This window comes from Streptomyces sp. MUM 2J (assembly GCF_022414535.1).
GTDB lineage: Bacteria > Actinomycetota > Actinomycetes > Streptomycetales > Streptomycetaceae > Streptomyces.
Map to the genome: position 1 here is coordinate 1 of NZ_JADWYM010000035.1, position 57,671 is coordinate 57,671.

The 57,671-nt window shown below is 70.6% G+C and carries 44 protein-coding genes and 4 pseudogenes (1 of these 48 running past the window's edge); 21 read left to right on the forward strand and 27 right to left on the reverse strand.

Features of this window, described 5'->3' with window-relative positions:
- Positions 1–84: 84 nt before the first annotated feature.
- Positions 85–510 (reverse strand): hypothetical protein, encoded by a 426-nt coding sequence (locus I3F54_RS24060; RefSeq protein ID WP_240120948.1) that lies wholly within the window; start codon positions 508–510, stop codon positions 85–87.
- 251 nt (positions 511–761) lie between these two features.
- Here I3F54_RS24060 and purU point away from each other — a divergent pair, with 251 nt between their 5' ends.
- Together purU and I3F54_RS24070 are read left to right on the forward strand one after the other, a co-directional pair.
- Complete coding sequence (gene purU / locus I3F54_RS24065; protein ID WP_240120950.1) at positions 762–1,634, forward strand: formyltetrahydrofolate deformylase; 873 nt, start codon at positions 762–764, stop codon at positions 1,632–1,634.
- Between the two features lie 97 nt (positions 1,635–1,731).
- Entirely contained in the window at positions 1,732–2,529 is a 798-nt protein-coding gene (locus I3F54_RS24070; RefSeq protein WP_240120951.1) for an IclR family transcriptional regulator, read from the forward strand.
- Here the strand turns inward: I3F54_RS24070 and folP are convergent.
- Both folP and I3F54_RS24080 read right to left on the reverse strand, forming a co-directional pair.
- Positions 2,517–3,367: pseudogene (folP, locus tag I3F54_RS24075) on the reverse strand (dihydropteroate synthase). The gene I3F54_RS24070 and the pseudogene folP sit on opposite strands and share 13 nt — an antisense overlap.
- Before the next feature lie 355 nt (positions 3,368–3,722).
- Positions 3,723–4,580, reverse strand: a complete 858-nt coding sequence (locus I3F54_RS24080) for a bifunctional methylenetetrahydrofolate dehydrogenase/methenyltetrahydrofolate cyclohydrolase (RefSeq protein WP_240120952.1) — start codon at positions 4,578–4,580, stop codon at positions 3,723–3,725.
- 580 nt (positions 4,581–5,160) lie between these two features.
- Between I3F54_RS24080 and I3F54_RS24085 the strand changes: the two genes are divergently transcribed.
- The 4 genes and pseudogenes from I3F54_RS24085 to I3F54_RS24100 form a co-directional block, all read left to right on the forward strand.
- On the forward strand, positions 5,161–7,632 hold the full coding sequence (locus I3F54_RS24085) for an FAD-dependent oxidoreductase (protein WP_240120953.1): 2,472 nt from the start codon (positions 5,161–5,163) through the stop codon (positions 7,630–7,632).
- A gap of 55 nt (positions 7,633–7,687) precedes the next feature.
- Positions 7,688–8,458 carry a hypothetical protein gene (locus tag I3F54_RS24090; protein ID WP_240120954.1) on the forward strand — a complete coding sequence of 257 codons (771 nt, stop codon included), beginning with the start codon at positions 7,688–7,690 and terminating at the stop codon, positions 8,456–8,458.
- The gene (locus tag I3F54_RS24095) at positions 8,455–9,444 is read left to right on the forward strand and encodes an electron transfer flavoprotein subunit alpha/FixB family protein (RefSeq protein ID WP_240120955.1); all 990 of its coding nucleotides are present in this window, start codon (positions 8,455–8,457) and stop codon (positions 9,442–9,444) included. Before I3F54_RS24090 ends, I3F54_RS24095 begins: the two co-directional genes overlap by 4 nt.
- 362 nt (positions 9,445–9,806) lie before the next feature.
- A pseudogene (locus I3F54_RS24100) lies at positions 9,807–11,978 on the forward strand ((Fe-S)-binding protein); the annotation flags it as partial.
- 681 nt (positions 11,979–12,659) lie between these two features.
- Here the strand turns inward: I3F54_RS24100 and I3F54_RS24105 are convergent.
- From I3F54_RS24105 to I3F54_RS32585, 6 genes and pseudogenes are all read right to left on the reverse strand, one after another.
- A complete protein-coding gene (locus I3F54_RS24105; RefSeq protein WP_240120959.1) occupies positions 12,660–13,307 on the reverse strand; it encodes a GntR family transcriptional regulator in 648 nt (215 codons plus the stop codon).
- A 580-nt stretch (positions 13,308–13,887) separates the two neighbouring features.
- Positions 13,888–14,865 carry an ABC transporter substrate-binding protein gene (locus I3F54_RS24110; protein WP_240120960.1) on the reverse strand — a complete coding sequence of 326 codons (978 nt, stop codon included), beginning with the start codon at positions 14,863–14,865 and terminating at the stop codon, positions 13,888–13,890.
- 13 nt (positions 14,866–14,878) lie between these two features.
- A complete protein-coding gene (locus tag I3F54_RS24115) occupies positions 14,879–16,888 on the reverse strand; it encodes a proline/glycine betaine ABC transporter permease (protein ID WP_240120961.1) in 2,010 nt (669 codons plus the stop codon).
- On the reverse strand, positions 16,888–17,985 hold the full coding sequence (locus tag I3F54_RS24120; protein ID WP_374205959.1) for a glycine betaine/L-proline ABC transporter ATP-binding protein: 1,098 nt from the start codon (positions 17,983–17,985) through the stop codon (positions 16,888–16,890). The genes I3F54_RS24115 and I3F54_RS24120 overlap by 1 nt, the downstream gene beginning before the upstream one ends.
- Positions 17,986–17,993: 8 nt before the next feature.
- Positions 17,994–18,343, reverse strand: a pseudogene (locus tag I3F54_RS24125) (aldehyde dehydrogenase family protein); the annotation flags it as partial.
- Between the two features lie 25 nt (positions 18,344–18,368).
- Positions 18,369–18,512, reverse strand: a pseudogene (locus I3F54_RS32585) (hypothetical protein); the annotation flags it as partial.
- A gap of 539 nt (positions 18,513–19,051) precedes the next feature.
- Here I3F54_RS32585 and I3F54_RS24130 point away from each other — a divergent pair.
- Both I3F54_RS24130 and I3F54_RS24135 read left to right on the forward strand, forming a co-directional pair.
- Entirely contained in the window at positions 19,052–19,549 is a 498-nt protein-coding gene (locus I3F54_RS24130; protein ID WP_240120963.1) for a GNAT family N-acetyltransferase, read from the forward strand.
- Positions 19,550–19,858: 309 nt separating this feature from the next.
- Entirely contained in the window at positions 19,859–20,605 is a 747-nt protein-coding gene (locus tag I3F54_RS24135) for an IclR family transcriptional regulator (protein WP_240120964.1), read from the forward strand.
- On the opposite strand, the gene I3F54_RS24140 is transcribed toward I3F54_RS24135, so the two are convergent.
- The 5 genes from I3F54_RS24140 to I3F54_RS24160 all read right to left on the reverse strand — a co-directional run bounded on the left by I3F54_RS24140 (position 20,577) and on the right by I3F54_RS24160 (position 25,329).
- Positions 20,577–21,749: an aromatic ring-hydroxylating dioxygenase subunit alpha gene (locus I3F54_RS24140; RefSeq protein ID WP_240120965.1), complete on the reverse strand. Its 1,173-nt coding sequence runs from the start codon at positions 21,747–21,749 to the stop codon at positions 20,577–20,579. The genes I3F54_RS24135 and I3F54_RS24140 overlap by 29 nt on opposite strands.
- A gap of 127 nt (positions 21,750–21,876) precedes the next feature.
- Positions 21,877–23,040, reverse strand: coding sequence for an NAD(P)/FAD-dependent oxidoreductase (locus I3F54_RS24145; RefSeq protein WP_240120966.1), 1,164 nt, complete (start codon positions 23,038–23,040; stop codon positions 21,877–21,879).
- A complete protein-coding gene (locus I3F54_RS24150) occupies positions 23,037–23,399 on the reverse strand; it encodes a bifunctional 3-phenylpropionate/cinnamic acid dioxygenase ferredoxin subunit (RefSeq protein WP_240120967.1) in 363 nt (120 codons plus the stop codon). Before I3F54_RS24150 ends, I3F54_RS24145 begins: the two co-directional genes overlap by 4 nt.
- 215 nt (positions 23,400–23,614) lie before the next feature.
- On the reverse strand, positions 23,615–24,244 hold the full coding sequence (locus I3F54_RS24155) for an MBL fold metallo-hydrolase (protein WP_240120968.1): 630 nt from the start codon (positions 24,242–24,244) through the stop codon (positions 23,615–23,617).
- Positions 24,244–25,329: an S-(hydroxymethyl)mycothiol dehydrogenase gene (locus tag I3F54_RS24160; RefSeq protein ID WP_240120970.1), complete on the reverse strand. Its 1,086-nt coding sequence runs from the start codon at positions 25,327–25,329 to the stop codon at positions 24,244–24,246. Before I3F54_RS24160 ends, I3F54_RS24155 begins: the two co-directional genes overlap by 1 nt.
- 482 nt (positions 25,330–25,811) lie before the next feature.
- On the opposite strand from I3F54_RS24160, the gene I3F54_RS24165 reads away from it, so the two are divergent.
- Complete coding sequence (locus I3F54_RS24165) at positions 25,812–26,516, forward strand: nitroreductase family protein (protein WP_240120972.1); 705 nt, start codon at positions 25,812–25,814, stop codon at positions 26,514–26,516.
- A gap of 179 nt (positions 26,517–26,695) precedes the next feature.
- Here the strand turns inward: I3F54_RS24165 and I3F54_RS24170 are convergent, their stop codons facing one another.
- Positions 26,696–27,676: a YafY family protein gene (locus I3F54_RS24170; RefSeq protein ID WP_240120973.1), complete on the reverse strand. Its 981-nt coding sequence runs from the start codon at positions 27,674–27,676 to the stop codon at positions 26,696–26,698.
- A gap of 63 nt (positions 27,677–27,739) precedes the next feature.
- Here I3F54_RS24170 and I3F54_RS24175 point away from each other — a divergent pair, with 63 nt between their 5' ends.
- Positions 27,740–28,126: a VOC family protein gene (locus I3F54_RS24175; RefSeq protein WP_240120975.1), complete on the forward strand. Its 387-nt coding sequence runs from the start codon at positions 27,740–27,742 to the stop codon at positions 28,124–28,126.
- 23 nt (positions 28,127–28,149) lie between these two features.
- On the forward strand, positions 28,150–28,452 hold the full coding sequence (locus tag I3F54_RS24180) for a putative quinol monooxygenase (protein ID WP_240120977.1): 303 nt from the start codon (positions 28,150–28,152) through the stop codon (positions 28,450–28,452).
- A gap of 181 nt (positions 28,453–28,633) precedes the next feature.
- Here I3F54_RS24180 and I3F54_RS24185 read toward each other — a convergent pair whose 3' ends face one another.
- Both I3F54_RS24185 and I3F54_RS24190 read right to left on the reverse strand, forming a co-directional pair.
- Positions 28,634–29,368, reverse strand: coding sequence for a maleylpyruvate isomerase family mycothiol-dependent enzyme (locus tag I3F54_RS24185; RefSeq protein ID WP_240120979.1), 735 nt, complete (start codon positions 29,366–29,368; stop codon positions 28,634–28,636).
- A 154-nt stretch (positions 29,369–29,522) separates the two neighbouring features.
- Entirely contained in the window at positions 29,523–31,031 is a 1,509-nt protein-coding gene (locus I3F54_RS24190) for an MFS transporter (protein WP_240120982.1), read from the reverse strand.
- 149 nt (positions 31,032–31,180) lie between these two features.
- On the opposite strand from I3F54_RS24190, the gene I3F54_RS24195 reads away from it, so the two are divergent.
- The gene (locus I3F54_RS24195; RefSeq protein WP_240120983.1) at positions 31,181–31,615 is read left to right on the forward strand and encodes a MarR family winged helix-turn-helix transcriptional regulator; all 435 of its coding nucleotides are present in this window, start codon (positions 31,181–31,183) and stop codon (positions 31,613–31,615) included.
- Between the two features lie 188 nt (positions 31,616–31,803).
- Here the strand turns inward: I3F54_RS24195 and I3F54_RS24200 are convergent, their stop codons facing one another.
- Positions 31,804–33,417 (reverse strand): oleate hydratase, encoded by a 1,614-nt coding sequence (locus tag I3F54_RS24200; RefSeq protein ID WP_240120985.1) that lies wholly within the window; start codon positions 33,415–33,417, stop codon positions 31,804–31,806.
- 154 nt (positions 33,418–33,571) lie between these two features.
- On the opposite strand from I3F54_RS24200, the gene I3F54_RS24205 reads away from it, so the two are divergent.
- On the forward strand, positions 33,572–34,252 hold the full coding sequence (locus I3F54_RS24205) for a TetR/AcrR family transcriptional regulator (protein ID WP_240120987.1): 681 nt from the start codon (positions 33,572–33,574) through the stop codon (positions 34,250–34,252).
- A gap of 202 nt (positions 34,253–34,454) precedes the next feature.
- On the opposite strand, the gene I3F54_RS24210 is transcribed toward I3F54_RS24205, so the two are convergent.
- From I3F54_RS24210 to I3F54_RS24220, 3 genes are all read right to left on the reverse strand, one after another.
- The gene (locus I3F54_RS24210; protein WP_240120989.1) at positions 34,455–35,234 is read right to left on the reverse strand and encodes a nuclear transport factor 2 family protein; all 780 of its coding nucleotides are present in this window, start codon (positions 35,232–35,234) and stop codon (positions 34,455–34,457) included.
- A gap of 389 nt (positions 35,235–35,623) precedes the next feature.
- Complete coding sequence (locus I3F54_RS32425; RefSeq protein ID WP_240120990.1) at positions 35,624–39,835, reverse strand: ricin-type beta-trefoil lectin domain protein; 4,212 nt, start codon at positions 39,833–39,835, stop codon at positions 35,624–35,626.
- A gap of 389 nt (positions 39,836–40,224) precedes the next feature.
- Complete coding sequence (locus tag I3F54_RS24220; protein WP_240120991.1) at positions 40,225–42,546, reverse strand: LuxR C-terminal-related transcriptional regulator; 2,322 nt, start codon at positions 42,544–42,546, stop codon at positions 40,225–40,227.
- 499 nt (positions 42,547–43,045) lie between these two features.
- On the opposite strand from I3F54_RS24220, the gene I3F54_RS24225 reads away from it, so the two are divergent.
- Both I3F54_RS24225 and I3F54_RS24230 read left to right on the forward strand, forming a co-directional pair.
- Entirely contained in the window at positions 43,046–43,672 is a 627-nt protein-coding gene (locus tag I3F54_RS24225) for a TetR/AcrR family transcriptional regulator (protein WP_240120992.1), read from the forward strand.
- Positions 43,669–44,583 carry a DAPG hydrolase family protein gene (locus I3F54_RS24230; RefSeq protein ID WP_240120994.1) on the forward strand — a complete coding sequence of 305 codons (915 nt, stop codon included), beginning with the start codon at positions 43,669–43,671 and terminating at the stop codon, positions 44,581–44,583. The genes I3F54_RS24225 and I3F54_RS24230 overlap by 4 nt, the downstream gene beginning before the upstream one ends.
- A 249-nt stretch (positions 44,584–44,832) precedes the next feature.
- Here the strand turns inward: I3F54_RS24230 and I3F54_RS24235 are convergent, their stop codons facing one another.
- The 5 genes from I3F54_RS24235 to I3F54_RS24255 all read right to left on the reverse strand — a co-directional run bounded on the left by I3F54_RS24235 (position 44,833) and on the right by I3F54_RS24255 (position 51,512).
- Entirely contained in the window at positions 44,833–46,095 is a 1,263-nt protein-coding gene (locus tag I3F54_RS24235; RefSeq protein ID WP_240120995.1) for an MFS transporter, read from the reverse strand.
- Between the two features lie 90 nt (positions 46,096–46,185).
- A complete protein-coding gene (locus tag I3F54_RS24240; protein ID WP_240120997.1) occupies positions 46,186–47,391 on the reverse strand; it encodes an acyltransferase in 1,206 nt (401 codons plus the stop codon).
- 198 nt (positions 47,392–47,589) lie between these two features.
- A complete protein-coding gene (locus I3F54_RS24245; protein ID WP_240120998.1) occupies positions 47,590–49,323 on the reverse strand; it encodes an FAD-binding oxidoreductase in 1,734 nt (577 codons plus the stop codon).
- Positions 49,324–49,457: 134 nt separating this feature from the next.
- Positions 49,458–50,222: a hypothetical protein gene (locus I3F54_RS24250; RefSeq protein WP_240120999.1), complete on the reverse strand. Its 765-nt coding sequence runs from the start codon at positions 50,220–50,222 to the stop codon at positions 49,458–49,460.
- Between the two features lie 222 nt (positions 50,223–50,444).
- Positions 50,445–51,512: a VOC family protein gene (locus I3F54_RS24255; RefSeq protein ID WP_240121000.1), complete on the reverse strand. Its 1,068-nt coding sequence runs from the start codon at positions 51,510–51,512 to the stop codon at positions 50,445–50,447.
- Positions 51,513–51,938: 426 nt separating this feature from the next.
- Between I3F54_RS24255 and I3F54_RS24260 the strand changes: the two genes are divergently transcribed.
- The 6 genes from I3F54_RS24260 to I3F54_RS24285 all read left to right on the forward strand — a co-directional run bounded on the left by I3F54_RS24260 (position 51,939) and on the right by I3F54_RS24285 (position 57,065).
- Positions 51,939–52,382: a MarR family winged helix-turn-helix transcriptional regulator gene (locus tag I3F54_RS24260; RefSeq protein ID WP_240121001.1), complete on the forward strand. Its 444-nt coding sequence runs from the start codon at positions 51,939–51,941 to the stop codon at positions 52,380–52,382.
- 556 nt (positions 52,383–52,938) lie between these two features.
- Positions 52,939–54,195, forward strand: coding sequence for a sedoheptulose 7-phosphate cyclase (locus I3F54_RS24265; RefSeq protein WP_240121002.1), 1,257 nt, complete (start codon positions 52,939–52,941; stop codon positions 54,193–54,195).
- Positions 54,192–55,016 (forward strand): cupin domain-containing protein, encoded by an 825-nt coding sequence (locus I3F54_RS24270; RefSeq protein WP_240121003.1) that lies wholly within the window; start codon positions 54,192–54,194, stop codon positions 55,014–55,016. Before I3F54_RS24265 ends, I3F54_RS24270 begins: the two co-directional genes overlap by 4 nt.
- On the forward strand, positions 55,013–55,492 hold the full coding sequence (locus I3F54_RS32430) for a cupin domain-containing protein (RefSeq protein WP_240121004.1): 480 nt from the start codon (positions 55,013–55,015) through the stop codon (positions 55,490–55,492). The genes I3F54_RS24270 and I3F54_RS32430 overlap by 4 nt, the downstream gene beginning before the upstream one ends.
- A gap of 50 nt (positions 55,493–55,542) precedes the next feature.
- Positions 55,543–56,469 (forward strand): NADP-dependent oxidoreductase, encoded by a 927-nt coding sequence (locus tag I3F54_RS24280; RefSeq protein ID WP_240121005.1) that lies wholly within the window; start codon positions 55,543–55,545, stop codon positions 56,467–56,469.
- 119 nt (positions 56,470–56,588) lie between these two features.
- Positions 56,589–57,065, forward strand: coding sequence for a MarR family winged helix-turn-helix transcriptional regulator (locus I3F54_RS24285; RefSeq protein WP_240121007.1), 477 nt, complete (start codon positions 56,589–56,591; stop codon positions 57,063–57,065).
- A 217-nt stretch (positions 57,066–57,282) separates the two neighbouring features.
- Here the strand turns inward: I3F54_RS24285 and I3F54_RS24290 are convergent, their stop codons facing one another.
- Positions 57,283–57,671 carry the 3' portion of a TetR/AcrR family transcriptional regulator gene (locus I3F54_RS24290; protein ID WP_240121008.1) on the reverse strand. 223 nt of this gene lie beyond the right edge of the window, so the window shows 389 of its 612 coding nt (coding positions 224–612); the start codon falls outside the window, past its right edge; the stop codon is at positions 57,283–57,285.

Genomic DNA, 57,671 nt, shown 5'->3' on the forward strand with positions numbered 1-57,671 from the left:
GGGTGGACTGCTGGCGGACCAGCTCGGCGTCGACGGCCGCGGCGACCTCGGGGTCGAGCTCGTGCAGAGGCTGGCTGAACAGGGTCATCGGCGGACTCCTCGGGTGTGGGCGCGGTGGGCGGCGTAGGCGTCGGCGGACGGCGCGCCGGCGATGTTCTCGACCCGTGTCCGGAGCAGCCAGCCGCCGGTGCACGGACCGGCGTTGACGGCACCGGGGTCCTCGGCCAGCGCGGTGTCGACTGCCAGGACCCGGCCCGAAGCGGGGGCGTACCGGCGGCTGACGGCTGTCGGTGAGCCGAGCAGCCACTGCGCGTCCAGGTCCTCGTACTCCTCCGCATCGCCGGGCGCGAGCGCGGCGGCGTCGACGTCGCCCTTGAGGAAGTCCCTGGACAGCGGCGGGCGGTCGCAGGGGGTTTGACGCTCCTCCCCCCACGACGACGATCTCGCCGTCGTAGCCCTCTGCGCGCAGCGCGCGGACCGTGCTCGAACCTGCCAGCGACGCTCCGACAACGGTGATGCTCCTCATGTCGGCTCCTGACGGAGGATTGTCTCGCATAACACAACGATCATCGTTATGCGCAACATGCTTTCCGTGGGGTGCAGGGGTTGTCAAGGGGGCGGCCCGAGATGCGCGGGAGTTGGCGGCCCTCGGCGATCGAGGCTCGCACGCCACCCCTTGACCAGCCGGTGACCCTCAGTACCATGTTGCGCATTGCCCACCATGTTGCGTGATGTGCATCAGAGACACGATGGAGGATGCCATGTCTCCTCACCCGCAGCCCGGCCGCGAGTTCGTCCTCACCCTTTCGTGCCCCGACCAGGCGGGCATCGTCCACGCCGTGACCGCCTACCTCGTGAACCACTCCGGCAACATCCTGGAGAGCCAGCAGTTCGACGACCGGCTGCAGGACCGCTTCTTCATGCGGGTGCACTTCGACGTCTCGCATCCCGGCATCTCACTGGAGGACCTGCGCACCGGCTTCGGCCCGGTCGGTCACGCGTACGGGATCAGCTGGCAGCTGCGCGACGCCTCGACCCCGACGCGAACGCTGATCATGGTGTCGAAGTTCGGCCACTGCCTGAACGACCTGCTCTTCCGCAAGTCCACGGGTGCGCTCAACATCGAGATCCCGGCCATCGTCTCCAATCACCGCGCATTCGAGCCACTGGCGCAGAGCTACGGCGTCCCCTTCCACCACATCCCGGTGACCAGGGACACCAAGGCGGAGGCCGAGGCACGACTACTGGAGCTCGTGCGTGAGCTGAACATCGACCTGGTGGTGCTGGCCCGCTACATGCAGATCCTCTCCGACGACCTGTGCAAGCAGCTCGACGGCCGGGCCATCAACATCCACCACTCCTTCCTGCCGAGCTTCAAGGGAGCCAGGCCGTACGTCCAGGCGCACCAGCGCGGTGTGAAGCTCGTCGGGGCCACGGCGCACTACGTCACGCCCGACCTCGACGAAGGTCCGATCATCGAGCAGGACGTCGTCCGCGTGGATCACTCGCGCGACCCCGATGAGCTGGTCACCATCGGCCGAGACGTCGAGGCCCGGGTGCTCGCCCGCGCCGTCGAGTGGCACAGCGAAAGCCGCGTGCTGGTCAACGACAGGTGCACGGTCGTCTTCCGCTGACGCACGGACAGTCCTGGTGTGCGGAGGGGCAGTCGGAGTCAGGCGCCCAGTCGCCGCGGTCTCTCGCCGCACGCCCACGATGGCGTACAGTTGCGCCATGGGCAACCATGCTGCAGATGATGGAACAGCAGCTCCCGCTCCGGGCGGGGTGCAGTCCGTCGACCGTGCCGTCGGCCTCCTGGAGATCCTGGCCCAGCGCGGGGAGGCGGGTGTCAGCGAAGTCGCCGCCGGGATCGACGTCCACAAGTCGACCGCGTTCCGTCTGCTCGGGGCGTTGGAGGCGCGCGGTCTGGTCGAGCAGACGGCCGAGCGGGGCAAGTACCGGCTCGGTTTCGGGATCGTGCGTCTGGCCGGTGCGGTCACGGACCGTCTCGACATCACCCAGCAGGGCCGACAGGTGTGCGAGCGGCTCAGCGAGGAGATCGGCGAGACCGTCAACATCGCAGTCCTGCAGGAGCACTACGCGGTCAACCTCTGCCAGGTGCACGGCCCGGGCGCGATCGGCACGCACAACTGGGTCGGGCAGCTCACGCCGGTACACGCCACCTCGAGCGGCAAGATCCTGCTGGCCCACCTGCCGGAGAAGGACCGCGCCGACGTGCTCGCGGGGTCGGAGCCGCAGCAGCTGACGCCGCACACCCTGACCTCCGGGACCAAGCTGGAGAAGAGTCTCGCCGAGGCGCGGGAGCGCGGGTACGCGGTGGCACTGGAGGAGTTCGAGATCGGGCTCCACGCCATGGCGGCTCCGATCCGCTCCCTCGATGGCAAGGTCATCGCCGCCCTCAGCGCCTCCGGCCCCACGTACCGTTTCACCGAGGAGCGCATCCACGAGGTCGGCCCCTTGCTCGTCAAGGGCGCGGAGGAGGTCAGCCGCCGAATGGGCTATCCGGGCTGAGCCGAGGTGCTCGAGCCCAGCAGCGGCTGTCCTGACGCCGCCGCCTCGACGCCCCAGCGTGCCGTCACCCGCACCGCATCGAGTGTCGAGGCGACGTCGTGCACGCGCAGGCACCAGACGTCCTGCGCGGCCGCCAGCACGGATACGGCGGTCGTCGCGGCGTCACGCTGACGCGGCGGGCGCGGTCGCCCCGTCACCCGGTCCTCCAGCAGGTGGCCCAGGAACGACTTGCGTGATGCACCGACCAGGACGGCGTGGCCCAGGGCACGCACCTCCCCGAGTCGGCCCAGCAACTCCCAGTTGTGCTCGGGCGCCTTGGCGAGCCCAGCCCGGGGTCGACGATCAGGCAGCCGGGCGCGATCCCCGCCTCCAGCGCGGCCTCGATCCTCAGGCGCAGTTCGTCGAGCACGTCGGTGACGACGTCGCCGTAGAGTGCGTTCGCCTGCATGCCGGCGGCATGTCCGCGCCAGTGCATCACCACGTAGGGCGTGCCCGCCCGGGCCATCAGCGGCAGCATCCCGGGGTCGGCGAGGCCCCCCGAGACGTCGTTGATCAGCCGTGCCCCCAGGTCCAGCGCGCGGGCGGCGACCTCGGCCCGCATGGTGTCGACGCTGACGACCGCGCCCGCCGAGGCGAGTTCCCGGACGACGGGCAGGACGCGTCGCAGTTCCTCCTCGACGGGCGGGCGTGCCGCGCCGGGGCGGGTCGACTCGCCGCCCACGTCCACGATGTCCGCTCCCTGTTCGAGCAGCGCGAGTCCATGTGTGACGGCCGTACCCGCGGCGAACGACAGGCCGCCGTCGGAGAACGAGTCCGGCGTGACGTTCACGATGCCCATGACCAGCGTCCGGCCGGGCCGCGGCAGCCCGTGCGGGTGGAGTTCGGGCGATTCCGGGTGCGGAGGGGTGGTGGCGTGAGCCGTGGCAGTCACAGGATCCAACCTTCGATGGGTGTCGAACCTTCTGGACAAAGCCCTGTGGGAGCCCCTCGGCCGAGCTCCCACAGGGGCTGCGGGGCGACCCCGGCGGGGTCGCCCAGATGACTCCGTCGCCGCGTCGGGCAACCGGTCCGCCAGCTGGCCGGCGAACGACGAACGGACCGGGATCCGGAACCCGGCCCTGGGTTCGTCCCGGCCGGCCGGGACGACGTGCGGGCGTCCCGGGACACGGCGGGCGCACGGGGGCTGGGGGCGCCTATGCGGCGGCATTCCTCTCGGCGGCCTCGACGACGTTGGCGAGCAACATCGCCCGGGTCATGGGACCCACTCCGCCCGGCACGGGGGCGAGCCATCCGGCGACCCGGGCGGCGTCCGGGTGGATGTCGCCGGCCAGCCCGTGGTGGGTGCGGGTGATGCCTACGTCCAGAACCGCCGCGCCGGGGCGCAGCATGTCCTTGGTGACCAGTCCGGGCGAGCCGGCGGCCGCGATGACGACGTCCGCCTCGCGTACGTGCCAGGCCAGGCCTTTGGTGCCGGTGTGGCAGAGGGTCACGGTGGCGTTCTCCAAGCGGCGGGTGAGCAACAGTCCGAGGGGGCGTCCGACGGTGATGCCTCGGCCGATCACGCACACCCGTGCTCCGGCGAGCGGTACGTCGTGGCGGCGGAGCAGTTCGACGATGCCGCGCGGGGTGCACGGCAGCGGGGCCCGGACGCCCAGGACGAGTCTGCCGAGGTTGACGGGGTGGAGGCCGTCGGCGTCCTTGGCCGGGTCCATGCGTTCCAGGACGGCGTTGGCGTCCAGGTGGCGCGGGAGCGGGAGCTGGACGATGTAGCCGGTGCAGCGCGGGTCGGCGTTGAGCTCGTCGATCGTCTCCTCGACCTGCTGCTGGGAGGTGTCGGGGGGCAGCTCCCGGCGGATGGAGGCGATGCCCGCCTGGGCGCAGTCCCGGTGCTTACCGGCGACGTAGGCGTGACTGCCGGGGTCGTCGCCGACCAGGACCGTACCCAGACCCGGCGGGCGGCCGGCGGCGGCGGTCAACCTGGCCACGCGTTCGGCGAGTTCGCGGCGGATGTCGGCGGCGGTCGCCCTGCCGTCGAGCAGTTGTGCGTTCACCGGCAGCGCTCCTTTCCCTTCGATCGGGTCCTGTGCTACGGCCAAGGAGGCGGGTGGTGATCGGGGCGAACCGGAGTCCCCGGCGACGACCACCTCGACACCGCGTGGGCGATGCCCTCGGCAGCCGGTGTGGCCGTGGGCGGCGCCGGTGACACGGCCGCCGAGCCGATGCCCGTCGCAGAGCGGTTCCTCGCCCCTGACGACGGGCCTGCGGGCCGTCGATGTCGGAGGACCACGCCGGAACGCGACATCTCGGAGCGGGGCGCACCTCGATGCGCATCACCACTTACCGACGGCCGGAATCCAACTGATATACGAAAGATCTGTCAAGGGCCGTCGAGCCTCTTTCCGCTCTGCACCCGACGGGGCCCCGCTTGCTGCCGAACGCACCCCCCGGGGAGCCGCCCGGCGGTCGTCAGGCGCGGCCGGTCCACCGGACGAGGGTCGAGCGAAGTTCCACGGATTGCCTCTTGACCGTCAGTCACCTGCCCTATAGCGTGCTCAACAACTAGTATATCAGTTACGTGTCACCCCGAGGGAGGCCACCGTGGCAGAGGTTCCGCCGCAGGCGAAATGTGTCGTGATCGGGTCCGGGATCGTCGGCAACAGCCTGGTCCACCACCTGGCCCGACTCGGCTGGCGCGACATCGTGCAGATCGACAAGGGCCCCCTGCCCAACCCCGGTGGCTCGACCGGTCACGCCTCCAACTTCATCTTCCCCGTCGACCACTCCCGCGAGATCACCGACCTGACCCTGGACTCGATGCGGCAGTACAAGGAACTGGGCGTCTTCACCGAGTCCGGCGGCTTCGAGATCGCGCGCACCGAGGAGCGCATGGAGGAGCTGCGCCGCCGGATGTCCAGCGCCAGGGCTCGGGGGATCGAGGCGCAGCTGGTCGAACCCGCCTTCGTCAGGGAGAAGGTGCCGTTCATCGAGGCGGACCAGTTCGTCGGCGCCTTCTGGACCCCGAGCGTCGGCGTCGTCGACTCCCTGCGCGCCGGCACGATCATGCGCGACGGTGCCATCGCGAGCGGCGCGCTGACGAGCGTGCCCAACGTCGAGGTGGTCGGCCTGGACGTCGAGGACGGGCGGATCCGCCGGGTGCGCACGAACAAGGGCGGCATCGAGGCCGAGTACGTCGTGATCGCCTGCGGCGTGTGGAGCCCGAAGATCGGCGACATGGCCGGCATCAGCATCCCGCTGACCCCCGCCGTCCACCAGATGATCTCCGTCGGCCCCTGCCCGCAGCTGTCCGGGCTGCCCGGCGAGATCAACTTCCCGATCGTCCGGGACATGGACACCTTCTGCTACGAGCGCCAGCACGGCGCGGACATGGAGGTGGGGTCCTACGCCCACCGGGCGATCCTGCACGAGCCGGAGGACATCCCGAGCATCGAGCAGTCCAGGCTCAGCCCCACCGAACTCCCCTTCACCTCCGACGACTTCGACCCACAACTGGAGCAGGCCTACGAGCTGATGCCCGAGTTGCTGGGTGCCGAGGGCGCGGAGATCCGGTACGCGATCAACGGCTTGCTGTCGCTGACCTGCGACGGCAACCCGATCCTCGGTGAGAGCCAGGTGAAGGGGCTGTGGACGGCGGCGGCGGTGTGGATCAAGGAGGGCCCGGGCGTCGGCCGCGCGGTCGCGGAGTGGATGACCCACGGCCACAGCGAGATCGACGTCTCCGGGGCCGACATCGCCCGGTTCTACCCCCACCAGATGCGCCGCGAGCACACCCGGCTGCGCACCACCGAGTCGTTCATCAAGACCTACGGGATCATCCACCCCGCTGAACAGTACGAGTCCGACCGCGGGCGGCGGCTCTCCCCGATGCACGAGTCGGAGAAGAAGCTCGGTGCGGCCTTCTTCGAGGCGGTCGGATGGGAGCGGCCGCAGTGGTACGAGTCCAACGCCGATCTCCTCGAGGTGTACGGCGACCGCGTGATGCCGCGCGAGCACGAGTGGGACATGCGCTGGTGGAGCCCGATCACCAACGCCGAGCACCTGCGGATGCGTGAAGCCGCGGGCGTCATCGACCTGACCGCCTTCGCGATCTTCGACATCACCGGTCCCGGCGCGCTGGACGCCGTACAGCGCACCTGCGTCGCGCAGTGCGACGTCCCGGTCGGCAAGGTGATCTACACCCCGGTACTCGACCGCAAGGGCGGGTTCCGCTCCGACCTCACCGTCATGCGCCTGGGCGAGGACCACTTCCGCGTCGTCACCGGCGGGGCGCACGGCATGGCGGACAAGAAGTGGTTCGCCGACCAGCTCGGCGACGACGCGTCCCTGGAGGACCTCACCGACCGGATCTCCACGATCGGGCTGTGGGGCCCGCGGGCCCGCGACATCCTGTCGCAGCTCACCGGTGCGGACGTGTCCCACGAGGGCTTCCGGTTCCTCAACTGCCGCGAGATCGACCTCGACGGCATCCCCGTGCTGGCCTCCCGGATCTCCTACGTCGGGGAACTCGGCTGGGAGCTGTACGTCCCCTTCGACCAGGCCGCGTCGGTGTGGGACAAGCTGCTGGCGACGGGCACGCCGTACGGCGCCCGCCCGGTCGGCATCGGCGTCTACGTGACCACCGCGCGGATCGAGAAGGGCTACCGGGCCTTCGGCCACGAGCTCGACGGCGAGCGCACCATCGTCGAAGCGGGCATGCAGCGGCCGAAGGTGAAGACCGCCGACTTCATCGGCAAGGAGGCATACCTCGAACAGCGTGCCGGTGAGCCCGCGGCGGTGCTGTGCACGCTGGCCGTCGACGACCACACGTCGGCCTCCGGGGTGAAACGGTACATGCTCGGTGGCGAGCCGATCGTCACCCGCTCCGGCGAGGCGCTCGTCGACGGGCACGGGCACCACCCCTATGTCACCGCCGCCGGCTCAGCCCCCTCGCTGGGCAAGCACCTGCTGATGGCGTACCTGCCACCCGAGCAGGCGCGGGTCGGCAACGAACTCGCGGTCTCCTACATGGAGGAGCGCTACCCCGTGACCGTGATCTCTCACGACGCCACGCCCCCCTTCGACCCGGACAACGAGCGGATCCGTTGACGTCGGTCGCGGTGCCGTCGGTGGTCGGCACGGCCGAGACCACGAGAGGTGAAAGATGACAAACGTTCTGGTCTGCATCAAGCGGGTCCCCGACTCCTCCGGTGAGGTCCTGCTCACCGACGACCAGCAGGGCGTCGACGGGAGGTACGTCGGCTTCACCGTGAGCAACCACGAGAGTTGTGCGGTAGAGCTGGCGGTCCGGACCGTCGAAGCGACCGGCGGTACGGTCACGCTGCTCACCGTCGGCCCACCCGGGGCCGCCGAGCAACTGCGGGACACACTGGCACTCGGCTGCACCGCCGCCGTACTCGTCGAGGCGGAGCCCGCCCGGCTGGGACCGGCCGACGTGGCCCGGGAGATCGCCCACGTCGTGCGCGAGAAGGAGGCTGCAGGCACGACGTACGACCTGGTCCTGCTCGGCAACGACGCCGCCGACAGCGGCGACTTCCAGGTGGGCATCCGGCTGGCCCACGCGCTCGGCCGGCCGGTGGTCAACGGCGTGTCGGCGTTCGAGGTGGCCGACGGCGACCTGACCGCCCACGGCGACGGCCCCGACGGCGAGGAGACCTACTCGCTGCCGCTGCCCGCGGTCGCCACCGTGCTCGAGGGCGGGGCGGAGCCCCGCTATCCGACGCTGAGGGGCCGGATGGCGGCCAAGAAGGTCGAGATCGAGACCCGGGCCCTGTCAGCCGAGCCCGCCGGAGCCAACCGGGTGCGGCTGCTGCTGCCCCCGCCGGCGCCGTCGGCGGTCGAGGTGCTGGGCGAGGGCCCGGAGGCGGCCAAGGCGGTCGCCGACCTGTTCGGGAAGTTGGGGGTGACCCGATGATTCTGGTGCTGGTCGAGACCGAGAACGGCGCCGCGAGCGAGGTCTCGCTGGAGACGCTCGCCTTCGCCCGGTCGCTGGCGGCCGAGGGCGGCGGTATCGCCATCCGCGCGGTCGTGGTCGGCGCGGTCGAGGACCGCGACGCGCTGGCAGCCGAACTCGGCGCCCACGGCGCGGCCGAGGTCCACCAGGCGGTGGGCGAGGGGTTCGTGTCGTACGCCGGGGCCGCCTGGGCGGCGGCGCTGCAGGCGATCCGCGAGTCGACCCGCTCCGTCGTGGTCACCGCTGCTGGCTCGCCCCGGGGCAACGAGGTGCTGGCGCATCTGGCCGCCAGGCTCGACGTGCCCATGGCCGCCAACGTGGTCGCGTTCCACGGGCTCGCGCCGTTCGTGGTGACCCGCCAGGTGGTCGGCGGCGCGGCACTGGAGGAGACGAAGCTCGACCAGCGGCCCGCGGTCTTCTCCGTCGCCGGCCACTCGTGGACCGCTTCACCGGTGGCGGACGCGTCGCCCGCCACCTGGGTGGAGATCACCCCCGAGGTGGCGGACTCCGACCTCGTGGCGCGGGTCGTGGCGACGGGCACCAAGGAGGTCGACCACTCCGACTCGCTGAAGTCCGCCAAGGTCGTCGTGGGTGCCGGACGCGGGGCGGGTGGTGCGGACGGCTTCGGCGCGGTCGCCGAACTCGCAGAGTTGCTCGGCGGCGCGGTCGGGGTGTCCCGGGTGGTCACCTCGCTGGGCTGGCGGCCCCACCACGAGCAGGTCGGCCAGACCGGCTCCCGGATCAGCCCGGACCTGTACGTCCCCTGCGGCATCTCCGGTGCCATCCAGCACTGGGCCGGCTGCGCGTCGTCGAAGACGATCCTCGCGATCAACACCGATCCCGAGGCGCCGATGATGACCAAGGCGAACTACGCCGTCGTGGGCGACATGCACGAGGTCCTCCCGGCGATCATCGAAGAGCTCAGGTCGCGCGGGGTGACCGGGTGAGGCACGTGACGACTGCCGAGTGACCCGCCGCAGCGGGAGCCGAGGAGGACGTCACCGCCGCTGCGAATCGGCTCACCGCCCTGGAGTGAGGCTGCGGCGCCTGCGAAGGAAGCCGCAGCCTCCTCCGCTCCGTGAACCCTGAGAAGGCCGGATCCGCACCCCGCGGATCCGCACCCACGTGCGGTGGTGCCGGCCGGCGCTGCTGCTCGTCCGGGCCGCCGAGACCGCCGCCGGCGACACCCGGCGCCACGTGCGGCACGTGCTGGACCGCATGCACCTGGTCACCCTGGCCACCCCCGGCGGGCGAGTCGCGCAACGCTCCGCCACGCCCCCGGTCAGAAGACCGCCCTTGAGGAGCCCCGATGCAGATCTTCGCCCTGGCGGCGTCGCTGGCGCTCACGCTGGCCGCCTTGTTCGTCCTGGTCCCCGCTGTCCGGAGCATGCTCCGGGTGATCCGGACGGGCGGGCCCGCGAGCCCGAGCCGCACCGACGATCCGGTCGCCCGTACGGTCACCATGCTCAGGGAGACCGTGCTGCACACCCGGATGCTCCAGTGGACCTGGGTCGGCGTCATGCACTGGTTCGTGTTCGCGGCGTTCCTCTTCCTGAGCACCGCGGTCGTGGGCGCCTACGTCCAGTTGTTCGACCCCGAGTGGGCGTGGCCGATCGTGGGCCACTGGTACCCCTTCGAGTGGTTCAGCGAGTTCATCGGCGCGCTGAGCACGGTCGGCATCATCTGGCTGATCGTCTATCGGCAGAAGCACCACCCCCGCAGCGAGGGCCGCGGGAGCCGGTTCTTCGGCTCGACGTTCTGGCAGGCCTACTTCGTGGAGTACCTGGCCCTGCTGGAGGGTGCGGCGATTCTGTTCATCCGGGGAGCGGAGTTCCACCTCGCCGACCATGAGTCCGCGCCCCGCGCGCATTTCCCGCTCTCATCCTGGCTCGGTGACGCGCTCTACCCGGCCGGTCAGGGCACCAACGAGAACCTCGTCTGTCTCGTCGCGTTCTTCAAGATCGCGCTGGCGATGGTCTGGCTGATCGTCATCGGCCGCAACCTGACCATGGGCATCGCCTGGCACCGGTTCACCGCCTGGTTCAACATCTGGTTCAAGCGTGAGTCCTCGGGCCGTACGGCGCTGGGCGCGGTCAAGCCGCTCGCGGTCGACGGCAAGGCGGTCACCCTGGACGACATCGACGACCTCCGCGAGGACGCCGCACTCGGCGTCGGAGCGATCGAGGACTTCTCCTGGAAGAGCCTCCTCGACTTCACCACCTGCACTGAATGCGGTCGCTGCCAGTCGCAGTGTCCGGCCTGGCACACCGCTAAGCCACTCTCGCCGAAGCTGCTGATGAAGGGCCTGCGTGAGCACACCTACCGCAAGGCCGCCGGACAGGCCGGACACGCCCAGCGGGCGCTGATCGGCAAGGGCGACGCGGGCGAGGGATTCTACAATCCCGAGGGCGGCGACTTCGTCATCGACGGGGACGTGCTCTGGTCGTGCACGACGTGCGGCGCCTGCGTCGAGCAGTGCCCGGTCGACATCGAGCATGTCGACCACATCGTCGACATGCGCCGCTACCAGGTGCTCATCGAGTCGGACTTCCCCGCCGAACTCAACCAGCTCTTCAAGGGCCTTGAGACCAGGGGCAATCCCTGGAACATGGCACCGAGCGCGCGCATGGACTGGGCCAGGGGCCTGCCGTTCGAGGTCAGGGAGGTCGGCAATGACCTGGAGTCGCTGGAGTCGGTCGACTGGCTGTTCTGGGTCGGCTGCGCCGGCGCCTACGAGGACCGGGCCAAGAAGACCACCCGCGCGGTCGCCGAGCTGCTCCACATGGCCGGCGTTTCCTTCGGCGTGCTCGGCAACCGCGAGACCTGCACCGGCGACTCGGCCCGCCGCGCCGGCAACGAGTTCGTCTACCAGGCCCTGGCCCGGGAGAACGTCGAGACCTTCAAGGAGTTCAAGGTAAGGAAGGTCGTCGCGACCTGCTCCCACTGCTTCAACACACTCAAGAACGAGTACAAGGCCTTCGGCATCGAGCTCGAGGTCGTCCACCACACCCAGCTGCTCAACCGGCTCGTGCGCGAGGGCAGGCTGACCCCGGTCGCCCCCGAGGACGGCGCGAACAAGCGGTCGATCACGTACCACGACCCGTGTTATCTCGGCCGGCACAACCAGGTCTACAGCCCGCCGCGCGAGCTGCTGCAGGTGCTGCCGGGCACCTCGTACGTCGAGATGGAGCGCAACTCGGAGCGGTCCTTCTGCTGCGGGGCCGGCGGCGCCCGGATGTGGATGGAGGAGAGCCTCGGAGAGCGGATCAACATGAACCGCAGCGCGGAGGCGGTCGGCACCGGCGCCGACCAGATCGTGGTCGGCTGTCCGTTCTGCCGGGTGATGCTCTCCGATGGAGTCACGGCACTCCAGGCCAAGTCCGAGGCCCGCGACGAGGTCGAGGTCCTCGACGTCGCACAGATGCTGCTCGCCTCGGTCAAGGCCGGTGAGAACGCGGCCGAGGCCGAGAAGGCGCCCGCCGCAGCTCCTGCCACCCCGGCCACCCCAACTGCTCCGGCTGCCCCGACTGCCGCTGCTCCGGCGGAGCCCGGCGCCTCCGGCGCCGCCGGGGCGTCGTTGTTCGACGGGACACCCGCCGAGCCACCCACGCGACCGGCCTCCGGGGCGTCGCTGTTCGACGAGCCCACAACCACGCCGACCGCTCCCGCCACCACAAGCAGCTCACTCTTCGACGTCCCGGCCGACGGAGCTCCGCCGCGCGCGACCACCTGGACGCCGGAGCCGGCGGGCGAGGGCACCGCTGAGCCCACACCGTCAGGCTCCCTCTTCGCCATCGAGGAGGAGCCGGCTACCGGCGCTGCTCAGCCGACGGCGGAGCCGCAGCCCTCGACCGAGCGGCCCACGGCACCGGAGGAGCCGAAGGGCCTCTTCGACCACTGATCGCTCCGCCCCGGCGAAAGATCCGCCCCCCTGTGCCGGATTCCCGGCGCAGGGGGTGCTTTTTCAGGCTGACGCGGCAGCCGAGCGGTCGACCAGGTCCTGTGCCCGGCGGTCCGGCCGGCGCTCAGCCGTCCGGCCGGTGGTGACGACGCCAGGTGCACGGCGGGTGCGCCCAGGACGGCGCCGCACAGCGGGGTGCAGGCGCCCACCCCACCCGGGCGGAGGTCCCGGTCCGCAGCCGACCGGCGAGTTCGCGGACAGTCAGAGTACGCCGCGGATCTCACGGGCAAAGCCGGCGATGTGCTCGCGGGTGAGGCGCTCGGCGCGGTCGGCGTCGCCGTCGGCGACGGCGTCGAGCAGGTCCGCGTGCTCGGTGACGTGGTGTGCAAGGTCGGGAAGCCGATCGATGACCAGGCACCAGATGCGGGTGGCCAGGTTGTCGTAGCGGATCAGCACGTCCTCGAGGTGCGGGTTGCCGCTCGCCTTGTAGATGAGCCGGTGCAGAGCCATGTCCGTCCGCATCAGTGCGGTGCGATCATCGCGAGGGATTTCGAGGCTCCTCACCTCGTCGGCCTTGGCTCGCAGCACGTCGCGCATGGCGCTACCGGCGTGGACGGCGGCCCTCCGTGCCGCGAACGGCATGAGCTGCTCGCGGATGTCGGAGATCGCGCCGAGCTCGGTCACGTCGATGGTGGTGGCGAATGTGCCCCGGCGCGGGTAGGACACCACGAGATGGTCGGTCTCGAGCCGCTTGAGCGCCTCGCGGAGGGGCGTACGCCCGACGCCGATCTCCTCGGCGAGCTGGCTGTCGTTGATCGGCTCGCCGGGCCGGATGTCGAGCATGATCAATCGATCCTGGAGGCGCTCGTAGGCCAGGTCGGCCAATGACATCGGCGCCGCGTCAGTCACGGGGGAGACTTCGGGGCTGCTCGTCTTTCGGCCGCCTCTTCGTACGCGCGGGACTGTTGGCATCGAATGCCCTGCCTCTGACATACTTCAAATATATCAGGTTGCAGTGGTCGGCGTACCGACCCGCCCGCCGGCGGAGGCGGACCCGGAGATCCGGCCCGTGATCGACACCGGCCTGAAGCGCCGGCAAACGATACCGGAGTGCTCGTATCGGAGAACTTCGGCCCTCCGCCGCCATGGAGCCAGGACCGGTGTCGGCCGCACGTACGCGGAGAGCCACCCGGGCCGCCTACCGCAACAGGTGCGACGCGACGGCCGCTCCCACGCTTCCACCGGGAGCGCGTACGCCTCCACCCGGCACCCAGCCAGTAGGAGGAGTTCGACGCCTGTCGCCAGAGCGGGCGTCAAGGCGGCGGTGGCATCGGAGAGTCGGTGGCACCGGAGAGGCAGCCCGAGACACGAGGAGGCCCGGCAGGCTGTCGGCACAGCCTGGCCCGGCAGGCTGTCGGCACAGCCTGCCGGGACCATCTCAGGGTTGCGTCCGGTCCTCGGCCGAGTGCAGCGACACGGCCGAGGCGCCCTACTTCAGCCAGGCGTCCACCTTGTCGCGGTTGGCCTCGACCCACTTCTCCGCCGCGGCCTCGGCGGTCATCTTGTCCTCGGCGATGTACTTCGCCACGACGTTCTGGTCGTCGTTCGTCCAATTGAAGTTCTTCACCAGGCCATAGGCCGGACTGCCCGACTCGGCGAACTTCGCACTGACGATCTTGTCCAGCTTGTACACCGGGTAGTCACAGGCGACCTTCGCGGTGTCGGCGTCGCAGCCCTCCTTGTAGTCAGGCAGCTTGACCTTCGCGAGCGGCACCTCGGACATGAACCACTGTGGCTCGTAGAAGTAGCCGATCACCCATTCCTTGTCCTTCTCCGCCTTGCGGAAGGCCTGGATGAGGGCGGTCTCGCTGCCCGCGTACACGACCTTGTAGTCCAGCTTGAGGTTCTTCACCAGGGCTTCGTCGTTGGTGACGAACGAGGGGTCGCCGTCGAGGAGTTGACCCTTGCCACCGGACTCGGACGTCTTGAACTCGGCCGCGTACTTGTTGAGGTTGCTCCAGTCGAGGATGTCCGGGTGAGCCTTGGCCAGCCACGGCGGCACGTACCAGCCGATGAGGCCTTCGTTGCCGGTCGGGCCGGCGTCGACGGCTGTCTTCTGGTCGGTGATGTACTTCTTCTTCAAGTCGTCGTGGCCCCAGTTCTCGACGACGGCGTCGACCTCGCCCGTCCCGAAGCCCTGCCAGGCGATCTCTTCCTTCAGGTTCTTCTTGGTGACCTTGCAACCGAGGTCCTTCTCCGCGACGTAGGCGATGACGGCCGCGTTGGCCTCGTACCCCACCCACGGGTTGACCGCGAGGTTGAAGGTGCCGCACGTGCCGGAGCTGCCCGAGCCGCCGGCCTCCGAGGAGCTGTCACCGACCTTCGTGCCGCCGCAGGCGGTGAGGGTGAGGCCGAGGACCGCTATGCCGGCCGCGCCGACTCTCCATTGTCTTGCTTGCCTTGCCATGGTCAGTTGCTCCTTACGCGCTGGTACGTCGCGCCGCTGCCTGAGTGATCCGGTCGAACATGACTCCGAGAAGGACGATGGCGAGCCCTGCGGCGAGCCCCTTCCCGTACAGCTGTCCCTGCGAGAAGCCGGCCACGACGTCGTAGCCGAGGGCGCCCGCGCCTACCAGGCCGCCCACTACAACCATCGACAGCACGTAGATCAGGCCCTGGTTGGTCGCCAGAGTCAGAGCGCCGCGCGCCATCGGCAGTTGAACCTTGGTGATGATCTGCCAGGTGCTGCACCCGGCAGAGGTGGCCGCCTCCACGGTGGTCGCGGGCACGTTCCGCACGCCGTCCGCGATGATCTTCATGGCGACGGGAGCCGCGTAGACCACGGCGGCGACGATCGCGGTGAAGCGGGTCGCGCCGAACAGAGCGAGGAAGGGCACGAGGTAGACGAACGGCGGCATGACCTGTGCCGCGTCCAGGCTCGGCCGCAGCAGCCGGTCCGCCACCGCACTGCGTCCCATCCACACGCCGACGACGACACCGAGCAACATCACGAGCACGGTCGCTACGAGGGTCGACGCCAGCGTCGTCATGCTGTCCGACCACACACCGGTGCCGAGCAGCAGACCCACGCAGACGGCGGTGGTGACCCCGGCGCGCCAGCCGCCGAGCACGACACCGAGCGCGACCAGTGCCGCGCCGACGAGCCACCACGGGGAGTCGGTGAGCAGTGCCTGGAAGGGATTGAGCAGACCGTTGGTGACCGCGTCCCGGAAGGCGTTGCTGATGCCCGAGAGGTTGTCCTGCACCCAGGTGGTCACGTTGTCAGCCGTGTTCGAGACGACATCGCCGGCGCTTCCCTCACCGGGGAACTCCGCCGCCCACAGATAGGTGTGGGAGAGGTGGAGCAGGACCGCCGTGACCACCGCGCCCGCCGCCAGCAGCGGACGTCGCCAGGACAGGAAGCGGTTCGTCGCACGCCGTGCGGCCTCCTCGCGTGCGCTCGCCGCCGTGGTGACCCGGTCCAGCACGATGGCCATGACGACGATGGCCAGACCCGCGTTGAAGGCCGCGCCGACGTCGAGCGTCTGGAGCGCCTCGATGACCGTCTTGCCGAGCCCGGGCGCGTCGATCAGGGCGGCGATCGTCACCATGGCCAGGGCGGCCATGATGGTCTGGTTCACGCCCATCACCACGGTTCGCCTGGACATCGGCAGCAGCACCTTCGTCAAGGTCTGCCGTCGGGTGGCGCCCAGCGAGTCGGCCGCCTCGACCGTGGTCTGCGGCACGGAGCGGATGGCGTGCGCGGTGATGCGAATCGCGGGCGGCGCCGCGTAGATCAGCGTGGCGATGGTGGCGGACGCCGGACCGATGAGGAAGAACAGGGTCAGCGGTGCCAGGTAGACGAAGGTGGGCATCGTCTGCATGAAGTCCAGGAAGGGTGTGATGATCCGGTTGAACCGGTCGGACAGCCCCGCCCACACGCCGAGCGGGATCGCGAACAGCAGCGCCACGAACACGGCGGAGACCGTGAGCGCCAGGGTGTCCATGCTCTCCTGCCACAGGCCCTGCAGGCCCAGGAAGGTGAAGCCGGCCACCGCCAGCAGCGCCACCCTCCAGTTGCCCACGGCCCAGGAGACATAGCCCGCGACGCCGACGACACCGAGCCAGCCGATCTGCGGGACGGGGCGGTCGGCGGAGGACTGCGAGATCAGCTCCTGCACGAACGTCACCAGGGAGTCGATGACCAGGCGAACCTCGTTGAAGAAGTACAGGAAGAGCGGGTTGGAGTTGCGGTTGGCGCCGATCGAGTCGTTGGCGTCGTTGAACCACCGGTGCAGATCGGTCAGGTCCGCCGCCGCCAGGCCAAGGGTCTGCTTTCCCCGCAGCACGAGGAACAGCACCAGCCAGACGACGAAGATCGCGGCCACCACGACGGACCGGTCGGCCTCACGCACCCTCTTGACGGGAGCGGCTTGCCGCACGGCCTGGCCACTCTCCGGCTTCTCCGTTTCCTCCACGGCGACGGTCATCACGCGCCGCCTTCCCGCCCGGCGACCACGGCGAGGATCTCCTCGTCGCCGACGATGCCGAGCAGCTTGCCGTTCTCGACGACCTTGACCGGCTCGTCGGCCGCGAGCACCGTCCGGATGGCGTCCTTCACGACGACGTCCGGGCCCAGCTCCGCACCGTCCAGCGCGTCGCCGTCCGCCGGCGCGCGCATGATCCAGCGCAGGGTGAGCACGTCACCGCGCGGCACGTCCTTGACGAACTCGCGCACGTAGTCGTCCGCCGGGGCGCCCACCAGCTCGTCGCCGGTGCCGCACTGGACCATCCTCCCGTCGCGCATGATCAGGATGCGATCGCCCAGCTTGAGCGCCTCGGAGAGGTCGTGGGTGATGAACACCATGGTCTTGCCGACCTCGTGGTGCAGGCGGATGACCTCGTTCTGCATGTCGCGCCGGATCAGCGGGTCGAGCGCCGAGAACGGCTCGTCAAAGAAGAGCACGTCCGGATCACCGGCCAACGCCCGTGCCAGGCCGACGCGCTGCTGCATGCCGCCGGACAACTGGTCGGGATAGGAGTTCTCGTAGCCCGCGAGGCCGACCAGCTCGACGACCTCCTGGGCCCGCTCGGCACGCTCGGCCTTGCCCATGCCCCGGATCTCCAGACCGAACGCCACGTTGTCGACGACGCGGCGGTGGGGCAGCAGACCGAAGTGCTGGAAGACCATGGAGAACTTCCGGCGCCGCAAGTCGCGCAGATGTCTGTCGTCCGCGCCGCGGATGTCCTCGCCCTCGAAAACGATCTCCCCGGCAGTGGGTTCGATCAGCCGGGTCAGACATCGCACCAGCGTGGACTTGCCGGAACCGGACAGGCCCATGACGACGAAGACCTCGCCGGGCGAGACGTCGAAGTGGACATCTCGTACGGCTGCGGTGCATCCGGTGCGGTCCATGAGTTCGCGGCGGGTGAGCCCGCACAGTTCCTCGGAGTCCGGGACCTGGTCGGCCTTCGGCCCGAACACCTTCCACAGCCTGCGTACGGATACGACCGGGGCGGAGCCCGAGTCCTGGGGCGTGCCGCTCCGCTGCGACACCTCGGTCTGTGTGGTCACGTTCGACCTCATTTCGGCATTCAGCCGCGGAACCGGTACTGCGGCCGAGGTTGGATGTTCTGCCAGATGTGCTGGGGCTCTCGGTGCTCGTTCAGGCCGGTCGGTCCCAGCTCCCGGCCCACCCCCGAATGCTCGAAGCCACCCCGCTCCGCCTGCGGCACCTAGGGGTGGTGGTCGTCGATCCACACCGTGCCGCGGCACGGCCGCCGGGCGACCGCCGGGCTTCGGCGGCCTCCTGCGTCCAGACGGCTCCGGCGCGTCCGTACCCGGTGTCGTTGGCGATGCGTACGGCGTCGTCCTCCTGGGTGAAGCGCTCCACGGTGAGCGCCGGCCCGCACGGCTCCTCGTGCACCACGCGCCGGGGCGGCCTTCCAACCAGCCTGCAGCAGCGCGTAGTTCCATGTGGTGATGAACCCGCACACGCCGACCGGCTCGACGGGACATCGGATGTCCCGGTGCCCACCGGCCACCGCGTCCCACCATTCGCCGTCCACGTGCAGGTCTGCCACGCGCCGAGCCTTTCGAGATTCGTTGCGCATCGTGCACCCGATTGCTTGTGGTGAAACACCCTGGCGAATGCCCCGACAGACGTCAAGAGGTTGTCGGATCGCGATTTGGCAAGGGTCCGCCGACCCCGTCCCCTCCGGTCGAGGAACCCGTCGAACTCAGCATGTTGTTGTGTATTGCTCGCCATGTTGCACATCACGCACCCTGAGGGCTCGACACACCCTGCCCCCACTCCGACGTTTGCCGCGCAAACGCCGACCTCGAAAAGCCGCGTTACGGGTTCGGTCCCTTGGCCCACGGCGCAGGACATCTCCCGACCCCCGAGCAAGCCCGCCACGCCGGGCCGGACCCCGCTCAAGGTGTCCGAGTCCGGCCACCCGGTGGGCTGGTCGATCAACGACCACAGACGCACCCGGGGCCGCGAGGGAAGAGGCTCACCGAGGTCTCGTGGCCAGCGGGCGCGCGACTCCCGCCGCTCCCCGGTGTCGGCCGGTCGCAGGGCTGAACGACCTCGTGCGCACGGCTGCCATCATCTTGCCGACCACCTCGGCGGGCGGGCAGGGTCTGGATCATGCTTGAACTCCGCACCCTGGAATCGGACGACTGGCCCCTTTGGCGGGAGTTGCGACTGGCCGCGCTCACCGAGTCGCCCTACGCGTTCGGATCGACGCTGGCCCAGTGGCAGGGCTCCGGCGACCGAGAGGAACGCTGGCGTGCCCGCCTGTCGATTCCCGGCGCACACGATCTCGTCGCGCTCCTGGACGGCCTCCCGGTGGGCATGGCCAGCGGAGTGCCGGGCGAGGAAGCGGAGAACGTGGAGTTGATCTCGATGTGGGTCAACCCCACCGCGCGAGGCAAGGGCGTGGGCGACCACCTGATCCAGGCGGTCGAGCGGTGGGCGGCGGAGCGCGGTGCCACGACACTGCGGTTGTCCGTCATGCCGGGCAACCGCAAGGCGGCCGCGCTCTACGAACGGCACGGTTTCACCGACACGGGTGAGCCCGGCGCCCCTCTGCCCGATGGCATGGGCAGGGAGCGGGTCATGGCGAAGAGCCTGGCCGCTGCCTGATCTCCGCATCCGGGCACGGCGGGATCACCTACGCGCTCAGGCTGCGGCGGCGGGAGGGCGTCCACGTCAGCGGACGGCCTTCTCGCTGCGGACGCGGGCGCGTTCCCTGCGTCGCGCGGGCCACTGACGCCGTAAATGTGCGGACGGCCCGATGACGATAGCATCCATGCACAAGGTTGCGAGAAACGCAACGGTCAAGGACCCTGTTCCCCCATCGTTACTTGCAGTAGCGTTGTTTATTGTGGGTATAGTTGCGTTATGAGCAACTACAATCCCGCAACCGAAACCTCGAATTCACACTCCGGCGGCGTGCAGTCAGTGGACCGTGCCATCAGCGTCCTGGAGATCCTGGCTCACCGCGGCGAGGCGGGCGTCAGCGAGGTGGCGGGCGAGATTGACGTCCACAAGTCCACCGCCTTCCGCCTGCTCGGCGCCCTGGAGGCACGCGGGCTGGTGGAGCAGGCGGGTGAGCGCGGCAAGTACCGCCTCGGCTTCGGCATCGTACGTCTGGCCGGTGCGGTCACCGGACGCATCGACATCACCCAGCAGGGTCGCCCGGTCTGCGAGGACCTCGCCGAGGAGATCGGCGAGACCGTCAACATCGCCGTACTGCAGGAGCACTACGCGGTCAACCTGTACCAGGTGCGTGGCCCCGGGGCCGTCACCGCCCAGAACTGGGTCGGCCAACTGACCCCGCTGCACGCCACCTCGAGCGGCAAGGTCCTGCTGGCCTATCTGCCCACCAAGGCACGCACCGCGCTGGTGACCCAGTCCGAGATGAAGAAGGTCACCTCGCACACCATCACCGCGAAGACGAAGCTCGAGAAGAACCTCGCCGAGGTCCGGGAGCGTGGCTACGCCTGGGCCATGGAGGAACTGGAGATCGGCCTTCACGCCATCGCCGCTCCCATTCACGATCGGGACGGAGAGGTCGTCGCGGCGGTGAGCGCCTCCGGGCCCTCGTACCGGCTCACCGAGGAGCGCCTGCATGAGCTCGCTCCGGTGCTGGTCAAGGGCGCGGAGAAGATCAGCCACCGGATGGGCTACCTGGGCTGACCGCCCTGTTGTCCTCCTGATGGTGGGTGCCCAGGCGCTCGTGCACCCAGTCGTGGAAGGCACCGAGGTGGTGCTCGCTGGGGACGAGTACGCCGCCCTTGGCGTACGTCCGGGAGCCCATTCCGGGTTGCGTGCGCTCACAGGCGTCGAAGTCCTGCTGGTTGACACGGTGGAAGAGTTCCACGGACCGGCTGACGTCCTTGCCGCTCTCGACCACGTGCGGGAGGTAGAGCCAGTCGCACTCCACGATCGTGCGGTCAACGGCCACCGGGTACATGCGGTGGAAGATGACGTGGTCGGGGACGAGGTTGATGAAGACCTGCGGCCGGACGGTGATGGCGTAGTAGCGACGGTCCTGGTCCCCGGCCACACCCGGGAGGCGGTCCAGGCCCTCGGAGCCGTCGACGGTGAACCCCTGGACCTCCTCGCCGAACTCGGCACCGTGACCGACGTAGTACTGGGCGGCGAAGCCCTCGGCGAACTCAGGCAACACCTCGGTGAGTTCGGGGTGGATCGTGGCGCAGTGGTAGCACTCCATGAAGTTCTCGACGATGAGCTTCCAGTTCGCCTCCACCTCGTAGGTGATACGCCTGCCGACCGAGAGGTTCTCGATGTCGTAGCGCTCGATCGACTCGGCGTCACCCAGTCGCGTGACGACATCGCCGATGACGTCCTCCTCGAAGGAAGGGGGGTTCTCCGCGAGGCACACCCAGACATAGCCGAGCCATTCGCGGGTGGCCACGCTCACCAGGCCGTACTCGGTGCGGCCGATGTCGGGCATCTTGGTGAGGTTGGGCGCCGCGACGAGCTTGCCGTTCAGGTCGTACGTCCAGGCGTGGTACGGGCACTGGAAAGCCCGTTTGACCTCACCGCTCTCCTCCACGCAGAGCCTGGCGCCGCGGTGCCGGCAGATGTTGAAGTAGGCGCGGACCGAGCTGTCGCGGGCCCGGGTGACGAGGATGCTTTCGCGGCCCACGTCGACGGTCCGGAAGGCACCGGGCCTCGCCAGGTCCGACGAGCGCGCGACGCAGAACCACACGGACTCGAAAATGTGCTCCTGCTCCTGGGCGAAGATCCCGGGATCGGTGTAGAAGGAGCCGGGGAGGGTGGCGATCAGGCTGTCCGGCAGGCTGGTCGAGGTCACGGTGCACTCCTCGGGAAACGTCGTGATGGGGTCATTCACGCGCCGGTGGGAACGACTCGACGGCGTTGCGCTTGGAGCAACCCTGCTTGCCATATGCAGCGCAGCATGGGATGCCTCAAGGGTGGTGTCAAGATGCGGGGCGGGTGAGTTGTCTGCGCCAGCGGGTGAACAGCCGCGGCTGGTTCATCCCGAGCGCCGCGACCGGCTCGCCGGCACGGCGGTAGACGGCGAGGACGTTGCGGTCGTCCGCGGAGCCTTCCTCGATCGTCACGCTGTCGGCTCCGGTCGCATGGCCGACGAACTGGATCTTCACGCCGTACTGGTCTGACCAGAAGTACGGCGGCCGGGGCACACCCGGTTCCACGGCACCGCCCGCCAGCAGCGTGGCGATCGCGGCGTCTGGACGCTCGCGCGCGCCGGTCCAGTGTTCGACGCGGCGGTGGCCGCCCGCGCGCGGGTCGTACCAGCTGGCGCAGTCGCCGACCGCGACCACGCCGGCCAGGCTGGTGCGGCCGTCCGCACCGCACTTGACGCCGTTGTCGAGTTCGACGCCGGATCCCTCCAGCCACTCGACGCAGGGGCGTGCGCCCACGCCGACGACGACGGTGTCGGCGGGGATGCTGCGGCCGTCTTCCAGCAGGACGGCGTCGACACGGGTCTCCCCGCTCAGCCCCTTGACGCCCACGCCGCACAACAGCCGTACGCCGTGGTCCGCGTGGAGGGCGGAGACGAGGGAGCCCATGGCCTCGCCGAGCGGTCCGACGAGCGGCGTCGCGGCCGCCTCGACCACCGTCACGTCGAGCCCGAGGTCGCGGGCGGTGGAGGCGACCTCGGCTCCGATGAATCCGCCGCCGATCACCACCAGCCGTCCACCGCCAAGCAGCTCGTCCCGTAGCGCGCGGGCGTCGTCCAGGGTGCGCAGGACGTGCACTCCGGCCAGGCCGTCGGAGCCGGGCAGGGTGCGCGCGGCGGCGCCGGTCGCGACGACGACGCCGTCGGCGCGGACGTCCCGGCCGTCGGCGAGCCGGACGGCGCGGGCGGTGCGGTCAAGTCCGGTGGCGCGGGTGCCGAGCAGCCACTCCGCCTGCAGGTCCTCGCCGTCCGTCTCCAGCGCGAGATCCGCTTCCTCGACGGTGCCGGCCAGGAACTCCTTGGACAGCGGGGGTCGGTCGTACGGGCGGTGGAGCTCGTCCCCCATGATGATCAGCCGTCCGCCGTAGCCCTGCTTCCGAAGTGAGCGCGCGGCCGACAGTCCGGCCAGCGAGGCGCCCACCACGGCCACCGTCCTCACGCGGAGATCCCGACAAGCTTGCGCGCGACGCAGTGCGGCAGGTTGGGGGCGGCCGTGGACAGCTTGACGTAGACCATGCCGTCCTCGACGACTACCTCGTGGGTCCGGACGGGACGCTTGGCCGGCGGCGCGTCGACCTCACCGGTCTTGAGGTTGAACTTCGAGGCGTGCAGCGGGCATTCCACCCAGCAGGCCTCCACCCATCCGTCGGCGAGCGAGGCGTCCTGGTGGGTGCACGTGTCGTCAATGGCGAAGAGTTCGCCGTCCTCGGTGTGGAACACCGTGACCGGCGGGTCGATCTCAAGCCGGAAGGCCTCCCCTCGCGGCAGATCCGCCAGAGGGCACGCGGGAATCATCATGACCACCTCGGTGCGTATAACGAAACGGATTGCGTTTAGCGCAACATCAGTCTGGGGTCGCCCAGAACCCTTGTCAAGGCGTTCACAGGGCACCGTGAGCCGTTGATGAAGTTGCACCATGCAAAACTTCATCCATATAGAACAACAGCAGCCCGCCACATCGGATCGCGATGGCCGCGAGCCGAGGGCGGGCGCGTGATGATCACCGACAGGCGTCAGAAACCTCGGTCGATCCACTCCTGGAGGTGCGGAGCCTCAGCGGCGATGGTGGTCGTCCCCCCGTGCCCGGTGTGCACGACGGTGTCGCCCGGCAGCACCAGCAGCCGGTCCCGGATCGACTCGACGATCGTCGGGAAGTGGCTGTACGACCTCCCCGTGGCCCCCGGCCCACCGGCGAACAGCGTGTCGCCGCTGAAGAGCGCCGCCAGGGCCGGCGCGTACAGGCAGACCGCGCCGGGGGCGTGGCCGGGCGTATGCAGCACGGTCAGTTCGACGCCGGCCACCGTGAAGCCCTGGCCGTCGGCCAGTTCGGCGTCCGGCGCCTTGTCGGGGTGGGTCTGCTTCCACAGCGGCAGGTCGTCCGGGTGAAGGAGAATCGGGGCACCCGTGCGCGCCGCGAGTTCCGGAGCGGCGTCGATGTGGTCGTTGTGTGCGTGTGTGCACACGATGGCCCGCAAGGCGCGCCCGTCGACGACCCGCGCGATCGCTTCGGCGTCATGCGCGGCGTCGACGACGATCGCCTCGCTGTCGTCGCCGATGATCCACACGTTGTTGTCGACGTCCCAGGTGCCGCCGTCCAGCGAGAAGGTCCCCGAGGTGACGAGGTGCTCGATGCGGGCGGCCATCAGAGAACCACCACCGAGCGCAGCACGTCACCGTGGTGCATCCGCTCGAAGGCCTTCTCGACCTCGTCCAGCGCGATGGTCTCCGTGACGAAGGCGTCCAGGTTCAGCCGGCCCTGCAGATACAGGTCGACGAGCATGGGGAAGTCCCTGCTCGGCAGACAGTCACCGTACCAGGAGGACTTCAGCGCGCCACCGCGTCCGAAAACGTCCAGCAGCGGCAGTTCGAGCTTCATCTCCGGGGTGGGCACGCCGACCAGGACAACCGTGCCGGCGAGATCGCGGGCGTAGAAGGCCTGCTTGTACGTCTCCGGGCGGCCGACCGCCTCGATGACGACATCGGCGCCGAATCCGCCGGTCAGCTCACCGATCGCGTCGACGGCGTCGACTTCCCCGGAGTTGACGGTGTGGGTCGCGCCCAGGCTCCTGGCCGTCTCCAGCTTGCGGTCGTCGATGTCCACCGCGATGACCTTCGCCGCGCCCGCCAGGCTCGCCCCGGCGATCGCCGCGGCTCCGACACCGCCGCAGCCGATGACGGCGACCGAGTCACCCCGTCCGACGTTCCCGGTGTTGATGGCCGCGCCGATGCCCGCCATCACCCCGCACCCCAGCAGACCGGCGGCGGCCGCCGACGCGGCCCGGTCGACCTTCGTGCACTGCCCGGCCGCGACCAGCGTCTTCTCCGCGAACGCGCCGATGCCCAGCGCCGGTGACAGCTCGGTGCCGTCCGTCAAGGTCATCTTCTGCTTCGCGTTGTGGGTGTTGAAGCAGTACCACGGCCGTCCACGCAGACAGGCCCGGCACTGACCGCACACCGCACGCCAGTTGAGGATGACGAAGTCTCCGGGGGCGACGTCGGTGACGCCCTCCCCCACCGACTCCACGACCCCAGCGGCCTCGTGGCCCAGCAGGAACGGGAAGTCGTCGTTGATGCCGCCCTCGCGATAGTGCAGATCGGTGTGGCAGACCCCGCAGGCCTCGATCCTCACGAGCGCCTCACCCGGACCCGGGTCGGGCACGATGATCGTTTCCAGGCTGACGGGGGCGCCCTTGCCCCGCGCGACGACGGCACGGACCTGGTGCGTCATGGCCACTCCTCGGCTGATCGATACATGAGACAGGTGTTGCTCATTGCGGCACAGATCTCGTTTTCCGCAACACAGCATCCTGGAGCGCCGACCGAGGGTCAAGGATTCCGCACCCACCGGGGCGCGCACTGCGGCCGCGGAGTCCGCGAGTCTGCGCGTGGGCACGAGGGAGTCCCGTTCCCGGCCGTGCGCTACACGGTGACGAACCCGCCCCACACACCCGTGCGGGCCCCCGCCCGACGCCACAGGAAACGAACAGACCGGCTGGAGCGAGCAGCTGCGAACCCGGACCGGATGGCGGTGAGACGGAACGGTCACGCTGGTGCCGGGCTGAGCACGACCTGGTGTTCCGTTGGTGTGCTGGTCAGCGAGCGGTAGACCTCGCGGGCGGCGAATCATTCGCGACGGCGCAGGATGTCCTGGTCGCTCAGTCCTCCCTTCCGCCCTTGGAACCCGGGGCCGGGGACACCAGACTCTCCCCTATGACTGCCACCGTCGAAGAACGCTGGGAGCCCACCCACGGCGCCCCCTACCACCCGGTCCCCTACCGCCCTGAGCGCATGGAGCCCGCGGAGTCCCTCACCCGCTCGGCAGAGCTGCGCGACCGGATGCGGCAGCGGCGCACGGTACGCCGGTTCTCCTCCGACCCCGTGCCGGAGCAGGTCGTACGGGACGCCATCGCCTGCGCGGCCACGGCACCGTCCGGTGCCCACCAGCAGCCCTGGACCTTCGTCCTGGTCCGGGATCCGCAGATCCGCGTGCGCATCCGTGAAGAAGCCGAGCGCGAGGAGCGGACCTCCTACGACGGCAGGCTCGGCGAGGAGTGGCTCGCCGCCCTGCGCCCGCTGGGCACGGACGCGGTGAAGACACACCTCACGGACGCCCCGGCGCTGATCGTGGTCTTCCAGCAGCGGTACTGGCTGGGTGAGGACGGCGCCAAACGGAAGCACTACTACGTGGACGAGTCCGTGGGCATCGCGGTCGGCATGCTGCTGTCCGCCCTGCACCTGTCGGGCCTGGCCGCGCTGGTCCACACGCCGAGCCCGATGCGCTTCCTCTCCCAGGTACTGGGACGGCCCGAGAACGAGAAGGCCTTCGCCGTGATCCCGGTCGGCTACCCGGCGGAGGACTGCCAGGTGCCGGACCTGAAGCGCAAGGCGCTGGACCAGGTGATGGTGGAGGTCTGACGACTCGCGCGGTGCCCGCCGCACCGGGCACACGGGAACCGCCCCCGCCTTCGATGGGGTACCGAGGAAGGGAGCGGTTCCGGTGGCGGGGCCCGACGGCCCCGGGGAGCCGCTCGGCGCAACGGGCCGCCCCGGTCAGACGGATTCTGCTTCCGGGCCCGCGGCAGACCGAAGACAGCTCAGGGCGGGGGCCGCCGCGAGCAGGGCGGCGCCCCGTTGGCCGCGGACAGGTCCCGGGTACGGCGCAGCAGTGCTTCCCGTACCTCGTCCGGAGACAGGACCCGCAGCGGGGTGGCCAGGCTGAGCAGGTATCGGGCGAGCCCGTCCGCATCGGGGCCGCCGATGTCGACGATGGTGGCATCGGGGCCGTCCGGTCGGTGGGTGCCGACCGTCGACGGGACCAGGCGTAGCGCTTGGTCCATGGGCAACGGGAGGCGGACGCTCGCACAGAGCGGGTAGGCGCCGGTCGCGACGGATCGGGAGACGAGCAGTACCGGGTCGGGTGGGTCGAGGAGTTCCACGGCTTGCCCGGTTGGCCGTATGCGGGCCACCCGGTCCGCCCGGAACGTCCGCCACTCGCCCCGCGTCACGTCCCGGGCGACGAAGTACCAGCGGCGCCCCGTGTGCACGAGGCGGTACGGGTCGACGTCCCGGGTGGTGGCCTTCCCTTTCCTGTCGCGGTACGACAAGTGGGCGCGCTCCCCCCGGCGGCACGCGGTGGCCAGTTCCAGCAGCATGGCGGGCGTGATCTGCGGCTCGTCGGGCCTGGGGGTGTGCGCAAAGGCGGCGTCCATCTCACCAAGTCGGTCCGCGATCCGCGGTGGAAGGACCTGCCGCAGTTTCAGCAGCGCCGACAGCGCGGCTTGGTCGCCGCCGAGAACGCCGCTGAGTGCCGCCTCGCGCAGCCCGACGGCCACGGCGAGTGCCTCTTCGTCATCAAGGATCAGCGGCGGCAGCCGCTTCCCGGTCCTGAGGCGATAACCGCCCCAGGGCCCGGGGGCGGACTCGACTCCGTAGCCCAGATCCCGGAGCCTTGCGACGTCCCGGCGCACCGTGCGCTCGGTGACCGCCATCCGGTCGGCCAACTCACCGCAGGTCCACGAGGGTCTCGCGGACAGCAGTGAGACGAGTCGCAGCAGGCGTGCCGAAGTGGTGACCACATCGTGAAGTGTCCCGCATGACCAGGACCCATCCTGTCCTGGTCCCGCCCTATCGTCTGCCGCATGAGCACTGCCGAGACGTCCCCACCCGCGATCCGCTACTCAGCCATCACCTTCGACTGCCCGGACCCCGCCGAACTGGCCCGCTTCTACGGCGACGCCCTTGGACTGCCCGTCGCCTACTCCACCGACGACTTCGTCCTGCTCGGCCAGGAGGGCTCGGCCGGACTGGGGTTCAACCGCCTGGCCGACTACCGGCGTCCCACCTGGCCAGACCCGTCTCAGGAGAAGCAAGCCCACATCGAACTGGGTGTCGATGACCTCGATGCCGCCCAGGCTTGGCTGCTCGCCCTGGGGGCCGTCGAGCCGGCGATCCAGCCGGAACCCGGCCGGTGGCGGGTCCTGTTGGACCCCGCAGGCCACCCCTTCTGCATCACCACCCTGGCCTGAGCGTGATCGGCAGACTGATGACCATGACAGCACACCCGGGCAGAGGCGGCGAACTCGCCGCCGTCCTTCTGGGAGTGGCGGAGAGGCTGCGCGGCTTCGCCGGCTGTGAGATCTACCTGGTCAGCCAGGACGCGGCCGATCCGGACACAGTGCGTGTCACCGAAGTCTGGCGGGACGACGCCAGTGCACGGGCTGCCCTCTCCGCTCCGTCGCCCGCCGACGGTCCCACCCCCGCGGATGTCCTCGCGCTGCTGTCGACTGCGCCGCACCGCACGGACCTCGCCGTTCTGGGCGGGGTGGGTCTTCCGGCCGACGGCCGGCCCTGACGAACAAGCCCCCGATGCGCAGGTGCGGGCCACGCCGCGGGCCCGCGGGTCAGCTCGGGGTCATGCGTCCCGCACCGTGGGGCGCCCGGCCCGACGTCCGCAGCCCGCGCGCCCGCGCCGTGTCGGGCGCCGGGGCCCACACGGCGCGGCCGGCGCTCCGGAACGGGCCGGCCGCGCCGTATCAGAAGGCCGAGTTGGCGAACCAGCGCTCCAGCAGTTCCTCGTCCCCATCGGCGGAGACGAGTCCGCTGTCGAGGGACATCCGTCCGTAGAGGAGCAGGAGCAGGTCGGCGGCGCTTCCCCGGACGGCCGCGTCCCCGGCGGCCGCGGTCTCGTGAGCGGTGTCGATCCCGAAGCCGTCGGGACGCAGGCGCACGAGCCACCGGTCGTCCCCGTCGGTGGTGCCGAAGAGGATCGTTCGGTCGGAGGCCCGCAGATCGGCCACCTTGGGGGCGAAGAAGGCGGCGAAGGGCAGATTGACCAGGAACTCGTCGATTCCGTCGACGGCGGCCGGGCGGTCCACAGCGGGCCGCAGGCCGAGCGCCGTTTCGGCGTCGGTCCGGTGCAGCAGGGTCTCGCAGAACATCCGGCGCGTCCAGAAGCGGGCGTGCTGGTCGGCGCCCCAGGCCCACATCGGCAGATCCGGCTCGGTGACGGCGAATGCGTCGGCGGCCACGGCCGCGCTCGCGGCGAGCCAGCCGGGGTATCCGTCCTCCCGGTCCGGGAGGTCCAGCTCCACCTCGCGCGTGCTCGGCGGCTGCTGGACGCGCGTCCGCAGCAGCACCGAGAACCAGCGCTGCACGCTTCCCGTGTGCCTGATCAGATCGGTCAGCGTCCAGCCGGGGCAGCCAGGCACCGGGGTCGCCGGGTCGGCGCCCTCGACCGCAGCGACGAACCGGGCGGTCTCGGCCGCCACCGCGGCCCGGTGGTCCACCGGTGTGTGAACGGGTCGGTGGCCGGAATCGTCCGAGGTCTTCAACGTCGCATGCCTTTCGGGGAGGAGGGGTTCGGCCGTGCCGCCGGGCGGGGCGGGCTCGGGAACGGCGGTGGGGCAGGTCGGTGGTTCCCGCTCACATGGTCGCGGAGGCGGATTCCGTCTCCGCTCCCTGCGCCGCCGGGGGCTCCTCGGCCGTACTCGGCCCGGCAGTCCGCGGCACGCGGTCCGGCTGGAGGCCGAGGAGCGCGATGGCCACGACCAGGAGGAAGGCCGCTCCGGCGATGACGAAGCTCGACGTGAACTGACTCTCGGCGGGCAGCGCGGGCACACCCCGCGGAACCGGGACGGTCTTGGACGCGAGCAGCGAGGTGATCACCGCGCTCGCCACGGCGCTGCCGACCGAGCGGGAGATCGAGTTGATGCCGTTGGCGATGCCCGTCTGGTGGGACGGGACGCCGGCCACGATGAGAGCGGGCATCGCGGCGTAGCCGAAGCTGATCGACAGACCGATGATCATGCCCGCGCCGATCACCGAGGCCGTGGTGTCGTGCGCGCCGCTCAGCCAGGTGAAGCCGAGGACTCCGCAGCAGGCTCCGACCGCCAGCGTGACACGTGCGCCGAGACGGCGTACCAGCACACCACCGAACTGGGCACCCACCAGCGAAACGAGTGCCGTCGGCAGCAGATACACCACGGACGCTTCGAGCACGGACGCTCCGAAGCCGTAGCCGACGAGCTTGTCCGGCATCTGGACGAGATACGAGACGCCGAGGAACTGGGTGAACATCGCAAACCCCAGCATCAGTCCGGCCAGGTTGGTGAAGAGGACCGGCGGGTGGACGAACATCTTCAGGTCCACCATCGGCTCCCCGACCCGGCGCTCGACGACGACCCACACCAGCCCCATCACGACCGCCCCGGCGAAGGTGCCGAGCGTGCGGCCGGAGGTCCATCCCCACTGGTGCCCCTGCGAGACGGGCAGAAGGAGCAGCACCAGCAGCGCTCCCAGAGTGAGGGCTCCCAGCCAGTCCGTGCGCCCGCCCGTCTTCGTCCGGGAGGCGGGCACGGTGAACAGCACGCCCGCCAGCGCCACCACAGCGAGCAGGACCGCGAGCCAGAAGACCCGGTGGTAGTCCGGGTCGGAGCCGCGGGTGAGCAGCCCCGCACCGACCAGCGCGAGTCCGCTGCCGAACGCGAGGGTGCCGCTGACCAGGGCCATCGCACCGTGCAGTCGTTCCGGCCTGATCTCTTCACGCAGGATGGAGAGGGCCAGGGGGAAGATCGCGGTTGCAGCTCCCTGCATCACCCGGCCGACGATCAGCCAGGTCAGCGAGGTGGTCGTGGCGGCGAGGACGGAACCCATGACCATCACCAGCAGGACGCCGACGAGGGTGGGCTTCTTGCCGTGCTGGTCGCCGAAACGGCCGAACAGCGGGGTGAAGACGGCCGCTGACAGCAGCGTGGCCGTGGCCACCCAGCTGACGTCGGAGGTGGTGGCCTTGAGGTCGTTCTGGATGATGCCCAGGATCGGGACGACCAGGGTCTGCATCATCGAGACGACCATGGCGGCGAGCCCGAGCACCAGGACGACCGCGGTATCTCCCGAGCGCCGTGGAGGCACCGTCTGCTGTGCCTGAGACACGAAGAGTCTCCCTGTTCATGACCCGGTGAGCTTCCTGAGGGCCCGGATCAACTGTTTGAGGACATTGATACTTGATGACTTCAAGCAATGGCGCGACGGTAGCCACCATTGCTTGAGATCGTCAAGTTTCCTGGCGTAGGGTGACGCACATGACAGGAACCGCCCGCACCGACACGGCTCAGCTCATGGAGTTGCTCTCGGTCTCGCTGGCCTCCTACTACGGCGACTTCACGGTCGCCGCCGCGAGCGAGAACCTCACCCCCAGCCAGGGCAAGACCCTCACCGTGCTACGCCGGGGAGCCGCGTCCATGAGCGCCCTGGCCGCCACCTTGACCTGCGACGCCTCCAACATGACCGGGATCGTCGACCGGCTGGAGAAGCGCGGCCTGGTGCGCCGCGCCCCCAGCCCGTCCGACCGGCGCGTCAAGAACGTCGTCCTGACGGCGGACGGCGAGCGGGTCATCGACACGATCCGCGGCAAGATGCACCACACCGTCGCAGGTCTGGAACAGCTCGGCCCGCAGGAGAGGGACACCCTGTCCGCGCTGCTGGAGCGCGTCTTCACCGCGCGGCCCGCAGACTGACCCGCGCCACATGTGCGGGTCGCCGCAACCACGCAAACGGGCAGACGGCAGCAGTCGCTGCCGTCTGCCCATTGGCGGGAAGCCGTCCCGCGCCGCATGTGCCGCTACGCGCACGGACACCTGCGGCGCCCTGGCGAGCGGCACCGCAGGTGTCCGTCACGCGGTGCGGGGGGACCGGCCGGGCGGGTTCAGTCGTCTCCGCCGGCGTGCAGGAGCGTGCGGGCGGCGCGGGCGGCGACCTGCGGATCACGCATCCCCTGGTAGACGGGCGGGATCGGGCGGTCCACACCCAGCAGCGTGTACATCGCCAGCATCGCGGCGTGCACCGAGTACTCCACGGTGAAGACGACGTCGTCGGGCATCTCGACGAACTGTCCGGCGAATGCGAAATTGCGGGCGCCGTCCGGCACGACCTCGGGACGGTCCCCCGGAGCCCGGCAGGCGAAGAGGGCGGAGGCGTACGGCATCATGGAGGTGGTGACGTCCGTCGTCTCCAGCACGTGGTCGAGGAGATCGTCGAAGCCGAGCTGGCGAACGAGTTCCGTCAGGATCTCCCCGCCGGTCGACCGCGCCATGGGCTTGCGCACGTAGTCGCCTTCGCGGTCGATCTCGAAGCCGTATCCCCACAGGGTGTAGGTGTCCTCTGGCATGTCCGGAAAGTGCGGCTGGTAGGGAACCACGATGGACAGATGCCAGCCCGACTCGATCCAGGTCATCAGGGCGCCCGTACCCGGTTCGTTTCCGGTGTAGGCGGTGATGCGCCTGAGGAGCGCCTCGTCGTGCATGGTGAGGGTGAACGACTCCCACTTGTGCTCGTCCACGTTGCCGTAGAAGGACATGGGACGCCCGAAGTCGTCGGCCTTGCGGGCGATCTTCTCCCACAGCGACCAGCCCTGGTCACGGCGGTCCCGGATGAGTTCCGGCACTGTGTCGTTCCCGCCGTAGGTGGAGTCGGCGGTGATGGACCCCAGGGTGATCAGGGCGTAGTCGTCCGGCCCGAGTTCGAGGCGCCGGCTGCCGTCGGCGTCCTGGATGTGCAGGCAGGTGGCGCGGCGGCCGGTCTCCGGGGTGCCGCTGAAGTCGACGTCCAGGACCCGGGTGCCGAGGCGTACGTCGACACCCTGGGCCACCAGCCAGCGCTGGAGCGGCACGACCATCGAGTCGAACTGGTTGTAGACGGTCCTGCGCACGCCGGACAGAGTGTGGATGCGGGAGAACTCCTGGGCGAACCGCAGGAGGTAGCGGCGCAGTTCCGCTGCCGAGTGCCAGCGCTGGAAGGCGAAGGTGGTGCGCCACATCTGCCAGAAGTTGGTCGTGAAGAAGTGGGGATCGAACATCTCGTCGATCCGCTTGCTGCCGAGCAGGTGTTCCGGTGTGCCCATGAGACGGGAGAGTTCGCTCCGGTCCCGGACGGAGAAGCCGAAGTCGGAGGCGTCCAGGATGCGGTGGCGGCCGTCGATGAGTCGGGCCTGGGCATGGGTCCTGATCCGGCTGTTGAACTCCCGCGTCTCGTCCGTGACGCTGACGTCCGGATCCTCCAGTGAGGGGATGGTGCTGAACAGGTCCCACACGCACTGATACGCCTCCTCCTCCAGCATGCGTCCGCCGCGTGTCACGTACGCGTCGCGGTGGGCCGGGGACTTGGCGCCGTCGAGGGAACCGCCCTCGACGTCCAGTTCCTCCAGGATGTGGACCTGACTGCCGGACATGCCGGCGTCGCGTACGGCGAAGGCGGCCGCCGCCATACCGGCGATCCCGCCGCCGACGATCCACAGGTGCTTGTTGTCGTTGTTCATCGCCATGACCTCAATTCCGGACTGGACTCCGTTTCGAGCGTACTCAGTTTTTCCTGGCGATCTTCTATCCTGGGCACATGCGGGACCTTCGACCCCGCCGCACGCCGGATCAGGGCCCTTCGGCCCCCGATGACGGCCGTTCTTCACGGAAAGGGCAGCCATGCAACCGACCCCTCCGCCGTCACGGCCCGCGGCAGCCTCTGCGGCGCAGCCTGTCAGCCGGCGGGAACGGAACAAACAGGACAAGATCCGCCGCATCCTCGACGCGGCCACCGAACTGTTCGCCGAACGCGGCTACTCGGCTGTAGCCACGCAGGAGGTCGCCGACGCGGCCGATGTCGGCACCGGCACCCTCTTCCGCTACGCGGGGTCCAAAGCAGGCCTGCTCATGCTGGTGATGAACGAACAGCTCCGGCTCGGCGTCGAACGGGGCATCACGCTCAGCCGAAACGGCACCGCTCCCACCGAGGCGGTCCTCGCGCTGGTGGCACCACTCGTCGAATCGGTCCGCCGCCACCCCGAGAACACGGCCGCCTACCAACGGGAGACGCTGTTCGGAAGTGGCCCGGAGCGGGAGGAAGCCGCCGCCCATGTGGCCAGGGTCGAGTGCGCGATCGAGGAGATCCTGCGCAGGTACGTCGCCACCGGCCCGGTGCTCCCCGGAAGCGACCTGGAGATGGCGGCTCACGTCATCTACTCGACCATGTACATGGACATCGTGCGGGTCTGCATGGGCCGGGCTCCGGCCGACGGCCTCACCGACCGCCTTCGCCGGTCGGTCGACTACCTGCTGGACACACTGGTGCGACCGCCCACCGGGAGAGGCACCCCGCCCGGGTGAACGCCAGGGGGTGCGAAAGGATCCACGGAAGCCGCCGGGCGACCGCCGGCGCTGCGCCGTATCCGCATGGGCACGTCCTGGACACGGCCGGGACGAGCACCGCGATCCGTCCGGCCGGAAGGATCCGCCGGCCACTCGGCCAGTCTGGTTGTTGCTCCTGCGTTCAGGACGGGGGCTGACGGACCTGCCGTCAGACCGGCTGTCAGAATTTGCCGCTGTTGTTCGCCTCGGCGGGGGACGGGACGGGCTCCGCCACCTCCCAGTGCTCGACGATCAGACCGTCCTGAAGCCGGAAGATGTCGAACACGGCCATGGGGGTACCGGCCCGGTCGACCTCGCTGAGGGTGACGACGAAATTCCCCTGGCCGACCAGCCGGTGCACCCTCGTGTACGTCTGCGACTTCCCCTCGGCCGCGAGGCCCGCGATGAACGCGGCGAAGCCGTCGACACCGTCGGCCACCCCGGGGGTGTGCTGCACGTACCGGTCCTGCGAGACGAACTCGGCGACACGCTCGGTCTGTCCGCCCCGGAAGACCGTGGCGATGAAGTCGGAGACCTTTTGCTTGTTCTCTTCCGTGCGGCCGAGATCGGATACCTCGGTTGCTCCGCCGGTCTGGGTGTGGCCCGACGGAGTGGTCAGTCCGCCGACGGCGATCGTGTCCCAGTGCTCGATGATCCGGGCGTTCTCGTCGGTGTCGAACAGGTCTGCGGTCACCCAGTGCGCCGTGCCGCCCAGGGTCTGCGCCACATGGAGGAAGACATATCGGCCGTCCTCGATCGCGCGGACCACCTCGATGTCACGTTGAGGGTTGCAGAGGAGAAAAGGCTCGAAGAAGGCGAGGAATCCCTCCTTGCCGTCGGCCACTCCCGTGCTGTGCTGGGTGTAACGGTCCCCCGTGTACCGATCGAGAGCCTCGCGCGCCCTGCCGTCACGGATACCGTGAAGGTACAGACCCCGCGCGTTGTCCAGTCTCACCGTCATACAGCCATGGTCGCAGAGCCGGTTCGAGCGAGACGGCATTGCCACTGAACCCGCGGGAGGGGAAGCGGCCGATGCCGGTGGTCTTGCCGCACCGGATACCGGGCTGGGCGGCGCTCCCCACCGGCCGGTTCCCGCCGGAATGGAATCCCGCGCCACGACGGGCACCACGGTGGGCTCCACTCCCCACTCGGCCGCTCGCCGCGGAGTGGGCTCCACCCTGGAGACACCGGAGGGCGATGGACGCCACCGCGACTCCGTGATCGCGGGGACCTGCGCCCGCCTCGCCGTCCTGGTGCCCCACCCCGCCCATCTGCGCCGGCTCTTGTCCGAGTCGCCGTTTCACCTTCCGGGACGCCCGGGGTGAAGACCGCTTGTGGGGTGGTTCCGGGTCAGGGCATCGGTCGCCATTCCTGTTCGCGGCTTCCGTTGCAGAGGGCGAGTTTGACTGCCGGGGATTTGTACTGCGTGAGGGCGGTGAGGCACTGGCCTTGGTTGATCAGGGAGAACCCGGGACCCTGCTGCCACCACCAGGGATCATTCTGGTAGCAGTCACTGCCTATGACCATCGAATACCCATTGGACCCCAGGCATTGCGTAACGCCGCGAGTGGTCTCCTCGAGGGAGCCCGTGGACGTCAGGGACCAGCGCAGAAGTGTGCTGGCGGCGCAGTTGGAGAGGCCGGCGGCGGAGCCCTCGATGACGTTCTGGCCGCGATGGACGTCGAGGCACTGGCCTGTCGCGGTGTTGACGAGTCTGGCGTTGGTGATGTCTGCGTGGACCAGAGCCGGGACGGTCGGATAGATGAATCCGGTCTGGGCAGGGTTGAACGTCGTGGTGGGCGAGGCGAGGGCGAAACAGTATGCGATGCCCAGTTGTGGATCACTGGCGGTGAAGGTGGTGTGGGAGCAGAGCCGCGCCGTCTGATCGGAACCGGTGGTCACCTGCTTGACGAGGTAGGTGCCGTTGAGGCCGTTGTAGGTGCCGTAGGCCGTTTCGGTCGGACTCGAGCTGGTCACGGAGCATGTTTCGCCGCTCCTGCAACCGATGGAGTACCAGTTGTAGCCTTGGTTTCCGAAGTCGTAGCCGGTGTCGCCGATGACCAGGTCGCCGTTCTTGACCGACAGGTAGCAGTAGTTGTGCGTGTTGTCTGCCAGTGCGGTGCTGCTCAGCCTCGTCACGTCACTGAAGGCGGCGTCCTCGCAGGCGACGCTGCCGGCACCGACGGTCTTGACGACCCAGGCACCGTTGCCGCCGTAGGCCATCTGGTGGACGCCATCCGACGGCACGGTGCAGGTGCCGCCCGGGCCGGCGCAGAAGGCGAGGTGCGCGGGCGGTCTGGCGAGGTGGCACGATTCGTTGCTGTGCCCGGGCAACGGGTCGGTCGGGAACGTCGAGTCGGTGCTGCCTGCCGTGCACGGCACGCCGTGGGGGTAGTCCGCCCCGTTCACACTCCGGTAGACCCAGTAGGAGCCGTTGTCCTGCGCCCCGTAGGCCAGGGTGGTCTTCCCGCTGACGTAGCACACGCCTCCCTTCGCGGCACAGAATCCCGCCGGCCCCCCGGACTGGAGGGACGGACCCGGAACCGAGCCTGCCAGGATGGTGCATCGCTTGCTCGCGCCCGGTGCGGGATCCGCGCCGAAGCTGCCGGCGCTGCAGGTGATGGAAGAGGTGACCGGTTTGATGATCCATGTCGCCCCGGTGCCGTAGGCGACCTCCTGGGTGCCGCTCACCGTGCACGTGTCGCCCTCGTCGCCGCACGGGGCCACGACGGCCAGCCATGATCCGTCGTCAGCGGTACTCGGGCCGACCGGAGCCTGGACGAAGCAGGTCTCGTGAGCGGAGGGGTTGGGGTCAGTGACGAAAGAGGACGCCTCGCACGCGACACCGTCGGAGGGCAGGGGCCTGGTGACGTAGCTGCCGGCCGCACCGAAGACGACCTGCCCGGTGGCGGCCACACTGCTCTTGCAGGTGCCGTTCTGGTCGGCGCAGTTGATGAAGTGGATCGGCGCCACCGGGGCCGTGTCGACCGCGGGCACCAGCCGGAACAGCGCCTTCGATGTGATCTGGCTGTCCACCGCGTCCTGGTAGGCGCTCAGGTCGTCCGAGCTGAACTTGTTCTTCGGCACGTCGGCCTTCACCTGCGGAGCGACGACGGAGTCGTAGTGCGCCCGCATCCTGGCCGAGACCTGCTTCACGCTGCACGAGCTGCCGGAGCAGTACTCGTTGAAATGTGCGTTGTACCAGCTGTCGTAGCTCCTCTCCAGGTAGGACGCGGTGTAGACGTCCGACCCGGTTCCCCTGTTCAACGAGTCGACCGTCGCACCGATCGCCTGGTGCACCCCCTTGATGAATCCGCTCCGAAGCGCCTGCTCGGCGGCCGTGGTGTCCGCCACGATCCGGGCCTTCGCGGTCTGCGCCGCCGTCATGACCGCTGAGCTGCCCGACGCGTCGGCCTTCGCGTCCAGCATCGCCATGGACAGGTTCGCGCTCCACAGCACCTGGTTCTGCGCGGCCCTGAACGCGGCCTGTGCGTTTGCCAGCAACGCGGGGATGCTCTGTCCGGTGATGGTCGCGTCCAGCTCGTCGTGCCACGCCTTGTCGCGGCTCGAGATCATCTGCCCCACTTCGGACACGCCCTGCACCGCGCTGATGATCGTCTGCACGACGGCCGTGATGAGTGCGGCGACCCCCAGCACCAGACTCACTTCCGGCATTGCCGCGAAATCAGCCGCGATCGCCAGCAGCGTCAGCACGTTCGCGGTGATCCCGGCGGGGTCCTGGTGGATCGCCGAGTCGGCGATCCCGAGCAGCTGGCCCACGACCGGTACCAGCGCCAGCGTGGCGGTCGCCTTGTCCAGGTCGGACGAGTCCGCACTGAACGCCTGCTGCATCGAGTTGATCCACAGGAGCACCATGGCCGGTGTGGCCGCAGTGTTGAGGTCGGAGAACGCCTCGGTCAACTTGGGCGACAGAATGCCGGACGCTTTGCCTGAAGCACTGGTCGCACCACCGAGCGGCACAAACACCTTGGCCCGGTTCCTCCACGAGTCCCGCAGGTTCGAGGTGAAGCCGACCTTCGCCAGATCGCTCGGCGCAGCGCTCCGGTAGGCCGACTCGGCCTCCGCCACCATCGTCTGAGCGTAGACCGGAAGATCTTCCGCCGGCATTCCCCGGACGATCAGTCCCTCCGGCGACTCCTCCACGACCTTGGACGCCGCGTCGGCAGCCTGGAAATCCTGCGCTTCCTTGATCTCCTCCGACGTAGCCGCCCTCGAGGAGTCGTAGCATCCGAACACCGGATTGCCGGCAGGGCAGGTCGCCACCCACGTTCCCGCCCTGTACTCCGTCTTGGTGAGAGAGGAGCTCTGCAAGGGATCTTCGTAGTCGTCCTGCGTCAGGGCGCGCCACGTCTTGCCCGATGCCGGAGCGAACCGGTAGCGCGTCGCGTTGGGAGGTGCGTTGTACGCCGGACGGGAAGGCTGGGCGATACTGCTCGCGTCGACGAAGGACAGCTCCGAAACGGGCCTGTCGGCGATGGCCTTGCGGACCTTGAGCGTCCGCGCGACGGCCGCATTACGTGGGGCCGCCTTGACGGCGGTAGCGGCGATCCCGACCGACTTCGCCGCATAGGGATCCGCGTTGATGGACAGCCACGCTGTATACCACTTTGCGCCGAAGGCGGCCTTCAGCCCCGCCCTTCCGCCGTGTGTGATGAGCTCCTCGGCGTTTGTGGTCATCATGAACATACTCGACGGATCGGTGAAATCGTCCACCGGATAGGTGACGGAAACACGCCCGGGCGATCCGCCAGCCGTTGCCGGGACGGTTGCCGGAACGAACCCGAGCAAGCCCCTCAACGCGTGTATCAGTTCGTGGAACAGTGCAGTGGCCGGGCGCGTCCCGAAGTTCGCGCCCTCGGCCGTCAATGCTCCGTGAATGTGGTCGGGAACCTCAATGAAAGTGACGCCGGTCCCCTGCCCCTCCCCCGTCCAGGTTCCGCTGGCGGCTACCTCGCTGTATGGCGCTCCCAACTTCACGGCCTGGTAGTCGTCTCCCTGAGGGGCATGGGTGATCACGGTCTTCACGTCCGACGGGGCGGAACTACCGACGTCGTGGAACTGGTAGGCCGCGGTCCCGCCGGAAGCCGGCAGGGGCGACGCCTCGCCCATCGCCCGGAGCGCCCGTACGCCCTCCGGGTTGGACGCGATCTCGTCGAGCTCGGCCCACGTGCGGTTGAGGAAGTCCTGGGCAGCCTGGCCACGCACCTCCGCGGGGGGCCAGTTGGGGACGCTCTTCGTCACGCTGCCGTTGGTGAGCAGCACACCCGGATACACCGCAATCCCAGCACTCTGCCCCCCGGGAAGCCGGTATTCGTACGTCAGGAGCTGGGCGGCCCTGCCGATTTGGGGAACGTATATCCGCCGGGCGCGGGAATCACGTGCGCCGTGGCTCAGGTCGGGTGGGGTGGTGGTGACAGGTGCTGCCGAGGCGTGGGGCGCGGCCCTCAGCTGTACCAGCGATACGCCGGCCACCAGAAGCCCGACGGGGAGTGCGAGTGTCAGCAGGCGGATCCACCACCGCTGCACCTTGCGTTGTAGCACGATTGCTCCTTGGGCTCGTGGTCGGTCCGGGTGTTTCGCCCCCGGCGCCCAGTCGCGGCGCGGACCATGCGGTCGGGCGTGGATCCCTGACTGTGGACACGCCCAGAGCTGGCCAAGCATCAATCGAGACCCGTCTGGTGCGGTAGAGGAGATCTACCTGATCGGCGCATGACAGTCCTCGATACGGGTCGGCCCGGGCCGGTAGCGTGGAATCACCTGTTCGCCGGGGGCCGCCCGGAACAACTCCGCTGCCTCCTGTGTGGGAAGCGGCTGACGCCCCGACCGGTGGAACGAAGCCGGGGACTTCGGCTGGGGCTGTCGGCAACCGGAAGACCTCGCGGACGACGGCGCGCTTCAGCCGGTCGGGGCCGAGGCCGGCGCCGGGGTCGTCAGTCGGCCGCGCGGTGGCCGATCGTCCAGGTGGCGATCTGGACGCGCGAGGTGAAGTCGAGTTTGGCCAGTATGCGCTGGACGTGTCCTTCTATGGTGCGCGGGGACAGGACCAGGCGGGCGGCGATCTGCCGATCACTCAGGCCCTCGGCGATCAGTTCGGCGACCTGGCTCTCGCGGGTGGTCAGTGTGGGCAGTGACCGACTCGGCTCGGTGGCCGGTGCCATGTTCCAGTCGGGGGCCCAGCCCAGCGCGAGGTCGATCGCCTGCGGGACGGTCAGCTCCGCACCGGCTCGTACGGCGTCCGCCAGTTGCCGCCCGTCCAACTCGTACCGCAGGCGCCTCTCGCAGGCCGCGCGGTGGTCCAGGAGCCGGCCGAGTACCGGTGTGGCGACGCCGATCCGCTGCCACAGTTCCTGTGCGGCGCCGAGCAGGGTGGCGGCATGCGCGCCGGACCCGTTCTCGGCTGCGATCCAGGCCAGCACCTCCAGGCACTGGGTGACGGCGAACAGGTTGTGGCTCGGTGTGCCGATGCGCAGAGCGTCTTTGAGCGCCGCGGTGGCTCCGGGCAGGTCCGCGGTGAGCCAGCGCTGCAGGCCGAGCGCCCAGAGTGCGTAGCAGCGCGACCACAGGGCACCGTGCGTGTCACACAGTGCCAGGCTCTGCCGGCCGTAGTCGGCGGCTCGCTCGTCCTTCGACAGGCAGCAGGCGACGGTCAGCAGGAACAGGGTGGTCCACTGGCCGGTGAGGTCGCCTGCTGCCCGGTGGCGTTCCAGAGTGTCTTCCAGCAGGGGGATCGCCCGGGAGTAGTCGTCGCGGAACAGGGCGACCAGGCCGGCGAGTTGCCCGGCGTGGGCGAGACTCGGCGCGTGATCGAGGTCGTCGGCGATGGCCCGGCACTCCGTCAGACGGGCGGTGGCGTTGGCGCTGTCGCCCCGCAGGAGAGCGAGCCAGCCGTCGGCCCACAGGGCCCTGGCCCTGGCAGGGGTGGGGGTGGTGTCGGCGGCCAGGGCCCGGATCAGCCAGTGCCGTTCCTCTTCCAGGCCGCCGCGGCCGAGTCGGTGGCTCCACAGGGAGGCGGCCAGTTCGAGCACGCCCTGGACCTGGCCGGGTGTGCTCAGGCCGAACTCGACCGCCTCGCGAAGGTTCGCGTGATTGCGGCGCAGACGCGCGAACCACAAGCTCTGGTGGGGGCTGAACCAGTCGGCCGCCGCGCGCAGGGCGAGGTTCCGGTAGTAGTCGCCGTGGCGTTGTCTGACGTCGTCGGCTTCGGATCTCTGCGCGCGCAGGCGGGTGTGTCCGTAGCAGCGGATCGTTTCCAGCATCCGGTAGTGGGCCTGGCCGCCGTGGTTGTCGCGGGTCAGGACGGACTTGTTCACCAGCGCGGCCAGGCCGCTCAGCACGTCCTGGCGTGCGAGGTCGTCCCCGGTGCAGACGGCCTCGGCCGCCTCCAGGTCGAAGCCGCCGCGAAAGACCGAGAGGCTGAGCCAGGTGCGCTGTTCACCGGGTGTGCACAGCTGGAAGCTCCGGTCGATCGTGGCGTGCAGCGTGCGGTGCCGGACCGTGCAAGCGGATCCGGCCGGGAACCGGAGGCAGTCGGAGAGGCGTTCGAGAACCTGCTGCACCGTCAGCACCCGCAGCCACGCGGCGGCCAGTTCGATGGCCAGGGGAATGCCGTCGAGCCGGGCGCAGATCAGTCCGGCCGCTCTCCAGCTGTCCGTGTCGTGGCCGAACGCGCCTGCCTGGGCGGACGCCCGCTGCACGAACAGCCGCACCGAGGCGTAGCGGGCCATGGTCTGCGGCGGTGGCGGGAGGTCGGCGTCGGGGAACGCCAGCGGTCCCAGGTCCATCAGGTACTCGCCGTAGACGCCGAGCGGGTGGCGGCTGGTGGCCAGGACGTGCAGCTTCGGGCAGGCGGCGATCAGTGGTTGGATCAGCGGGGCGCAATGCTCGGCGAGGTGTTCGCAGTTGTCGAGGACCAGCAGCATCCGCCGGTCGGCGAGGTACCGTGCCAGCACGGCCTGCGGCGAGGGGCCGCAGTCGCCGTCGAGCCCGAGCGCGAGCGCCACGGCTTCCGGGAGCCGTTCGCCGTCCTGGAGGTGCGCGAGGTCCACCACCCGCACCCCGTCCGGGAATCGATGCGCGTCATCGCGGGCGGTGCGCATCGCCAGGCGCGTCTTGCCGATGCCGCCCGGACCGGTCACTGTCACCAGCTTGGCCCGCGACAGGAGTTGGCGCACTCGGGCGAGATCACGGCGCCTGCCGACCAGGCTCGTCGTCTCGGCGGGTATGCCGTGTCCCGCAGGTCGTTCGGTGGTCATTCCTCTCATTCCCCTGTGAGCGTGGAGCACTTCGCCCTGCCGCCTCGATCCCCCGACGGGCGTCGGCTCGTGCCTTGCTGATGATCCGTTCGGACTCCACCGGTGGTAGGCAGGCTGCCGGACGCGCTGTGCCGGCGCCGGGTGCTGTGGACCAGGGAGGTCACTCCTGTCCGGTTCCCGGCCCAGGAGAGGTGTCGCACGTGGGGGTTCACCCCGAGCGTGGCCCCGGGTTCCATGCGGGGAGGCCGAGGCTACCGAAGTCGATCAGCCGCCGTGCGAAGTCGGCAGGCGTGAGGTACCGCACGGCCGAATCGGCGCCGGTGGTCGTCACACGAGAGCCGGCGGGACAGATCCAGGCGAGGTGCCTCGCATGGACGGCCGCGCGGTGACGCGCCTCGCGCCGGGGCGGCATGACCTGCTGAAATTTGCACACCTTGCGCAAAGATGCTCGTGCCGTGTAACTTTCAGAGGTGCCTGAAGGGCGAGAGGAGGCGAAGCGGTGCCCGCTGCAACGAACCGGACACTGAGAGCCCGGGAACGCAACCGGCTGTCGATCCTGAACGCCGCGAGGGAGGTGCTGGCCGCTGACCCCGACGCGAGCATGGACGACATCGCCGCGGTGGCAGGGGTGGTGCGCCGCACCCTCTACGGCCACTTCCCGACCCGGCAGGACCTGGTCGCCGACCTGGTCCGGGCAGGGGCAGAGCAGTTCGTCGCGCACCTGGGTCACATCGACGTCCATGCCGATGACCCCGGCGCGGAGCTGGCGGCGACGGTGCTGCGCACCTGGGGCGCGGCGCGCGAGTTCGCCCCGGTCGTCGAACTCGCCCGCCGCGGCGCCGCCGACGCCGTGACCTCGGCGATGGACCCGTTCAACGCGATCGTCGCCGAGCTGATCCGGCACGGGCAGCAACGCGGCGTCTTCGGCAACGACCTCGACCCCGGGGTGCTGTCACTGGCCCTGGAGAGCACCGCGCTGATGTTCCTGTCCACCGCGCCCACCGATCGCTGGAACGGCGACGCCGCCGACGTGGCCCTCACCCACCTGCTTCTGCTCGGGACTCCGGTGGACGCGGCCCACGCCGCGATTCGCACCGCACGGACCCGCGAGGGAGAAGCCCGATGAGGTACGAGCCCAGCGCCGCCGACCGGGCGCCCAGACCGGCCGGCTACACCCGCGAACCGCGCTACCTGGGCTACCGCGAGGCCGACAGGGCCCAGCCGTACGCGAGCTACTTCCGGGAACGGACCCGGCCCGTCCCGGAGCATGTCGTGCACGCCCTGGTCAGCGGGATGGCGCCGACCGAGCACGGGTACGGGGTCGACGAGGTCGCCGACCGGCTCGCCCGACCCGGACACGAGGCCGTGGAGACCGGCTGGACCCGCCTCCCCGGCGGGGGCGTCATGGTCAGCGTCCACACCCCGATGCCCGGCGCCACCGCCGACATGTGGGACTGGTGGTTCGGCTGGCACAGCCGCGAGAGCGCGCGGTACAAGCTCTGGCACCCCGACGCCCACCAGTACTGCGCCCTGGGCGAGGACCGCGGCGCCGACCGGACGCTGACCGACCGGCAGCGGTACATCGGCAACGTCTCCTACGTGGACGAGTACATCGGCGGCCGGGTGCAGCCGCTGGCGATCCGGTTCCTGGACCCCGAGAAGATGGGCATCGCCCCCGTCACCGGGACCACCCACATCTGCGCCCGCGTCGGCCTGAGTTCCCGTCCGTTGGCCTTCGGGTGGCTGGTCCACCAGGTCAGGCCCACCGAGGACGGTGCCGAGATGCGGTCCCGGTTCTTCCTCGGCGACGGCGCGCTGCTGAGCCTGCCCGCCCGCGCCCTGCCGCCCGGCCTGGCCACCCGCGCCCTCACCTCGGCCCCCGGCCGCACAGTCGGCCGCGTGGTGGCTCCCCGGGCCGCGCCGCGGCTGACGCCCGCCACGATCGGCACCGACATGATCCACCACTGCGCCGCGGAGATGAACCACCTTGCCGCCTTCCTTCCCCGGCTCCACGAGGAATTCCAGGCCGGCCCATGAGACGTGCGACCGGCCCGCCCGCCCTCGCCGAGCCGGGACCGTACCCCTCCGGCCGGCCCGCTCGTGATCGTCTGCGTGCAGTCGTTCGGCGCGGGAGCGGTCGTCGGCGTCCTGTACGCCGAGCCTGTCGATGCTGCTCCCGCTGGCCGACCCGGCCTGGACGGCCGTACCGGCGGTGAGGTGACCGCAGCCGGGCGCCGGGTCGACCACGGTCCGGCCGCGCCCGGCGGATCGCCGGCCGCCGGCGCGTCACCGAGACGACTCGCCACCCGTGACGGCCGTGTCGGTGAGTGCGTCGGTGGCCACGTCGGCAGCCGGGGTCCCGGGTGCCGGGACCGCCTTTGGGCGCCGGGTGCCCACCAGGGCCAGCAGCAGGGCCGCCGCGGTCAGTGCCGCGCCCGCCGCGGCCACGGCCGGCAGCGCCTGTCCGCGGGCCAGCAGGAGACCGCCGAGCCAGCTGCCGAGCGCGATCCCCACGCAGAACGCCGAGTTGTTGACGGTCAGCGCCATGGTGGACGACGACGGGCCCGCCGCGGACACGATGGCGGTGTTGAGGGCGGGGATCGTCGCGAAGTAGGCGGCCCCCAGCAGGCAGAACAGGCCCGCCACGGCCCACCGGCTTCCCGGCGGCAGCGCGAGCAGCAGCAGACCCGCCGCGGCCGTGCCCAGCGTCACGGGGACGGCCGCGGACGGGAACCGGTCGGCCGCCCGGCCGCCCACCGTGTTGCCGGCGATGCCCCCGAGCCCGTACAGCAGCAGAAGCACGGTGACGCCCCGGGTGCCGAACCCGGCGGACTCGGTGAGGTACGGGGAGGCGTAGGTGTAGAGGGCGAAGACCCCCGCGGTGCCCAGCGTGATCACCACGGCCACCAGCAGCATCCGGCCCGGCAGGACGAAGCGGAGCCGGCCGGCACCCGCACCGCCCGGCCGACAGGCGCCGGCCGCCCCTGCCGTGGCTCCCGGCGCCGCCTCGGGTACGGCGCACCGGGCGAGCAGTGCAGCGGCGGCCAGGCTCAGCGCGGCCAGCGCCCAGAACGTGGCTCGCCAGCCGAAAGCGTTCCCGATCAGGGTGCCGGCCGGCACCCCGGCCACGCTGGACAGGCCGATGCCGAGCGTGACCTTCGCCCCCCACGCGGCCCTCCGGTCCGGCGGTGCCATGTCCCGGGCGGCCGCCACGAAGGCGGCGATGAGGGTGGAGTGGACGACGGCGCTCACCACACGGCCCGCGAGCAGCCAGCCGAAGCCGGGGGCCAGCGCGGCCAGCGCGTTCCCCAGCACGAACACGCCCATCATGGCGGGCAGGAGGGTGGCACGGCGCAGCCGGGCGGTGGCCGCGGTGACGAACGGGCCGACCAGGACGACCGCGACGGCGTACACGGTGATCAGCAGGCCGACGGCGGTCAGTGAGACGCCGACGTCCCGCGCGATGTCCGGCAGGATGCCGGCGATGACACTCTCGGCGGTGCCGATGCAGAAGGTGCATACCATCATCGCGAGGACGGGCAGCGGCATGGAGGTCTCCTCGGTGGTCGGCCCAGCCGGGTGCCGGCGCCCTCCTGGCAAGGGCCAAAAGAGCGCCGGCGGGCCGGGGCTGCGGGCGGGTCAGGGTGTGCCGACGGTGACCGGCCGTTCGCTCCCGTCGCTCGCGGGCACGGGGGCCACGGCCGCGTGCCGCATGCGGGCGGCGCGGGCCCGGCGCGCCCAGGCCCGCACGGCGGGCCGCTCGACACCGGCGTACAGCAGCCAGGCCAGCAGCAGGCTGACCGCGGCGATCAGCGCGGCCACGACGGCGGCCTCGGCGAACGAGCCCGCCTCGCGGTAGCCGAACCGCTCCTGTACGACGGACAGCAGGATCTGGTGGACCAGGTAGAAGGCGAACGACACCTCTCCGAGCCATACCCACACGCGTCCGCTGACTGCGGTGCCGCGGCCTTGTGCGTCCCGGGCCGCCGCGGCGGAGATGAGCAGCGCGAACGGCACGACGACGACGGCGTTCAGGGAGAACAGGAAGGGCACCTGGAGGCTCAGCGCGTACGCCGCCACCGTGACGGCCAGCGCGGGCAGCACCCCGAGGCCGATCCACCGGCCGGACAGCACGATCCGGGCCATCAGGATGCCGAGCAGGAAGTCGAGCACCCGGGCGGGCGGGAAGATGTAGACGAGCCACATCTGGGTGATGGAGTGGCCGTACAGCGGCGAGTTGGCGTGGTGCGGACCGAACGTCTCACCGGCGGGCAGCAGTTGCACGAGCAGCGGCAGCAGCACGATCACCGCGGCCGTGCCGCCGGCCCACTGCCAGAGCCGCTCGGCGCGGATCCGGCGCACGGCGCGGTACAGCGCCGGGAACAGCAGGTAGAAGACCAGCTCGCAGGAGAGCGACCAGCTGGGGTTGTTGATGCTGAAGAACACGTCGTCGCGCGGTATCCACGCCTGCAGGAGCAGGAAGTTGGGGATGCCCCGTCCCCAGGTCGCCGACACGTACGCGTAGGAGGCCAGGGCGAGGAAGAAGGTGACGACGTGGTTGGGCACGATCTTCACGACCCGGCGCCCCCAGAAGGCACGGGTGGTGTCGTCGTCGCGGGCGGACCAGGCCAGCACGAAGCCGCTGAGGATGAAGAAGAAGGTGACACCGGCCCAGCCGCCGTTCTTCACGGCGGCGGCGAACGGGCCGTGCTCCTCACCGGAGGTGGAGTAGGCGTCGAGCAGCGACAGGTGGAAGAGGAAGACGAGGAAGGCGGCGAAGAACCGCATCCCGGTCAGTGAGGAGAGCCGGGGCGAACGCCCGGGCACAGGGGGAGCAGCGGACACGAGGATCACCTCGACGTGGGAGAACGGGCAGAGGAGGCCCCGGCCGGCGGGCCGCGCAGCATGCGTGGCGACCTGACCGGCGCAGGGCGGTGCCGGGCACCCGGGGGTGCCCGGCCGGAAAGGGGCGGGCAGGTGCCGTCCGGCGGTTGCCGGAGGGAGGGGGGCCGGGCCGCCTGGGCGCCTGACGGGTGTGCCGGGTCAGGCGGGGCGAACCGACTGGGCGTGGTGGAAGAAGCCGGTGGGGTCCCAGGAAGCCTTCACCTTCTGGAGCCGCCGGTAGCCGCCCTTGTAGTACAGCTCGTGCCAGGGGAGGCCCGAGCTGTTCCAGCGCGGGTCCCCGAGGTCGACGTCGGCGTAGTTGACGAAGCAGCCGTCGGTGGTGTCGTTCGGCACCGGCACACCGCCGGTCGCGGCGAACATGTCGCGGTAGCACTCCCGCACCCAGGCGATGTTGGCCGTGTCGTCCGCCGCGTCCTCCCACAACGAGACGACCTGGTACTTCAGCACCGAGTCCCGCTGTGGCACCGCGGTCGCGTCCGGCGCGACCCGGTTCACCGCACCGCCGTACGAGGCGATCATCAGCAGCGCGCCGGGGTTGTGGAAGTCGTCGCGGGTCAGGTGCCGGTAGGCGGCGGAGATCTGGGCGTCGGTGTACGTACGGCGTGCGTACACCGACTTGCCCTTGAACCGGACCGTCGGGTCCGGGCCGGTGAACCCAGGCCACTGGGTGGCGTGCAGCCAGGGCATCCGCCGGTACTGGCGGACCTGGGGCCGGACCCCGACCCCGGCCCCGACCTCGGCCATGTAGCTGCGCAGGAGGCGCTCGGCACCAGGCGCACCGGCGTCGACCAGCGAGTCCAGCACCACGGCGCCACCCGACTTGTGGAACGGCTTGAGCTGGCTGAACAGTGCCGTGTACGGCGAGTCGGGGGCGCTGTTGCGGGTGTGCCACTCGCCGTGGTTCCACATCAGCCGGGTGAAGCGGGCCTCGGTCAGCTCCTCCCACGGCCAGGCGACCTCGCTCAGCCACACCTCGCGCGGCGGCGCGGGCAGTTGGGCTGCCGGGTCGTCGCCGCGGGCATCCGGGGAGCGCAGCCAGTAGCGGGTGACCACACCGAAGTTGCCGCCGCCACCTCCCGTGTGCGCCCACCACAGCTCCCGGTTCGGGTCTCCGGGCTCGCGGGTCGCGATGACCGCACGGGCGCGGCCGTCCGCCCCGACGACCACGGTTTCGATGCCGTACAGATGGTCCACGGCGAGGCCGTCGCGCCGGCTCATGGAGCCGTAGCCGCCGCCCTGGATGTGGCCGCCGGCGGCGACCGTGGGGCAGTTGCCGGCCGGGAGGTAGACGCCCCACCCCTTGTAGAGCCGGTCGTAGACCCGGCCGAGGACGGCGCCGGGCTGCACGGAGAAGGCCCGGCGGCGCTCGTCGTAGGCGATGTCGTCCATCCGCGACAGGTCGAGGACGACCGCGATGTCGTCGCTGGTGGTGAAGTTCTCGTAGCAGTGGCCGCCGCTGCGCACCGCCAGCCGCCGGCCGCTGTCGACCGCGTGCTGCACGGCCCGCACGACGTCGGCGGTGGACGTGGCCAGGACGATCCGCTCGGGGCTCCCGGTCCAGCGCTGGTTGGTGCCTCGCCGCAGGTCGGCGTAGCGCTGGTCGGCCGGACCCACCGTGACCGGGGAAGCGCCCGTGTCGGGCGCCGGGCCCGCGACGGGGCCGCCGCGGGCCGTCCCCGCCGCGGCGGCGGGGCTCAGCCCGGCCGCGGTCACCGCGAGCGCGCCGCCCGCCGCGGCCGTGCCGGAGAGGAACGTCCGGCGGTGCACGCGCGTACCGGCCGCGGCCCGCGCCACGGGGTTCCGGGCCGCATCGGCGGCTGCCGGCCCGGCGGACGGGGCCGCGTCGGAGGGAAGGAAGGCAGGGGAAGGCATGAGTGAGAGTCCTTGAGATGAGGGGCCGACGGGAGAGCGGGAGAGGGCTGGGCCGGTTCCGGTTGTGCGGTTCCGGAGTGCCGGGAGAGTCGTGGAAGTCCCATGCCGTGCTGTGAGGGACTTGCGCAGCGCCCCTAAGGGGCGCGCTGGACGTCCAGGGCGTCCAGACGGAGGCCGAACCAGTCGAGGACGCGGGCGACGCGGAGGGCTTCCGCGAGGTCGAGGGCGGTCGGCCCGGTGACGACGCCGTGCTGCGCGAACGCCTCCAGGGCGCGGGGCGACAGCGCCACGGCCGTCCCGGGGAACAGCAGCCGCTGGGCGAGGTCGGCGCCCCGGTCCGGACCGGCCCCGGGCTGCGTCGACCACAGGAGGTACGGGGCCGGCGCGCCGCGGTCGATGGCCTCGGCCCAGCGCGGGGAGGAGAGGTCGCGGAGCAGCATGTCGTACAGCAGGTGGGCTCCGGCGATCCCGGCGCGGGACCGCATCGCCTTCGCCTCCCAGCCGCCGATCAGGTCGAGGCGGGCATCGACGAGGGCGTCCACTGCCGGGACGGAGTACTCGATGGCGACCGGCCGGGCCGCGGGGGAGGCGGTGGCCGCCTCGGACAGCAGCCTCCGCATCAGCCGCCGGTAACCGGCCGGCCCGTGGACGGGGCCGGTGATGCGGGTGCCGTGGGCGGAGAGCCGTCCCGGAGAGCGTCCCCCGGGGGCGGGCGGCGGCAGCAGGTCCTGGACGCCGCCGGCTGCTCCGCCGAGGGCGGCTTCGAGGCCGGGTCCGAGGGTCGGTTCGCCGGTCTCCGCAGCGGTGCGCCGGCGGTCCAGCCAGACCGCCACGCGGGCCGCCGCCGCTCTGCGCAGCGGCCCGGCCGGACGGATCGGTAACGGGGTGAGCGTGTCCATGAGGATTCCCTGAAGGATCGAGGTGCGGCGTACGGCATGGTGGCGCGCGGCCCGTGCCGTGGTGCGCGGTCTGGTCGGGCATGCCGGGGTCCCGGTGCGGCGTACGGCGTGCGGCGGGTCCCGCGGTGTCGCGGCCGGGCGCGGCCTGCCGCGAGCGCCTCGGCGCGGTACGGTCGCCAGGGTGGCGTGGGCTGGCCGTGGGTGTGGCCACCGGCCCGGTGGTCAGGGGCGGTCGTGCCAGCGCAGGTCTCCCGGGGTGGCGCGGCGGGCCGTGGTCTGCCGTTCGTACGGCAGTGAACCGTCCGGCATGCTGATGATCTCCATCTGGATGCCGATCGGGGTGCTGAAGTAGAGCCACCGGTCCCCGGCGATCGGACCCTGGGTGATCGTCTCCGGCTCGCCCATCAGGGCCACGCCCGGCTGCTCGCGAAGATACGCGGCGGCCGCGTCCACGTCGTCGACGTAGAAGGCCAGGTGGTGGCCGCCGATGTCGCTGTTGCGCGGCGGCCGGGAGCGCAGGGCGCCGGTTCCGCTCTGGATGAGTTCGCAGTTGGCGGTCGGCCCGGTGCGCAGCAGGGCCCGCCGCGACTGCTCGGCGCCGGGCGGCCAGTGCCCGTCCGTCCCGGTGCCGGGCCCCGCCGCGCTCTCCACGGTTTCCGCGCCGAGTACGTCGGTGAAGAAGGCGACGGCGGCATCGAGGTCGGCGACGGTGTAGCTGACGTGCTCCACGCCCAGCAGGCCCAGGGACCGCTGCACGGCGGTGGTGTGCGGGCCGGGCACGGGGACGAAACGCCGCCCGTCCGGCCGGACACGCCCGCGCACCGACAGCAGCATGCCCCAGGGGGTCAGGAACCAGCGGCGGGACCTGCCGGGGGAACCCGACGGCCCCAGGCGGACGGTGCCTGCACGGCGCAGGTGCTCGTCGGCCGCGTCCGGATCGGTGACCGCCAGGGCGAGGTGGTGGCCACCGACGTCGTTCGGGCCGGGCGGGGAGACGAGTTGGTCGGGGGTGGCGTACTCGAAGAGTTCAAGGTTGGTACGGGGACCGAGCCGGACCAGGGCGACCTGGGCGCGGGCCCGCGGGTGGACACCGAGTTTCCGGGTCATCCAGTCTCCGGAGGGGTCCTCGACCGGCCCCTCCCGGTAGCAGAGTTCTCCCCCCAGGACATCGGTGACGTAGGCGACCGCCTCGTCGAGACGCGGCACCGTGAAGGCGTGGTGATCCACCGCGCGGGCGGTGGGCAGGCCGGCGAGGACCGGCGAGGACGACGCCGTGACGGCGTTGAGCATGGTTCCCCCTCGAAACGGCACGCCGGGTCCAGTTCGGTACACGGCGCGCGGATGCTCGGACGTCGGCCCCGCCTCGCGACCGGGGGCCGACCGAGAGCGACAGTATGACAATGTCGTTGCGCACGCAAGGAAGTACTTTGACCGATCAGATGCCGATTCCCCCCTGAAATGGTCTTTGAACTGTGGTTTTGCCGATTCGGGAGAAGCGGTCGAGTGCTAGTCAAGTCAAGAAGCCATGGATCTCTATGTGTAGGCATGGAAAAGGTATGTCCCTGGAGGGTTTCCTTGGCTGGCGGGGCCTCGTACCCTGGGCTTGTTCTGGCCGTCCCGCTCACCGCGGGACCGAGCCCAGCCTCCCCCCTCACCGCGGCCGGAAGCCCCTCGGCGGGCGGTGGAACCCTCGGGCACCCTGGAGAAGTCGACATCATGCGAGCGCGTAAGGAAGACAGCGTCGAGCTGTGGAGTCAACTGTCGGTTCTCGTCGCGGAGGTCGGGACCGCGCTGGACCGGAGGCTCTCACAGGACTACGAGCTGGGCCTCACCGATTTCCTCGCACTGAGGGCGCTCGCCAACGGTGACCCGTCGGGAATCCGCATGAACGAGCTCGCCCAGCTCCTGGGCCTCAACCAGTCGTCCGCCACCCGTGCCGTGCAACGGCTGGAGTCGCGCGGCCTGGTCGAGAGGGGGGCGCACGCGACCGACCGCAGGGGCGTGGTGGTGCGTATCACCGAGGCCGGCCGCGACCTGGCCGCGGAGATAGGCGGCCTCTTCCGGCGCGAGGTCGGCACGGCGCTGGAAGTGGCCTCCATGGACAGCAGAACCAGCTCCGTCGTCGCACGACTGCGGTACGCCCCGAGGCTCGACCGCTGACCCCCACCGTGCCGCTCCGGACCACCGTGCGGCGAGCCGCCCCGCAGCGACTCGCCGACGCCCCGAACCGCGCAGCACCCGGGCCGGCCCGCACCGCTCCGTGCCGGCCCGCCCCCGAAGCCCCCGCCCTCCACGGACGGGGGCTTCCCGCTTCCCCGGCGGCAGGGCGACCCGTCACCCGATCAGGCGTCCCGGCCGGCCGGGCGCCGAAGGAACGCGCAATCCCCCGCTCCTTGCGGAGACATGCATCAGTCGAGCACTTCCGGACATCCCAGAGCGCGGCGGCGAGGGTGAATCCCAGGTGGGGGCTGGCTTCACGCCGCAGCACAGCCGCTTTCCGGCCGCGTTTCCTGTCGCACACCCACCCATGTTCTTGCGTACGCAATGAAATCTGTGTCAGGGTCGATCTCGGCGACGGGGGGGCAGGCCACGACGCCGTGGCCACGTCCCGCGCAGGCGGCCCAGGAGGCTTCGCGGCGCGGAGACCCGAGAGCACTGCCCCGACCGGATTCGCAACGAACCCGAACCGAGACTCTTCGTCGGAGGCGGAAACCTGATGCAGCAAGAAACCCAGACCGCACGGGACAACGACGGCCTCTTCGCAGTGGGCAGCCCGGTCACCCACTGGTCGGTACAGACCAGCAACCCGGTCCAGTACGAGATACGGGCCTGCGAGAATCTTCTCGACCCCGGCAACTCCACCATCCTGGAGGACGCCTCGAGCAGCAGCGGCCAGCGCCGCTTCATCGTCACCGACCGCGTGGTCGACTCGCTCTACGGCGAGCGCATCCGCGCCTACTTCGACCACCACGGTGTCGAGCACCGCGTACTGGTGCTGGACGACGGCGAGACGCACAAGTCCGTGAACGCGGTACTGCACGTCACCGAGGCACTCGACGCCTTCGGCGTCGACCGCCGCCGCGAGCCCGTCATCGCCATCGGCGGCGGCGTGCTGATGGACATCGTCGGTTTCGCGGCCAGCCTGTACCGCCGCTCCACCCCGTTCATCCGCATCCCCACCACGCTGATCGGCCTGGTGGACGCGGGTGTCGGTGCCAAGACCGGGGTCAACCACAACGGGCACAAGAACCGGCTCGGCACCTACTTCCCCGCGGACCGCACCCTGCTGGACCGCTCTTTCCTGGCCACGCTCGACACACGGCACATCAGCAACGGCCTGGCCGAGATACTCAAGATCGCCCTGATCAAGGACGCCCGCCTGTTCGACCTGCTGGAGCAGCACGGCGCCGACCTGCTGCAGGGCAAGCTCCAGAGCCCGGCCGCCATCGGCCCCACCCCCGCCGACGTACCGGTGGGCCAGCGCCTCGCGGCCCGCGGACTGCACCTCGACCCGGCGACCGAGGTGGTCGAACGGGCCATCCAGGGCATGTTGGAGGAACTCCAGCCCAACCTCTGGGAGAAGGTGCTGGAACGCGTCGTCGACTACGGCCACACCTTCAGCCCGACCATCGAGATGCACGCGCTGCCCGCACTGCTGCACGGCGAGGCGGTGGCCGTCGACATGGCGCTCACCACCGTCATGGCAGAGCGGCGCGGCCTGGTCAGCGCCTACCAGCGTGACCGCATCCTCGGCGTGATGGCGCGGCTGGGCCTGCCGGCCCGGCACCCGCTGTGCACGCCGGAGGTGCTCGGCGACGCCCTGCGCGACACCGTGCGGCACCGCGACGGCAAGCAGCGACTGCCGCTCCCGGTCGGCATCGGCAGCGCGCTCTTCGTCAACGACGTGACCGAGAGCGAACTCGCCGCCGCGGCCGAGTCGCTGGCGGTCCTCGGCTCCGGAGTCTCCCGGTGACCACCGCAGCCGACACCCTCCCCGGCCCGGCCCCGGCCCCGGCCCCCGGCCGTACCGCGCTCCGCGAGCCGCAGGCATCCCCTGCCGCGACCCCCTGGCGTTCGGTCGGGACCGTGGCGGGCGCCGCGACGGTGCACGGTGTGCACGGCGCGGCCGGACGCACCCGCTGGAAGTGCTTCGCGGGACGCCGCCAGCTCGACTCGCCCACAGAAGCCGTCGAGTGGGCGTCCGTCCCCCCGGGCGGGCTCAGCGGGGAGCACCGTCACACCCGTACCGAGGAGATCTACCTGGTCCTGCGCGGACGGGGCGAGTTCCTCTTCAACGGCCTGCCGCACCCGGTCGGCCCCGGAACGCTCGCCCTGACGGCCCCCGGCAACGTGCACGGGCTGCGCAACACCGGGGAACGCGACCTCGACTGGTGGGTCATCGAGACCCTCGCACCCGGCACCGACGCCGTCCTGTCCGGAGCCGACCACATCCACCCGGGAGTACCCCCCATGGGCGACGCAGTCATCCACGACCTCTTCAAGGAGCGCACCGTCTCCACCGGTGAGGTCTTCACCGGCCCGCTGCGGCAGGTGGAGGTCGTCGAACTCGACGCCGGCCAGCGGACCCGGCTGGGTGCCCCTGACGCGGAACTCGCCGTCTTCGTGCACGAGGGGACGGGCCGGGCCACCGCCGACGGCGGCACGGCGCCACTGGCGCCCGACACCTGCCTCACCCTCGGCGCGGCGACCTCCACCGGCATCGAGGCGGTCACCCCGCTGCGGTTGCTGATCGTGACCCTGGCCCTCCCGCGCCCCGTGGCGGAGGCGTCGTGATCATCTCGACGACCGAGGACGCGATCCGCACCGTCGTCCCCACGGGCACGAGCACCCCCGGGAATGCGGACACGGAGAGCGGTGCCGGTACGGGTACGGTCGCGGGTCCGTCCGTGCGTACGGGGTCAGGCACCGGCGGCGGGGGTGCGGCGGCCGCGTGGACCTGCCTGGTGCGCCGGGGAATGCTGCACAGCGAGTGCGAGGCGCTGGAGCACTGGCAACTCCCGCCCGGCGCCGTGCTGACCTCCACCCCGCAGCACGGGGTGGAGGAGGCAGTGCTCGTCCTCGACGGCGAGCTGCGACTCGCCACGGATTCCGCGAAGCACACCGTACGCGCCGGGCAGCTGGCCCTCCTCCCGCACGGCACGCGGGCCCGCCTGGTGGCGGACCGCGCCCCGGTCCGGCTGCTCACCGTCCGGACGCTCACCGCCTCCGTCACCGACCGGCTGCCGGACCGCATCCCCGAACTGGTCTGATCCCGAAGGGTGGTGCGGCGCGGCATGCCCGCGGCGCACCACCCCCGGCCATGAAAGCGAACAAGCCCATGCGCGCTGTAGTCCTGACGTCGTTCGGCGGCCCGGAGGGGCTGTCGGTCTCCGAGATCGCGGAACCGGCCGGCCCGGGCGCGGACGACGTCCTCATCAGTACGGCCGCAGCCGCGGTCAACCCGGTCGACCTCCAGACCCGTGCCGGCCTGCATGCCGCGCACAGCGCCTTCCGCCCGCCGATGGTCCTCGGCTGGGACGTGGCGGGCACCGTCACCGCGGTGGGCGATCGGGTCACCCGCTTCCGGCCCGGTGACCGGGTCGTGGCGATGTCGGCGCAGATGGCGACCGGGCGTGGCACGTACGCCGGGACCGTCGCCCTGCCGGCGGACATCGTCGCCCCGGCCCCGGAGTCGGTGGAGCTGACCGACGCGGCGGGCCTCCCGCTGGCCGGGCTCGCCGCCGCACAGGCGCTCGACGCCCTCGCCCTGCCCGCCGGGGCGACCCTTCTGGTCACCGGCGCGGTAGGGGCGGCCGGTGGGTTCGCGGTGCAGCTCGCCAAGCTGCGCGGCTGGACGGTGGTGGCACAGGTGCGGTCCACCCGGGACGCGGACGAGGCCCGCACTCTGGGTGCCGACCAGGTGGTGGACGAGGCAGGCGTTCCGCCGGCGACCGTCGACGGCCTGCTGGAGACGGCCGGCCTGCCGGGCGCGATCGGCGCGGTACGGGACGGCGGGCGCGCGGTCTCCATCGTGCCGACCCGCGTGCCGGCCGCCGAACGCGGCATCGGCGTGGCCGTCTCCTACGTGGAACAGGACGGCCCCCGCCTGGCCGAGCTGGTCGCCCGGGTGGACTCCCGGGAGCTGCGGCTGCGCACCGCGAAGCGCCTCGGGTTCGAGGACGCGGGCGAGGCCCACCGGCTCCTGGCGGCCGGCGGCGTACGGGGCAAGCTCCTCCTCCTGCCCTGACCGCCCCGGGCCGCCGCTCCCCCCACCGCGACACCGGCACACCCCGGGCCACCGGACCCGCGTACTCGCACCCCGAGTCCCGCCCCCCACCCCGCATACCGAGGACGGACCACACCTACGTGGCAGAGCCGCACACGAACGAAGACCGTGACGCCGAGGCGGAGGACATCTCCCGGCTCTGGGAGCGCGTCGTCCCCATGTTCTCCCTGCTGGAGGGCCAGCTGGAGCGGACGCTGACACACCGTCACAAGCTGGGGCTCGGCCAGCTGATGGCACTCGGGGTGCTGGTGGACGAGCAGTCGGGGTCCGCGACCGTCAGCGGCGTCGCCCGACGGTTGGGGCTGAGCGTCTCGGCGGCCAGCCGCATACTCGCGCACCTGGAACGGTCCGGCTGGACAGGCAGAGTGGCCTGGCCGTGCGACCGGCGCGCCAGCCGCGTCGCCATCACGGAGGCGGGCCTCGCCGTGTGGAGGCACGCCACCGAGACCCTCGACCGCGAACTCGACCACGCCTTCACGGCGCTGAAGTACGACGAGCGGTACGCGCACGTGGCGGCCCGGCTGTGCCGCGCGCGCGAGGAGCCGCCCGCCCCCTGAGAGCCGACCCGGCCACCGGGATCCCCGACAGCCGCGCCGCGCCCACGCATCCACGCCCGGGACGGGCACGACGACTCGCCCCCGGGCACATTCCCGAGCAGCGGTTCCGGTCTCACGACGCATCGGACCGGCGGTTCCGGCCGGTACGCGACCCCGGGCGGGCAACTCCGCATCCGGCGAACCCAAGTCGGAACGCCCGATTCCGAGTGTCCGGAGCTCAAGAGCCCCTGGAGGGCGGCCAGATCGTCATGGCGAATTCAGCCACGCGGCGCAGCTCCCCGGTACTCGCCCCGTCGCGCGCCTGCTGCGACATGCCCTGGACGACCGCGGCGAAATAGACCGCCAGGGCACGGGTGTCGGTCTCCTTGGAGAGCGACCCCCGGCTCCGGGCGTCCTCCAGCCGGGCTTCGAAGGACCGTACGTTCGCCCTCCGGCGGTCGCGGAGTTCCTCCTCGATGTCGGCGGTCTGCGTGGAGTAGTTGGTCGCGGCCGTGATGACCAGGCACCCCGCGGGATGCTCGGGGTCGGTGTAGGCCACGGCCGCCTCGTCCAGCATCCGCGCGAATCCCGCGCGCGGGTCGCTCTCCTCGGTGAGCGCCCTGCCCA

Excerpts from the sequence above, each read along its gene's own strand:
- purU (WP_240120950.1), top strand. The coding sequence starts at position 762 with ATGTCTCCTCACCCGCAGCCCGGCCGCGAGTTCGTCCTCACCCTTTCG.
- I3F54_RS24070 (WP_240120951.1), top strand. The coding sequence starts at position 1,732 with ATGGGCAACCATGCTGCAGATGATGGAACAGCAGCTCCCGCTCCGGGC.
- I3F54_RS24090 (WP_240120954.1), top strand. The coding sequence starts at position 7,688 with ATGACAAACGTTCTGGTCTGCATCAAGCGGGTCCCCGACTCCTCCGGT.
- I3F54_RS24095 (WP_240120955.1), top strand. The coding sequence starts at position 8,455 with ATGATTCTGGTGCTGGTCGAGACCGAGAACGGCGCCGCGAGCGAGGTC.
- I3F54_RS24110 (WP_240120960.1), bottom strand. The coding sequence starts at position 14,865 with ATGGCAAGGCAAGCAAGACAATGGAGAGTCGGCGCGGCCGGCATAGCG.
- I3F54_RS24115 (WP_240120961.1), bottom strand. The coding sequence starts at position 16,888 with ATGACCGTCGCCGTGGAGGAAACGGAGAAGCCGGAGAGTGGCCAGGCC.
- I3F54_RS24120 (WP_374205959.1), bottom strand. The coding sequence starts at position 17,985 with ATGAGGTCGAACGTGACCACACAGACCGAGGTGTCGCAGCGGAGCGGC.
- I3F54_RS24130 (WP_240120963.1), top strand. The coding sequence starts at position 19,052 with ATGCTTGAACTCCGCACCCTGGAATCGGACGACTGGCCCCTTTGGCGG.
- I3F54_RS24150 (WP_240120967.1), bottom strand. The coding sequence starts at position 23,399 with ATGATGATTCCCGCGTGCCCTCTGGCGGATCTGCCGCGAGGGGAGGCC.
- I3F54_RS24155 (WP_240120968.1), bottom strand. The coding sequence starts at position 24,244 with ATGGCCGCCCGCATCGAGCACCTCGTCACCTCGGGGACCTTCTCGCTG.
- I3F54_RS24160 (WP_240120970.1), bottom strand. The coding sequence starts at position 25,329 with ATGACGCACCAGGTCCGTGCCGTCGTCGCGCGGGGCAAGGGCGCCCCC.
- I3F54_RS24165 (WP_240120972.1), top strand. The coding sequence starts at position 25,812 with ATGACTGCCACCGTCGAAGAACGCTGGGAGCCCACCCACGGCGCCCCC.
- I3F54_RS24175 (WP_240120975.1), top strand. The coding sequence starts at position 27,740 with ATGAGCACTGCCGAGACGTCCCCACCCGCGATCCGCTACTCAGCCATC.
- I3F54_RS24180 (WP_240120977.1), top strand. The coding sequence starts at position 28,150 with ATGACAGCACACCCGGGCAGAGGCGGCGAACTCGCCGCCGTCCTTCTG.
- I3F54_RS24195 (WP_240120983.1), top strand. The coding sequence starts at position 31,181 with ATGACAGGAACCGCCCGCACCGACACGGCTCAGCTCATGGAGTTGCTC.
- I3F54_RS24200 (WP_240120985.1), bottom strand. The coding sequence starts at position 33,417 with ATGGCGATGAACAACGACAACAAGCACCTGTGGATCGTCGGCGGCGGG.
- I3F54_RS24205 (WP_240120987.1), top strand. The coding sequence starts at position 33,572 with ATGCAACCGACCCCTCCGCCGTCACGGCCCGCGGCAGCCTCTGCGGCG.
- I3F54_RS24210 (WP_240120989.1), bottom strand. The coding sequence starts at position 35,234 with ATGACGGTGAGACTGGACAACGCGCGGGGTCTGTACCTTCACGGTATC.
- I3F54_RS24220 (WP_240120991.1), bottom strand. The coding sequence starts at position 42,546 with ATGACCACCGAACGACCTGCGGGACACGGCATACCCGCCGAGACGACG.
- I3F54_RS24230 (WP_240120994.1), top strand. The coding sequence starts at position 43,669 with ATGAGGTACGAGCCCAGCGCCGCCGACCGGGCGCCCAGACCGGCCGGC.
- I3F54_RS24235 (WP_240120995.1), bottom strand. The coding sequence starts at position 46,095 with ATGCCGCTGCCCGTCCTCGCGATGATGGTATGCACCTTCTGCATCGGC.
- I3F54_RS24245 (WP_240120998.1), bottom strand. The coding sequence starts at position 49,323 with ATGCCTTCCCCTGCCTTCCTTCCCTCCGACGCGGCCCCGTCCGCCGGG.
- I3F54_RS24250 (WP_240120999.1), bottom strand. The coding sequence starts at position 50,222 with ATGGACACGCTCACCCCGTTACCGATCCGTCCGGCCGGGCCGCTGCGC.
- I3F54_RS24255 (WP_240121000.1), bottom strand. The coding sequence starts at position 51,512 with ATGCTCAACGCCGTCACGGCGTCGTCCTCGCCGGTCCTCGCCGGCCTG.
- I3F54_RS24260 (WP_240121001.1), top strand. The coding sequence starts at position 51,939 with ATGCGAGCGCGTAAGGAAGACAGCGTCGAGCTGTGGAGTCAACTGTCG.
- I3F54_RS24265 (WP_240121002.1), top strand. The coding sequence starts at position 52,939 with ATGCAGCAAGAAACCCAGACCGCACGGGACAACGACGGCCTCTTCGCA.
- I3F54_RS24280 (WP_240121005.1), top strand. The coding sequence starts at position 55,543 with ATGAAAGCGAACAAGCCCATGCGCGCTGTAGTCCTGACGTCGTTCGGC.